Origin of the sequence: Clostridioides sp. ZZV15-6383 (genome assembly GCF_020657735.1) — a bacterium.
Classification (GTDB): domain Bacteria; phylum Bacillota; class Clostridia; order Peptostreptococcales; family Peptostreptococcaceae; genus Clostridioides; species Clostridioides difficile_D.
Genome location: NZ_JAGWCV010000029.1, coordinates 1 through 47095 on the forward strand (window position 1 = coordinate 1; position 47095 = coordinate 47095).

The 47095-nt window shown below is 27.4% G+C and carries 46 protein-coding genes and 2 pseudogenes; 13 read left to right on the top strand and 35 right to left on the bottom strand.

Annotated elements, in window-relative coordinates; all coding sequences use genetic code 11:
- Positions 1-116 precede the first annotated feature (116 nt).
- Positions 117-299 carry a DUF1294 domain-containing protein gene (locus KGF42_RS11605; RefSeq protein WP_413927014.1) on the top strand — a complete coding sequence of 61 codons (183 nt, stop codon included), beginning with the start codon at positions 117-119 and terminating at the stop codon, positions 297-299.
- A gap of 100 nt (positions 300-399) precedes the next feature.
- Here the strand turns inward: KGF42_RS11605 and KGF42_RS11610 are convergent, their stop codons facing one another.
- The 11 genes from KGF42_RS11610 to KGF42_RS11655 all read right to left on the bottom strand — a co-directional run bounded on the left by KGF42_RS11610 (position 400) and on the right by KGF42_RS11655 (position 8599).
- The gene (locus KGF42_RS11610; RefSeq protein WP_227826366.1) at positions 400-813 is read right to left on the bottom strand and encodes a YjdF family protein; all 414 of its coding nucleotides are present in this window, start codon (positions 811-813) and stop codon (positions 400-402) included.
- 270 nt (positions 814-1083) lie between these two features.
- The gene (locus KGF42_RS20485; RefSeq protein ID WP_413927015.1) at positions 1084-1377 is read right to left on the bottom strand and encodes a PhzF family phenazine biosynthesis protein; all 294 of its coding nucleotides are present in this window, start codon (positions 1375-1377) and stop codon (positions 1084-1086) included.
- 33 nt (positions 1378-1410) lie between these two features.
- Positions 1411-1860 carry a PhzF family phenazine biosynthesis protein gene (locus KGF42_RS20490; RefSeq protein WP_413927016.1) on the bottom strand — a complete coding sequence of 150 codons (450 nt, stop codon included), beginning with the start codon at positions 1858-1860 and terminating at the stop codon, positions 1411-1413.
- 68 nt (positions 1861-1928) lie between these two features.
- Complete coding sequence (locus KGF42_RS11620; RefSeq protein WP_227826367.1) at positions 1929-2690, bottom strand: EFR1 family ferrodoxin; 762 nt, start codon at positions 2688-2690, stop codon at positions 1929-1931.
- A 461-nt stretch (positions 2691-3151) separates the two neighbouring features.
- On the bottom strand, positions 3152-4378 hold the full coding sequence (locus KGF42_RS11625) for an RtcB family protein (protein ID WP_227823456.1): 1227 nt from the start codon (positions 4376-4378) through the stop codon (positions 3152-3154).
- Between the two features lie 250 nt (positions 4379-4628).
- Positions 4629-5459: a class I SAM-dependent methyltransferase gene (locus KGF42_RS11630; protein ID WP_227826368.1), complete on the bottom strand. Its 831-nt coding sequence runs from the start codon at positions 5457-5459 to the stop codon at positions 4629-4631.
- A gap of 333 nt (positions 5460-5792) precedes the next feature.
- Positions 5793-6695, bottom strand: coding sequence for a radical SAM protein (locus KGF42_RS11635; protein ID WP_227823458.1), 903 nt, complete (start codon positions 6693-6695; stop codon positions 5793-5795).
- 49 nt (positions 6696-6744) lie between these two features.
- Positions 6745-7206, bottom strand: a complete 462-nt coding sequence (locus KGF42_RS11640) for a pyrimidine dimer DNA glycosylase/endonuclease V (protein ID WP_227823459.1) — start codon at positions 7204-7206, stop codon at positions 6745-6747.
- Between the two features lie 54 nt (positions 7207-7260).
- Entirely contained in the window at positions 7261-7716 is a 456-nt protein-coding gene (def, locus tag KGF42_RS11645) for a peptide deformylase (protein ID WP_227823460.1), read from the bottom strand.
- A complete protein-coding gene (locus KGF42_RS11650) occupies positions 7697-7951 on the bottom strand; it encodes a helix-turn-helix transcriptional regulator (RefSeq protein WP_107594345.1) in 255 nt (84 codons plus the stop codon). The genes def and KGF42_RS11650 overlap by 20 nt, the downstream gene beginning before the upstream one ends.
- A gap of 96 nt (positions 7952-8047) precedes the next feature.
- On the bottom strand, positions 8048-8599 hold the full coding sequence (locus tag KGF42_RS11655) for an ABC transporter permease (RefSeq protein WP_227826369.1): 552 nt from the start codon (positions 8597-8599) through the stop codon (positions 8048-8050).
- Positions 8600-8957: 358 nt separating this feature from the next.
- Here KGF42_RS11655 and KGF42_RS11660 point away from each other — a divergent pair, with 358 nt between their 5' ends.
- Positions 8958-9191, top strand: a complete 234-nt coding sequence (locus KGF42_RS11660; RefSeq protein WP_003423684.1) for a hypothetical protein — start codon at positions 8958-8960, stop codon at positions 9189-9191.
- Between the two features lie 225 nt (positions 9192-9416).
- On the opposite strand, the gene KGF42_RS11665 is transcribed toward KGF42_RS11660, so the two are convergent.
- The 5 genes from KGF42_RS11665 to add all read right to left on the bottom strand — a co-directional run bounded on the left by KGF42_RS11665 (position 9417) and on the right by add (position 15938).
- On the bottom strand, positions 9417-11804 hold the full coding sequence (locus KGF42_RS11665) for a cell wall-binding cysteine protease Cwp13 (RefSeq protein WP_227826370.1): 2388 nt from the start codon (positions 11802-11804) through the stop codon (positions 9417-9419).
- A gap of 192 nt (positions 11805-11996) precedes the next feature.
- A complete protein-coding gene (locus tag KGF42_RS11670) occupies positions 11997-12752 on the bottom strand; it encodes an acyl-CoA dehydratase activase (protein WP_227826371.1) in 756 nt (251 codons plus the stop codon).
- A gap of 24 nt (positions 12753-12776) precedes the next feature.
- On the bottom strand, positions 12777-13928 hold the full coding sequence (locus KGF42_RS11675; RefSeq protein WP_227826372.1) for a double-cubane-cluster-containing anaerobic reductase: 1152 nt from the start codon (positions 13926-13928) through the stop codon (positions 12777-12779).
- 207 nt (positions 13929-14135) lie between these two features.
- Positions 14136-14876 carry an EcsC family protein gene (locus KGF42_RS11680; protein WP_227826373.1) on the bottom strand — a complete coding sequence of 247 codons (741 nt, stop codon included), beginning with the start codon at positions 14874-14876 and terminating at the stop codon, positions 14136-14138.
- Positions 14877-14948: 72 nt separating this feature from the next.
- Positions 14949-15938 (bottom strand): adenosine deaminase, encoded by a 990-nt coding sequence (add, locus tag KGF42_RS11685; protein ID WP_227822548.1) that lies wholly within the window; start codon positions 15936-15938, stop codon positions 14949-14951.
- 260 nt (positions 15939-16198) lie between these two features.
- On the opposite strand from add, the gene KGF42_RS11690 reads away from it, so the two are divergent.
- Positions 16199-17452, top strand: a complete 1254-nt coding sequence (locus KGF42_RS11690) for a sodium/glutamate symporter (RefSeq protein ID WP_227826374.1) — start codon at positions 16199-16201, stop codon at positions 17450-17452.
- Between the two features lie 97 nt (positions 17453-17549).
- On the top strand, positions 17550-17774 hold the full coding sequence (locus KGF42_RS11695; RefSeq protein ID WP_227822550.1) for a FeoA family protein: 225 nt from the start codon (positions 17550-17552) through the stop codon (positions 17772-17774).
- A 159-nt stretch (positions 17775-17933) separates the two neighbouring features.
- Here the strand turns inward: KGF42_RS11695 and KGF42_RS11700 are convergent, their stop codons facing one another.
- From KGF42_RS11700 to KGF42_RS11725, 6 genes are all read right to left on the bottom strand, one after another.
- Positions 17934-18632, bottom strand: a complete 699-nt coding sequence (locus tag KGF42_RS11700) for a LytR/AlgR family response regulator transcription factor (protein ID WP_227826375.1) — start codon at positions 18630-18632, stop codon at positions 17934-17936.
- Positions 18633-18919: 287 nt separating this feature from the next.
- Positions 18920-20227: a sarcosine reductase complex component B subunit beta gene (grdF, locus tag KGF42_RS11705; protein WP_227826376.1), complete on the bottom strand. Its 1308-nt coding sequence runs from the start codon at positions 20225-20227 to the stop codon at positions 18920-18922.
- An 85-nt stretch (positions 20228-20312) separates the two neighbouring features.
- Positions 20313-21599 carry a sarcosine reductase complex component B subunit alpha gene (gene grdG, locus KGF42_RS11710; RefSeq protein WP_107594081.1) on the bottom strand — a complete coding sequence of 429 codons (1287 nt, stop codon included), beginning with the start codon at positions 21597-21599 and terminating at the stop codon, positions 20313-20315.
- 281 nt (positions 21600-21880) lie between these two features.
- The gene (locus tag KGF42_RS11715; RefSeq protein ID WP_227826377.1) at positions 21881-23203 is read right to left on the bottom strand and encodes a sigma-54-dependent transcriptional regulator; all 1323 of its coding nucleotides are present in this window, start codon (positions 23201-23203) and stop codon (positions 21881-21883) included.
- Positions 23203-25197: an ATP-binding protein gene (locus tag KGF42_RS11720; RefSeq protein ID WP_227822554.1), complete on the bottom strand. Its 1995-nt coding sequence runs from the start codon at positions 25195-25197 to the stop codon at positions 23203-23205. The genes KGF42_RS11715 and KGF42_RS11720 overlap by 1 nt, the downstream gene beginning before the upstream one ends.
- A gap of 83 nt (positions 25198-25280) precedes the next feature.
- The gene (locus KGF42_RS11725) at positions 25281-26531 is read right to left on the bottom strand and encodes a GntP family permease (protein ID WP_227826378.1); all 1251 of its coding nucleotides are present in this window, start codon (positions 26529-26531) and stop codon (positions 25281-25283) included.
- A 231-nt stretch (positions 26532-26762) separates the two neighbouring features.
- Between KGF42_RS11725 and KGF42_RS11730 the strand changes: the two genes are divergently transcribed.
- Positions 26763-27308 carry a helix-turn-helix domain-containing protein gene (locus KGF42_RS11730; protein WP_227822556.1) on the top strand — a complete coding sequence of 182 codons (546 nt, stop codon included), beginning with the start codon at positions 26763-26765 and terminating at the stop codon, positions 27306-27308.
- 150 nt (positions 27309-27458) lie between these two features.
- Positions 27459-27956, top strand: coding sequence for a YjjG family noncanonical pyrimidine nucleotidase (locus KGF42_RS11735; RefSeq protein ID WP_255650956.1), 498 nt, complete (start codon positions 27459-27461; stop codon positions 27954-27956).
- 123 nt (positions 27957-28079) lie between these two features.
- Here the strand turns inward: KGF42_RS11735 and KGF42_RS11740 are convergent, their stop codons facing one another.
- The 6 genes from KGF42_RS11740 to KGF42_RS11765 all read right to left on the bottom strand — a co-directional run bounded on the left by KGF42_RS11740 (position 28080) and on the right by KGF42_RS11765 (position 35083).
- Positions 28080-28700 (bottom strand): hypothetical protein, encoded by a 621-nt coding sequence (locus KGF42_RS11740; RefSeq protein WP_227822557.1) that lies wholly within the window; start codon positions 28698-28700, stop codon positions 28080-28082.
- A complete protein-coding gene (locus tag KGF42_RS11745) occupies positions 28690-29712 on the bottom strand; it encodes a uroporphyrinogen decarboxylase family protein (protein WP_054273731.1) in 1023 nt (340 codons plus the stop codon). Before KGF42_RS11745 ends, KGF42_RS11740 begins: the two co-directional genes overlap by 11 nt.
- A complete protein-coding gene (locus KGF42_RS11750) occupies positions 29713-29889 on the bottom strand; it encodes a hypothetical protein (RefSeq protein ID WP_227822559.1) in 177 nt (58 codons plus the stop codon). It lies immediately after the preceding gene.
- 105 nt (positions 29890-29994) lie between these two features.
- Positions 29995-31839, bottom strand: coding sequence for a group II intron reverse transcriptase/maturase (gene ltrA / locus KGF42_RS11755; RefSeq protein WP_227826379.1), 1845 nt, complete (start codon positions 31837-31839; stop codon positions 29995-29997).
- A gap of 1485 nt (positions 31840-33324) precedes the next feature.
- A complete protein-coding gene (locus KGF42_RS11760) occupies positions 33325-33804 on the bottom strand; it encodes a cobalamin-dependent protein (protein WP_227822562.1) in 480 nt (159 codons plus the stop codon).
- Positions 33805-33931: 127 nt separating this feature from the next.
- On the bottom strand, positions 33932-35083 hold the full coding sequence (locus KGF42_RS11765) for a GNAT family N-acetyltransferase (protein WP_227826380.1): 1152 nt from the start codon (positions 35081-35083) through the stop codon (positions 33932-33934).
- Between the two features lie 419 nt (positions 35084-35502).
- On the opposite strand from KGF42_RS11765, the gene KGF42_RS11770 reads away from it, so the two are divergent.
- The gene (locus tag KGF42_RS11770) at positions 35503-36315 is read left to right on the top strand and encodes an Mrp/NBP35 family ATP-binding protein (protein WP_054273728.1); all 813 of its coding nucleotides are present in this window, start codon (positions 35503-35505) and stop codon (positions 36313-36315) included.
- Between the two features lie 88 nt (positions 36316-36403).
- Here the strand turns inward: KGF42_RS11770 and KGF42_RS11775 are convergent, their stop codons facing one another.
- From KGF42_RS11775 to KGF42_RS11805, 7 genes are all read right to left on the bottom strand, one after another.
- Positions 36404-36595, bottom strand: coding sequence for a hypothetical protein (locus tag KGF42_RS11775; RefSeq protein WP_054273727.1), 192 nt, complete (start codon positions 36593-36595; stop codon positions 36404-36406).
- A gap of 196 nt (positions 36596-36791) precedes the next feature.
- A complete protein-coding gene (locus KGF42_RS11780) occupies positions 36792-37997 on the bottom strand; it encodes a nitrogenase component 1 (protein ID WP_227826381.1) in 1206 nt (401 codons plus the stop codon).
- Position 37998: 1 nt separating this feature from the next.
- Positions 37999-39276, bottom strand: a complete 1278-nt coding sequence (locus KGF42_RS11785; RefSeq protein WP_227826382.1) for a nitrogenase component 1 — start codon at positions 39274-39276, stop codon at positions 37999-38001.
- A gap of 98 nt (positions 39277-39374) precedes the next feature.
- Positions 39375-40169: an ABC transporter ATP-binding protein gene (locus KGF42_RS11790; protein ID WP_227822567.1), complete on the bottom strand. Its 795-nt coding sequence runs from the start codon at positions 40167-40169 to the stop codon at positions 39375-39377.
- Positions 40169-41149 (bottom strand): iron ABC transporter permease, encoded by a 981-nt coding sequence (locus tag KGF42_RS11795; protein ID WP_227826383.1) that lies wholly within the window; start codon positions 41147-41149, stop codon positions 40169-40171. The genes KGF42_RS11790 and KGF42_RS11795 overlap by 1 nt, the downstream gene beginning before the upstream one ends.
- A 16-nt stretch (positions 41150-41165) precedes the next feature.
- Positions 41166-42056: an ABC transporter substrate-binding protein gene (locus KGF42_RS11800; protein ID WP_227826384.1), complete on the bottom strand. Its 891-nt coding sequence runs from the start codon at positions 42054-42056 to the stop codon at positions 41166-41168.
- Between the two features lie 42 nt (positions 42057-42098).
- On the bottom strand, positions 42099-42848 hold the full coding sequence (locus tag KGF42_RS11805) for an AAA family ATPase (RefSeq protein WP_054273721.1): 750 nt from the start codon (positions 42846-42848) through the stop codon (positions 42099-42101).
- 148 nt (positions 42849-42996) lie between these two features.
- Between KGF42_RS11805 and KGF42_RS11810 the strand changes: the two genes are divergently transcribed.
- From KGF42_RS11810 to KGF42_RS11830, 6 genes and pseudogenes are all read left to right on the top strand, one after another.
- Positions 42997-43737 (top strand): helix-turn-helix domain-containing protein, encoded by a 741-nt coding sequence (locus KGF42_RS11810; protein WP_227822569.1) that lies wholly within the window; start codon positions 42997-42999, stop codon positions 43735-43737.
- A 309-nt stretch (positions 43738-44046) separates the two neighbouring features.
- Positions 44047-45666, top strand: a complete 1620-nt coding sequence (locus KGF42_RS11815) for a Na/Pi cotransporter family protein (protein WP_227826385.1) — start codon at positions 44047-44049, stop codon at positions 45664-45666.
- Positions 45667-45992: 326 nt separating this feature from the next.
- On the top strand, positions 45993-46187 hold the full coding sequence (locus tag KGF42_RS11820; RefSeq protein ID WP_227826386.1) for a peptide ABC transporter substrate-binding protein: 195 nt from the start codon (positions 45993-45995) through the stop codon (positions 46185-46187).
- 190 nt (positions 46188-46377) lie between these two features.
- Positions 46378-46800, top strand: a pseudogene (locus tag KGF42_RS11825) (IS607 family transposase); the annotation flags it as partial.
- Positions 46801-46808: 8 nt separating this feature from the next.
- Positions 46809-46901, top strand: a pseudogene (locus tag KGF42_RS20495) (IS607 family transposase); the annotation flags it as partial.
- Positions 46864-47095, top strand: a 232-nt coding sequence (locus tag KGF42_RS11830) for a helix-turn-helix domain-containing protein (RefSeq protein ID WP_413927017.1), incomplete at its 3' end; no start/stop codon positions are given. The pseudogene KGF42_RS20495 and the gene KGF42_RS11830, both read left to right, overlap by 38 nt.

Here is a 47095-nt window from a genome sequence, read left to right on the forward strand (position 1 = left end):
AAACATATCCTCCTTCTCTATTTAAATAGGATTTAACTACTTTTAATTTGAAATTAAAATCGTATTTAGCCATATAAAAACACCCCAATCATTAGATTTTTGGTCCAACAATTGGGGTGCAGTACAGGAGAATAAAGGAAGCTACCCTTATTTCTATAGCAGTAGTTGGAGGTAGTATAGGTTCTATAATTGGAATGTATTCTTTTAGACATAAAACTAAACATATTAAATTTACATTTGGGATACCTTTTATAATATTTCTACAATTATTACTAGTGTATCTTTATATTTTAAATTGATTTAAAATATAAAATTTTGTTTTTTCAATAAATTAAGGTGTATAAAATATTTTATTTTATACACCTTTTTCTAGCAATTCATAAAAAACACTAAATTAAATTAATGACCTTTATGCTTGGATTTTCTCTTTTCTTGTTTCAAATTAAAAAGTCTTTCTTTTTCTTCTTCTTTTCTATTTTTAGCTAGATTTTTTTTATCCTGTTTTCTTTCTTCATATTGAAGCTTAATAGCATTTTGAGCTTTAGTTCCTACAGTTTCTTGTTCTTTTTTTATTTTTCTCTGCATTCTTTTGTATCCAATCTTGTCTTTGGTTACATTCTTTTCTAACTTAATACTACCAAAATCTAATGAGAAAAATCTTTCAAGTATAAATTCATATACTTCTACTTCTTTAGGCTCTGCTCCAAAGACTACTTTACATGCTTCATATTTTTTGCCATCTTGTCTTTCAAATACTCCTATCCAAAATGGTTCTTCAAATAAGACTGTCAATTTTCCACTAATTTTGTCCATTGCTAGTTCCTCCTATTTAGTTACTTTCTAAAGAATGGACAACCAAGGAGGCAGGTTACTGACAGCAATTACTGCGTCTGGACTACCAACCAGACTGTGTTTTTATCTTTATAAATTAAATACTATATTTTTTAATGATACTTGTCAATATTAGTATCAACTTATATTATATTACTTTAAATTCTTTCATTCTGCTTTATTATAAATAACTCTAATATAAATTAATTATTTTCATAGTAAATTAAATTGTAAATTAGTTATTACATTTCTCTAAATGTCAATCTTTATTGTTCCCTGCATAAATAAAACTGCTTCACCAGAAATTTTTACAGTATTATCCTTCAATAATTCACACTGAATTATACCACCACGATTAGAAAGTTGTGCTGCTATCATTTTACATTTTCCCAACTTTTCAGACCAATATGGAATAAGATTACAATGTGATGAACCAGTAACAGGGTCTTCTGAATCCAATTCTGGACAAAAATATCTTGAAACAAAATCTGTATTACTTCCTTTTGCTGTAATTATTATACCTAACCAATCTGTCAATTTACGCAACTATGCATAATTAGGTTTATAATTTATAACTTCCTATTCACTATTTAGTAATAAGACTAAATCTCTTAAAGAATAAACGGCACTTGGTATACAACCTATCAAATTAGTTTGTTGTGGTGATAGTTCTATTTCAGTAGGCATTATTTCTGGAAATATCATTTCATATAGATTTCCATTTCGTGTAACTTCAAGATTTCCATTTTGAGTAAGAAAATCTATCTTTTGAACATTAATATCAATAAAATTTGATATTACATAAGCTGCTGCTAAAGTTGCGTGACCACATAAATCAATTTCTGCTTTAGGTGTGAACCATCGTAATTCATAATTTCCTTCATTTTTTACTATAAATGCCGTTTCTGGTAAATTGTTTTCTTCAGCTATTTTCTGCATTAACTCCAAAGGTAATCTTCTTTCAAGAACACAAACTCCAGCAGGATTTCCTTCAAATAATTTAGTTGCAAATGAATCACTATGTAGCATTCCATTCTTTTACCGCTCTTTCTAATATAGAGTATATACCATATACATTTAGTAAAATTTAAAATTTCTTACATGTATTTCTCGATATTACTCTGTTCAACAACCTTTTTACCTAATAATGTAATTGCTTGTTTCGTACAATTATTTACACAACGATAACACATTGTACATTGACCATTTGAAACAATCATATCATTTTTAATTACTAAATTCTTCATTGGACATAAATCAATACATTTACCACATACAACACACTCCTCAGCATTGATTTTTAGTTTGTCTGTATACACATTTGTTTTATTGATAAAGTATAATCTTTGTCCAAACAACCCTACAATATGACTCAAAAAACCTAATCCTTCTTTTGGTGGAACCCCATATTTCAATTTTTTGGCGGCCTCAGTTATTTTCTTTTCTGCTTTTATTACCAGCTTTCTATTATACTCCAAAGAATGTTTTAGTATCTTTTCATCTCCTATACTATCTGGCATCCTTACATGTAATCCACCAATAGTTGTAGCACCATATTTTTTTAACGTTCTAGATAACATACCAGAACCATCCCCACTGAACAGAGCCATAGTTGCAATAATAAAAATACGTTTACCATTCCATAAGGTTGAATGCTTGATTATAAAATCTTTCAATATTTTAGGTACATTACTATATTGTACAGGATAGCCGAAAATAATATCCTCATGATTGTGGATGTTTTGTAAAAGTTCACTATTTTCAATAGAATAAGAGTTTGCTATTATATCACATTTTTGTAAAAATTTTTCTACACAATATCTTGAATTTCCAGTTCCACTAAAATATATTCCTATCATAGTATTTCTCCTAATAATTAAAATTATATAGCTCTATTCTTAAAATTTTGACTTTTTTATTATCTAAATTAAGTAATTTATTTAAATAATATAAATATAATTCAACAACTTACCTAATCAATTTATTAGCCGATTATCTAATTCTTTTCTTTACTATTTTAAAATAGATTATAATAATATTAGTAATCTATATTTCCTTAAACATATGTTTTTTCTCTAAAACAAAATTATTAATAGCAATTCCATCATATAACCTGATTATAAATTTAGTAAGTTCATCACATCTTATACCCTTATTTCTCAATTGACAAGTTCCCTAAAAAAGATTTAAAAATTTAACTCTATAATAAAAAACTTTTGATTGCCTAATATCTATAAGTAAGGAGTACTATTTTTATAGTACTCCTTATATTTTACCCTATAGCATTGATACTTTGATATTATTTTGATTTTAATTATTATTAATTTGATTTAAAATTATAAATGGGTTTCAATATTTTAATTATGTCAACTGTATCGCTTATATTTTCAACAATCTCATCAATTGGTTTGTATGCTTGAGGTGCTTCATCAATAGTATTAATATTTACACTTGTTGTAAATATATTTTTCATAGAATCTTCATAATCTTTCATATTTATACTTCTTTTAGCTTCTCCTCTTGAAAGTATACGTCCAGCACCATGAGGTGCAGAGTTAATCCAATCTAAATTGCCTTTACCTACTCCCAATATAACACCATCTCTCATATTTATAGGAATTAATAATTTTCTACCTTCATATGCTGCTATAGCTCCTTTTCTTAATATCCGATTTTCAATTTCTATATAATTATGTATAGTTTGAAAATTGTCTAAATCATTAAATTTAAGACCTATACAATCTTCAATTATTCTCTTAGCCATTGTACCTCTATTTAATTCAGCATATTTTTGTATAATATCCATATCATGAAGATAGTCTTCCATTAATTTCCCTTCTAAATAACACAAATTTTTTGGTACTTTAGGAGTAAAACTATGTTCTTCTTTAAGCTTCACCAATGCCTCTTGAATCTCATCTTCTCTATTTTCCTTTTTATACTTTTCTATGAGTTTTTTACTATCTTCCTCAAATTCATTGTTAGCTCTGATATAATAGTCATAAGCTTTCTTTTGATAGTATTTCGCCACTCTATTTCCAAGATTTCTACTACCTGAGTGTATTATTAAATACTTATTTTTTTCATCATCTTCATCTAATTCAATGAAATGATTTCCCCCTCCAAGACTTCCAATTGCTCGATTATATTCTTCAGTTGCTTTTCCTATACCTTTTATGCAGTACAATGATTCTATTTCTTTTTTGTAATTTGCCTTACTGTATTTATTTATATTAAATCCATGAGGTATTTTTTCTCTTATAAAACCATCTATTTTTTTTAAATCTAAATCAATTTTGCCTAAGTTTACACATAAAACACCACATCCTATATCAACTCCAACAAGATTTGGGACAATTTTATCTTGTACTGTAATGACAGTACCTATTACACATCCAGCACCTGCATGGCAATCTGGCATTATTCTTATCTTAGACTTTGTTGTAAATTCTTGATTACATAATTCTATTATCTGACTTATGGTTGTGCTATCTACATTATCTGTAAATATCTTTGCTTTATTACATTTTCCTTGAACCTCTAACATTAATATCACATCCTTTTTAGCTATATATTTTTAACTACATATTAATTTTAATAACATTGATTATTTAAAAAAATATACTCTAGATAAATTTCACCTAGAAATAACTATTCAAACATTGATTTTTATATAATCAAATTTGTAATATATTAAAACTAACATAAAAGTTTGTATTTTTCAATATATAAGCTTTTCTTATGTTATTTTATTATTATAGGTTTCAAGTTTTTATTTATTCATTTAAAAGAATTTATTATTTTTGTAAAACTAATCCCATAGTCATACTATCATCAGAATATACTTCACCTTTAACATTATTAAAAAACTCAACAGATTTAAATCCAATACCTTCAATTTCTAATAAGAAGCTTTCTTTTGAAAAATAGTGATTCCAAATATAAAATACATTTTCATCTTTTTCTGTTATTACAAGAGTTTGCTCCAATGTATTATAATCACTGTATTTACAATTATCTTGTAGACACATATATCTTTCATTATTCCAAAAGCCTCCATCTTCATTTATTTCCCAGTATTTAATCTCTTCAAAATCATTGTATTTATTTATTGTAAATACATCTAGTATCAATTTTCCTCCAGGTTTTAAACTATCATAAATTTTCTCCATTAACAACCTTCTGTTTTCAGTTGATAAAGCTCCATAATCACAATAAATTAAAGTAGCTAAATCAAATTCCTCATTATAATTCATACTTAAATAACTTATGTTTAAATAACTTATGTTTAAATTAGTCTCTTTATTTCTATTTTGTGCATAGTTAATAGAACGTTTTGAGAAATCAATTCCAGTTACCTTATAACCTTTTTGTGCAAATTTCTCTGCATATAACCCTGGACCACATCCTAAATCAAGTAATTTAGGATACTTGTCTGGATTTGCAACTGTAACTATCCAATTTACAGAATCATTGATAAAGTTAAAATTTCTACTTGCTCCTTCAAAGTCACTATCTAAGTGTGCTTTTAATAATTGCTTTGAAATATACTCATCATCCCAAAAATTAATTTCACTTTTTTTGTGAAGCTCTGGTCTTTCTAAATACATACATAATTTGTTTAACAAAACATACCACTCCTTAAAATTTATTTTTAAAATAAAAAAACCACAGAATTTACTCTGTGGTTTAACTTCAAAAAGATGAGTTTAAATAAGAGTAAAATAGAACCAAATATTTTTAAGCACAACAATAAAACTATAGCTTCACTTTGTTTGCTTATTAAATTTGATTTTATTTACTCTTTTCCAGCAATACTTATATCAACGATTTTATGATATCAAATATCACCGAACAACATCATCCTTTCATATTTTTATTTTATGAATTAATTATATATTTAATTTTTATATTTGTCAATAAATTTTAATCACTATAGTAAAAAAAATTTTTATCTAAAATTAATCAAAAAAAGATATCTGTACATCTCCTGAGTTTTTTAACTTTTCCTTCATTACTTTAGAGTAACTACTTGATAGAGAATATTTATTCCTAAGTTCATTAACCATTTTATATAATTGATTTTTATACTCTTTATTAGCTGAACCTGTAGTATATAGTGTTGATAATTTATTAAATAATTCAGGAAAGTCTTTTTTAACAAAGTCAAAAAAAACACCTCTAGTCATACCTCTTAAGTATAGAGTTCCAGGCAAAACATAATGTACATTACATTCTTTTGCATGTCTAAATAACGAATTTATATTATCAAAACCATCTGTAATATATGGTATAATTGGCATAATATGTAGTCCAACTGATGCGTTAGTTTTTCTAAATTCTTTTAACATTTTAAATCTTTTCATTGAATCTACACCATTTGGCTCAATAAGTTTTTGTATATCTTCATTTACTGTTGTAATTGTAGATGCTACATTGATATATGTAATCCTAGACAGCTTATCAATCAAATCATAATCTCTTAATATTAAATCCGATTTTGTGGAAATAATAGCTGGTGTCTTATACTTTATCAGTAGATTTAATATTTCTGGCATAATTTTATAATCAGCTTCTATTGGTTGATAGCTATCTGTAACTCCCCCTATATTGATTACTTCTTTGTTCCATTTATTACTTTTAAGTTGCTTCTCAAGTTTTTCTACTATATTTGTTTTTACATAAATCTCTTTAAAATAATTACTGGAATTAATGTACTTATGAGAATAAATAGCATAGCAGTATTTACATCCATGCTCACATCCACGATAAATATTTAAATCCCACTTATATGGCATCCTTCTTTTTAATTTATTACAAGCCACTTCACAATTTATTGGAATATATTTCACTTTATTATACAAATAATCACCTCTTTATATACAATAATATCATAATGTTAATTTATAGTAATTAAAGCAGGCTGTTTCCAGACCATAATTCGTAATCCTCACCATATTTACAAAGTAATATATTCCACTCATTCATAGGTATTCCTCCACACATTGCTTTTTCTTCTAAATTATATAAACACTGTTTTAAATATGTTCTATTGTGCCAACCAGTATATAAATTTTCTAAATTTAAACTATGCCCATTAGATATATCATTTGAGAAATTGCTATTTTTCCATTTTAATATACTCGTATATTTAAATTTATTGGGCTTATAATTTCTTTTTAACATTTCATTATGTATAGCTTTTGTATAAAATTTAAATTCATCTATACTATAATTCAATACTTTATTTACTAATAGATGATTTGGAGTACCTTTTTTATCTATAGAACCTTTTATAGCAAGTAGCTCTCTCCATTGACTTACTAATTGATTTTTAGGTAGTACACCAATTAAATCCTTATGCCATAATCTCATAATTTAACTCCTTACTATAAAATATTTTCTAAATTTAGTGCTTACTAATTTATCTTATAATTTTACATGTTCAATAATCTTATCTGTAAAAACTATACCCTCTAAATGGTCTATCTCATGACAAAGACATTTTGCCATAAGACCTGAACCTTTAATTTCTATTTTCTCACCATATTCATTTAAAGCTTGCACTGTAACCTTTTTAGGTCTTTTTAATTTTCCCCATGTTTCAGGAAAACTTAAACAGCCTTCAACAACAATTTGTTCTCCTTCTTCTTTAATAATTTCAGGATTAACAAGCTTAATAAGACCTTCTCCTAAATCTATAACAACTAGTCGTTTTAGTACTCCTACTTGGCATGCAGCTAATCCTCCACCGTTTGGTGTATTATACATAGTTTCTGCCATGTCATTTAATATCTCTCTTATCTTATTATCTACACTTTCTACATACTTACTCTTTTTTCTTAAAATTTCATCATCAAATGTTCTAATCTTTCTTAGAGCCATAATATTCCCTCCTACTTACCTGTGCTCTTGATTTTCTTTCACTTTCTTCAAATAAAAAGACACTTTCAATTGGTTCATTAAAAACTCTTGAAATATCGTATGCCAACCATATTGAAGGTTCATTTTTACCAGTTTCTATGGCATTTATAGCCTGTCTAGATGTTCCAACTAATCTTCCCAATTGTTCTTGTGTCAGCCCTAATTTTTCTCTTAATATCTTTATTTTATTTTTCATATATACTCCATTCATGTAATGTTAACCTTACATTACAAATGTAACATTTTTAAAATTCAATGTCAAGTTAACCTTACAATTATTTAATAAATTATCTCAGTTGACTATTTTTTCATTAAATTTTTTAAGTAGTAGTAAAATCCACACTAGTGATATAACAAATGAAATAAACATATACATATAATTATTTTCCTCAAACGTCTTTGTCAACCAAAATATTGGTAAGAAAAACAAAATATACTGTGTTTTATTTAAAATAAAAAATGGTGCTAAAATACCCATTATAAAAACACCTGATAATTTAGTAATAGCCATTCCCTCTAATTTATTTGATGATAAAGAAATCACTAATGTTGATATAATAATTCCTTGCAACAAAGCTATTAAAGAGATTAATAAATTTGACAATAAAGAAATCTTAGTTAGAGAAAAAGTTAGTAGTAAAATTACTGTGATAATAAACGCTAGAATAGCTGGTATTCCAAGTCGTGAAATGAGATAACCAGTTTTACCAAGTGGAGTTACTATCAAGTACCTTGAAATATTGTCATCAATTTCTCCCAATACCACCATTGTGGAAGCAAAAAAGAACATAAAAGGTGTAATAAAGGCTAAAAGTAAATCAAATAGCAATAAATATGGTTCCAAATTTAATTCATAGTAAAATTTATCAATCAATTAATAAGAGAAATACATAAATTAAAAAGATATAAATCCATATGTGATTTTGTTTCAATAAGAATATTGAGTATTGGTAGAATAAAACTTTTTTTATTTAATGTCAATAGCTTTATTAATATGTTCAAAAATAAGCTTAAAAGCTTTCGAAAATTCTGAATTTTATATAGCATTTTTTACTATATAGTGTTATAATTAAAATATAAATAATATATTATTCTAATTTTCATATCTATTTGCTTATTTTTTAACTTAGTTTCTAATAGAAGTAATCATGTTCATCTTTTTAAAAGTTTCAGTTTTAATAAAAAATAAAGGAGTTGATTTTATGACTACTACTACAAAGAACCGTTTTTACGATTATGTTCAAGAAAACTTAAATAAATATGTCGAAGTGCATTCTTACTTTAGCAGTTGTCCTCTATATGGTGAAATTATAGAAGCAGACAGCTTATCAATCACACTTTGCTCAAGATATATAGACGAATCTAATCCAACTTTAAATGAAACTTACACATTATATTTACCATTAAGCTCAATAATATCTATTAGAACACTATAAAAAGTTAATTAAATATGGGTTATTTATATATAAAATGTAAGATTTTCTATATAAAATAACCCTTTTTATTTACGTTTTTAAACCTATAATACACAAATTTAAAGCTGAAAATAAAACTTTACAATCATTGACTATCTTATTTATCAATAATCTAAAGTAATTATTTTCAGCTTTTCTTAAGATAAGTTACTAATACATACTTATATACACTAATACTTAAGTATCTTATTTAGCACTCTTTAATTTTACTAACTCTTTAAACGCCTTTTGATTTGCTCCTCCACCAACTTGAGTTACTTTTTCTAAAGTCTTATTTTTGAGAACTTCTTTTTGGCTATCAGCTAATTTATCACCAACTAAAATTATTGGTGACCCAGTTTTTGCTCCTAGAGGACCAACTGCCAATCCATCTATTAAATCATTTTGACTTTTAATTCCATTTTTAACTACAAATGCATTTTTTAAAGTATCTTTTTTATAAAAATTATCTATTATCTTTGAGTTAGTTTCATCTCTACTACTACCAGATAATCTAGTTGGATTTTTCAACTTACTTTCTAGATTATTTGATAGGGATGCTGTTCCTCCAATGATATAAGATTTCTCTATGTTTAATGAGTTTAAAAATTCATCAGCTCCTTGCAATTCACTTTTTTCATTTGCAAGTATAATTGGTATATTATTTTCTGCTGCTGCTGCACCTACACTAATTGCATCGGCTAATCCTTTCACCCCATTTACAACGGCTATTTGAGATATATTTTTTATGCTATTTAATTTTTTGGCTAGTAATAAACTTGTCTTATATCTATCACTTCCTGATATTCTCTCTGTCGATATGTTTAAGCTTTTTAATTGTTGTTCAGTTTCTTTACTTATAGAATTTTCTCCACCTATTAAGTATACTTTCTTAGCATCTAATCTCTGTATTTCAGATTTAGTTTTTGAATTTAAAGCTTCTTTTTGTGTCAATAATATTGGTGAATTTATAGCAGATGTAAAAGGAGTTGCTGCCAATGCATCTACTATCGAACCTCCATTTACTAAAACTACATTTTCTGAAGAATTAAAACCATTTTGACTAACTTTAATAGCAGTTTCATATCTATCACTTCCAATTAAAGATTCATTTGGAATACTCTCACTAGAAGACTTTTCTGTGACAGCTTTTATAGTAAAATTACATGGATAAAAGCTACTATCTCTATTTATATCAAAGAATTTTCCAGTGCTATCTATAATATAACTTTCACCTAAGTTAGCTTTTGCTTTAAATGTATCATATCCTGGTACATTTGACTCAGAGCCTATAGTGGACTCTCCATTTTTTGCTTCTATACTTACTACAATTGCACCTTTTCCTTTTGGTATATCAAAAGAATCAATTGGAACTGTTATGTATCCTGAATATTGGGCAGTACCTTCTTTTAATTTTTTCATATTATTTTCTTGAGGTATACTATTTATTACTGGAGCATAATACACTTCATATTTAGCTCCTATACTTTCAGTTAAGAACATTACAGATTTTAGAGTCTCATCACCTCTATTGAAATCAAATACATTTGCTGCTATTATTTTATTTGAGATTAAAGGAACAATGCTTGCATAGTCATGTTGATACATTTTCTCATCATTATTTGGTTTTTGACCTCCTTTGATTGAAAAATTATCTATATCAGACATAAGTGTCTTATCTTCATAAGATATCCAGAAATATCCATCCTCAGAATTATAATCTCCCCAACTATTTTTTATTAGCCAAGCACCATTTTTTGATGGTTTAATATTTGCATTAAAATTGTCTTTAGAATAGTTATCATCCCAGCCTACAATTGAAATAGCATGGTTGGTATTAAAACTTTTTGTTGGGCAATAATATGAATTTTGGTCCTCACTTTGATATTTAATATCTTCATAATAACCAGATGTTACTGCTCCAAATTGTAATATAGCATTTTTTGTAGAATTCATGTCATTACTTACACACACAGCATCTGTCACATTAAAAACAGTCGGTGCTGTATTCATATTAGTTGGTTTTGTCGCTCCTTGTGCTTTAGATACTTTGCCATTGTATGGAATCTCTTTTTCCAATTTAGGACCTGACCAAGATGTTAAATATCCCATAGCTTCATAATTTAAAGCACCATCCATGTCATTTACAGACCATCCATATTCGCCATCTGAAGCCCACCATCTTAAGTGTTCTTCTGATAAATCGTAGTCTCCATAATTATTTAATTTCAAGAAACTTTCTAAAGTTGCCATTGCAGCAAAATCCCAGCATATTCCTAAATTTTCTTGATTTTTTACTGATGTCATAAGACCTAATTTTCTAGGGTCATAAGATGTTGGAGCTGTTCTTCCTTTACTTTGAATTTGAGTACCTTCCAATTGATATGGATTTGGTATAATCCCATTATATTTTTCTGTACGTCCATTTTTAGCATCATTTAGATATTGTTTATAGTTTTCACTGTATTCTGCTTTTTTTACCTGATTCAATGTATTGCTATTGTCAGCTAATACAGGAATTGTTGATATTACTAAAATAGATATTAAAAATAGTGCAACAAACCTTGCCACTTTTTTTGAAGTAAATTTTTTCACGTTTTCTCCCCCTTGCTTCGAGCTAATTTTTAAAATTTTAATGTTATATATGGCTAAATATCAAATATTTACAAATATACAATCATTTAAATCAATTATACCAAAGTTTTCCTTTAGAAATAAACAAAATAAAATAAAAAACTGAACTTATTTAAGATAAATTCAGTTTTTTATTTTATTTTTTATATATTTTTATCTGAACCCTATTACAGCAGCTCCTAACGCTCCTATTATTTGAGTATCTTCTGCAATAAAAAATTTTTTACCCAGTATTTCTTCTATCATTTTTACTAGTTCTTTACTTTTTGCAAGCCCTCCAGTAAATGCAACTTCATCTATTACCTCGCCTCTTGCCAGCATAGATGTAGATTTATTTGCAATAGATTTTAGTATTCCTGCTGCTACCTCTCCAGTAGAAATATTTTGAGCTAGAAGACTTACAATTTCAGACTCAGCAAAAACTGTACACATACTAGATATATTAACTGGCTCATGGCCTTGAGCTAATGTATCAATACTTTCTATATCACTTCCTAAAAGATTAGAAGTAATCTCTAAAAATCGACCAGTTCCTGCAGCACATTTATCATTCATTATAAAATTAAATACATTTCCATCCCTATCTAAATTTATAACTTTACTATCTTGACCACCTACATCTAAAATTGTCCTTATGTTATTATTTAAAAAGTAAATACCTCTAGTATGACAAGTTATTTCTGTTACTTTCTTATCAACAAAATCCATTACGCCTCTTCCATACCCTGTACCTACCACTTTTTTTATATCTTTCTTATCAATTTCGCTACTTAATAACTCATAAACTTGTTTAGATGTACTTTTAGGGCTCCATCCAGTTGGTATAATTATTTTCTTAATAATTTTTTCACCATCGAATAATACACCTTTTGTTGCCACTGACCCTGAATCTACTCCTATACTAAACATAGTTCCTCCTACTTTTATTTATTCCTACAACATCTCCACAAACGCTTCAAATCTAGTTCTCAATTGTTCAGTATCTGATTTTGAGTAATCAGTCTCAAGAGACATAAATGGTTTATTTTTTTCTTTTGTAACAAACTCTCTTATTCTATAACTTTCTATATTAAATGTATGACAGGCTTGTAAAACTACATCTATTACAGCATCTATATTATATTCATCTATTATTCTATCTAATAATTCAATACGATTATCATTGTTCATCATACAAGAACACCCTATGTTTATATACTTTTGTGTCAAAGCGTCATATACATCTTCTATTTCTTCATCAACCAACAAATCGTTTGACCTAATTGCTCCACAAAGTTCATATGCTACAACTGATGCTCCTGCATCTTCTAAAGTTTTAACTATTTTTTCGCTTATCCCACCAATAGGAGAACCTGTTATTAGTATCCTTGGCTTATCTTTTTTAACTGGACATTCTCCTTTTTCATATCTTTCTTTCATATCATTTATAACTTTTCTTAAAGACTGCTTAAGTTCTGTACGGTCAAATTTAAAACCTGCTTGATATAAAACATTATGTAACTCAAGACCTGTAAGTGCAGATGGTTGTAATTTGCCAAGTGCATAGAACTCTTTTAAAAGTTCTCTTTCTTCATTTTTGTCTTTTATAGCAGCTCTTATATCATCTTCTGTTATAGTCACACCTAAAGATTTCTCAACCTCATCCTTTAATCTTATCATTTCATCTTTCCAAAGTTTATAAGCAAATTCTCCTTTTGAGGTATTTGGCAAATGCATTACATATGTTGGCTTAACTTTTGCAAGCTCTTCATACATTTTTTTCTTACCATCACAAGTAGTTTCCCCTATCAATAAATCAGAGAAATAGAAATATGGACAGGTATCTGTTATTGCATGTCCATAGCTTGATTTTATCAAAGGGCAAAGATTTCTTGGAAGTACTCTTTCTGCATCAGGTATTGGTTCTTCACTAACACCACATACACCTACTACAGTTGCTCCAGCTGCCATTGGAATTTCAACTGGAGTAAATGTACAGAAAACTCCAACCATCTTTTTACCGCTTTCCTTAAGTTCTTTTGCATTTATAAATCCTTTTTGTCTAGCCTCATTGAAGCTATCAAATTGTTTTGGCAAATTTGTCATGAAAATATTCCTCCCACTTACTTCTCTTCATAATTCAATTTGTATTTTAAACAATAAAAACTAAATATTTCCATTAAAATACAAACCTCTACATTAGATTCTATCATGCTTTAGCTTTTATCCATAATTGTTTTTATCAATACAAAATCAAATGTATATAGATATATTGTATAACTAATTTTTATGTTATAACTTCTCTTATAACTTTTATAACTTAAGCTCCCTAATCCTCAATCTATAAGCAGACACAGTAGTTTCACATAATTTATCAATTAATTTTCCATTTACATAAAATCCTACAAATACTCCTATTCCAGGCATTAGTTGCAAAAACTTAGCTAAATCTAAATAATCTCTATACTCTTGTTGAAATGTTCTCCAATTAAAATCATTGATGTCTTCTGGTAGACTCTTTACATATTCATCCCAATTATTCATCAATTTAAAAGTTTCATTTATATGCTGTTGACTAGAAAAAGCCAGTTGTAATATATTTAATATATAAATCCTTTCTCTGTAGTCTTTAACATCATATCCATATATTGAAGCTACATCATATAAAAATTTCACTTTAATACCTAAGAGCAAAGGAAAATCGGATAAACCTAAGAGAATTCCTCCTGCCCCTGTTCCTGCTCCTTCAATCATTGCTGTAGTCTTGTAAGTTTTGGCTTTTTCTAAAACTAATTTTTCTCTTTCTTCTAATGACATATTTCTAAGTGGTGGCTTTGTAGCATATTTATATCCAAACAATACGGTTTTTGTCATCACTTTTATAGAAGAAGTAATTATTTCATGGTATTTATCTGGCAATACTCCATTAAATTTATTCTGTATTCCCTTTGATGCTTTGTCAAATATAGATGGTTTCTTTAATATATTTTTCTTCCATTCTTCAAGTTCCTTTTTGGCTAATTTAATATAAGTAACGTCTTCATAACATTTCACATTTTTTCTCCTACTCTAATGTATTATTGTTGATTTAATTAATTAGATTTAAAGTTTAAATAGTTTAATCTATTAAATTAAACTATTCAAGTACTTTTTAGTTTCTTTATCTGCAAAACTCGCTTCTACTGTATTTCTATAAATTATTTTATAGTCTTCTAATCCTAATTTAAAAGTATCAAATATAACATTTAGTTCCGAATTCAAACTTATATCTGATACAGTTCTATTATCAGTATTTATACTTACATGTAAATTATCTTTGTAAAAATTATAAAATGGATGTGTTTTATAAGAATCTACTGTCTTAGTTTGTACATTACTAGTTGGGCATAACTCAAGCAATATTTTTTTATCTCTAACTAAATTATAGGCATTTTTATGTTCATTAATTTTTACACCATGACCAATCCTATCAGCTTTTAAAATATTTATAGCTTCTAATACATTTTCTCCACTTGCGGCTTCTCCTGCATGTACTGTAATTTTATATCCATATTCTCTTGCTAATTTAAAAGTATCTTCATATTCTTTGCAAAATCCCTCTTTCTCTGGACCACATAAGTCTACTGCTACAACACCTTTATTTACAAATGATTTTCCTTCTTCAATTACTAATAATGCCTCTTTTGAAGTCATTGTTCTCATACAACCTAATATTAAATTACCTTTTATATCATAAATACTTTCGGCTTCTCTAATTCCTTCAATTATACCCTCAATTATACTTTTAATACTCATACCTTTTTGGGTATGAAGTAATGGTGCAAATCTAATTTCAATATATTTTACATTTTCTCTACTTGCATCTTCCAAAAGTTCAAAAGCAATTCTTTTTAAATTTTCTTTAGATTGCATTACTTTTAAAGGCAAATCAAATTTTTCTAGATATTCATCAAGCGAAGTACAATTAAAAGAAACTTTTGCTAATTTTTTTATTTCATCAATATTATTTGAAGGTAAGTCTATTTTCTCTTTAATAGCTATATCAAGCATAGTTTCTACTCTAACACTTCCATCCAAATGGCAATGTAAATCTATCTTAGGTAAATTTTCAAACATTTTATCCTCCTACTATACTTATAAATAATATTCTCAACAGATTTTTAAGTCTTATTTCTATTATATCAATATACTACAGTTTTTCATGCTAAAAAAAGTTACAACTCATTAAAATATTTTAATTTAATTTATGATTATCTAATTATATCTACTGACTTTTTTTAATATACATTTATTAATATACATTTGATAATAAAATTCCAATACATAAGAATTTAAGTTATACAATTAAAACTTTGAATTACAAAGGAGGATTTATTTTGCTTACCTTAACTTTTGATATGGTACAAACCTTGACACTATCTATATTATTTTTTTTAATTGGTAATTTGTTAAAGAATAAAATTAGCTTTTTAAACAATTTCTGTATACCTGCACCAGTAATAGGAGGTCTATTATTTTGTTTTCTAAATTTATTTCTTAAATATTTTAATATGGTAGATATATCTGTAAGTGAGAACTTAATGCCAAATTTTATAACTTTCTTTTTTACGACAATAGGACTTGAAATAAGCATAAATCTTATAAAAAAGGGTGGTAGTGTATTATTTAGATATTGGATTTTGTGTGGAGTATTGGCATTTTGCCAAAATATCTTAGCTATTACAATATCAAAGATTATAAAACTTGAACCTCTCTTAGGTCTTATGTGTGGCAATGTATCTATGGAAGGTGGTCATGGTTATTCTGCTGCATTTGGACTTACAATAGAAAAGCTTGGTATAGATGGAGCAGTTGGAGTTGGTCTATCTGCTGCAACAATAGGTCTTATTATGGGTGGTATATTGGGATGTCCTGTAGCTAGATTCCTAATAAATAGATATAAATTAAAACCGTCATCAAATATAGACTTATCGAGTCCTAAGTATAATAGAAATCTAAAGGGATTAGGAAATAAGTTTTTTAGAAATAAGAATAGAATAAAAAACAATGATTTCTCTAACCCAATAACACCTACTGTATTTTTGGAACAAGTTCTTCTCATATTTATTTGTATAAATACAGGAGAAATCATAAGTAGAACCTTCTATATAATATTTAATATCTTATTACCTTCTGTTGTAACTTGTATGTTTTCGGCTGTTATTTTTAGAAATTTAAATGATAAGATAAGTATACTAGAATTAAATTTTAAACTTATAGACTTTTTAAAAGAACTTTCATTAGGAATTTTTTTAACTTTATCGCTTATGAATATAGATTTATTTGAATTATCTACATTATTACCTCCTATTCTCTTAATAGTAACTTTCCAAGTAATCTTTATAATCCTATTTTCAATATTTATTTGCTTTAGAGTACTTGGAAAAGATTTTGATTCTACCATCATAATAAGTGGTTTAATTGGACATGGAATAGGTGCTACTCCAAACGCTTTAGCAAATATGAGCTCTTTGACACAAAAATATGGAGATTCCCCAAAAGCCTTTTTAGTCGTACCATTAGTAAGTGGTTTTTTGCTAGATGCTATTAGTATCCCATGTATACTATTTTTTATAAACATACTAACTTAATATGTTTATTTTTTTGTTATATATTGACAATTTGCTCTTTTTATTATATATTATAAATATAAAGTTTGATAATGATTTTCATTAGGAGGTGTTAATAATGACTGTTTACAACTTGAAACTTGGACAAAAGGGAATTATAGACAATGTAGCTGGAAATGAAAAACTTATGAAGAGACTTCTAGCCTTAGGATTAATAGATGGCACTGAGGTTGAAGTGAAAAAGATAGCTCCTCTTAATGACCCTATAATAATTAGATTTAGAGGATTTGACTTAGCTATTAGAAAATCTGATGCAAAAAATATAAATTTAAAAAATAATTAATATATAATAAAAAAGAGATTTTAAAATCTCTTTTTTTGTTTATGTATAGATAAATTTGAGTAAGTATTTAAACATTATATACTATGTAAAAGTCATCAATATAGACTTATAAATAATAGTTATAAAATATCAACTATTTTTATAAATAAACTATTTAAACTAGTCTGAAAATATTTGTTGGCGTAGTCTAGAAACAGGTATTCTATCTCCACTTTCCATAACTGCATTACCATTTTCATATCCATATACAGATTGTAAATTTATTATATAGCTACGATGACATCTAAAAAAATTTGTTGGTAAACTTCTCTCTAAATTTTCAATAGTATCATAATAATCTATAGTCTCTTTCTTTAAATGAACATAAATTTTTCTTTTTATAACTTCACAATATAAAATATCAGCAATTTTTAATCTCCAATATGAATAGCCTTTTTGTATTGTGATATAATTACTTTCATTATTTTCAAGTTTTATAACTATTCTATCCAAAATTTCATATAGTTTCTCATTAGAGAGAGGTTTTATCAAATAATTTATAGCATCTACTTCAAAAGCATCAAATACAAACTCATTTAAAACTGTAACGAAAATTATAAAGCAATCATTACCATATGACCTTAATTTTCTAGCTGCCTGCATTCCGTTAATCTCTTCCATCTGTATATCTAAAAATATAATATTAAACTTTTCATGATTGCATAATAAATCTTCTGCTCTATCAAAAAGCTCTATATTATATGATAAATTATTCTGCTTCATATATAATTCTATATTTTCTTTTAAATGATTTAGCATATATGATTCGTCATCACAAATGGCAATTGAAATCAATATGTACACCTTCTTTCTTGTCATTATTCTAATTATTATATAAAGTTAATTTTTTCTATTCAATCAATCTGTTCTAATATGTTGAATATTTGTTCCAAAATGTAATAATCTCACTTTTCATAGTATATCTAATTTAAATTTGTGTATCAATATTATAATAAATTAATTTATTATTTTATAAATTTAATTTAAAAATGTACAAATAGTATTCAATCTTTCAAATTTATCTAATAAAAAAAGATATCGTAAAATAATTTTAAAAAACTATTTTTCGATACCCTTTTTAATTTCAGTCTTGTGTTATATTTTTATTATTCAAATACTGTTTGGTCTTCTATATCTTCTGTTAGTGCATTTAAAGCTTTCAAAACTATGTTCTTTCTAATTTTTTTACTTTCTTCTTCTCCTAAAATAGGATTTCCAAGTGGATATGGTATTCCTACTGCTGGAACAATTCTATTAGCTCCTATTGTAAGTGATATTGGTACTACTGTACAAATATGAACAACTGCTATGCCAGCTCTTTCAATCTCTTTTACCATCGTTGCTCCACAACGAGTACAAGTACCTCATGTAGAAGTTAAAATTACAGCATCTACATTGTCTTCTAACAATTGCTTAGAAAATTCTTCTCCAAATCTTTTAGAATTACCAACACTTGTTCCTGTTCCTGTAGTAGTTATAAAATAATTTGCTAATTCTCCAATTACACTTTCTTTTTCAAGCTCTCTAACTACATCTAGTGGTACAACCAAATTTGGATTTTCAAGTACATACGCTCTATCATAACCTCCATGTATAGTTGTAAATTCTTTATTTGACATAGAATCCATATCTGTTAAATCGTAAATTCCATATTTAGTAGCACTTGAAGACTCAATTTTATCTGGATTCTCAATTGGAACTATCCCTCCAGAAGTTACTAGTGCAAGTTTTATCTTAGATAAATCTTTAATAGGCTTCATAGGTGTAACTCTATCAAATTCAGGCATTGGATACTCAGTTTCAAAGTTTTCTCCTTTCATCTTCTTAACCAACATATCAATTGCTCTTTCAGAGCCTCTAAGTTCATGGAAGAAATTTTTTCTTATTCCTCTCATTATATATCCTTCTTCTTCAGGAGACCCTATTTCCTCACCTCTAACCAATTTAAGACCTAGTTTTGTCATTATTGGAACTACCTTTCTAAGACTTGCCGCTGAATTTCCTGTAGATATTATATGCAAATCCAACTTGAACATATCTACACCTGGATTTTCTTTATACATTCCTGTAACTACAGGAATATTTAGCTCCTCTTCAACTGCCTTACAAATAGTTCCACAAGCTACTCCATATCTACCTGCATTAAATGCTGGTCCTGCAATAAATAAATCAGGACTTTCTTCTTTTATCATTTTTAAAAGTTCTTGAGTTGCACTATCAATATTTTCACCAAAATGCGTATCTCCACAAATTACAGTTGAAATTATCTCTGCATCATCATTAAATTGACTCTGAAATGCTATTCCAGGTCCTACTGCCCCAGCTTTTTTCTCTGGCGGAATATCTGCTTTTTCCTCTCCTCCTATTCCAGCAAAGAAATTGTTTATATAATGAACCACTCTGATTTTACTCATCTCTTAATCCTCCAAATCACTTTATAGTTATTACATTAATTAGACCAATGATTACACTAACAAAACTTTATATTCAAATATTTATTTAATAATATCTTGCTGTCAAATGATTATAACCATTTGCTATAGTTGATGCTATTATAATTTGTAGTTCTGCGTCCATACTTCCATCATCATTTAAGCATCCTTTATACCCTCCTATCATCATCTCAACATAATCTAAAGTTCCTATAATTTTTTCCATTGCTGGGAAATGAACCACTAGGTTTCCTTGACCACAAGAAACAACTGCATCTGCTTCTTTAGTAGCATCTGCTATAGATTGACTCTTACCATCTTTTCCAGGAAACTCATCTGTTATCAAAACTACACTTGCTCCAACTTCACTACATTTTCTACAATTCATCATTAGGTCAGTATCTGGATTTCCGTAACCTTCTTCTGTCACCAAAACTCCATCAACTCCTAAAAATTCTATTAATTTGGCTACCATATCAGAGCTTCTCTCTTTATCTACCAAGAATACGTTTTCATTAGTCAAAATAACACCTATAAAGTTTAAATCTTTTCCATGTCTTTTATATAAGTCATGTATAACTGGATTATTTAAATGATGGAATGTCGTAACCTTATCACATGGTGCTACACAGTTTCCAGATATTATAGCTCCATCCATTATTTCAGTTGGGTACATAAATGTGGGAACTATTTGTTTAGCATCTACTCCATAATAATAAGTATCATGTAAAAGTCCTTGTGATTGTAACATGTGAACATATGCTACTGTTGGTAGGTCTGGATATTCTTTTACTTGTTTTAATAATGGCTTTGTCTCATATACAATTACTTCATCTGGCTCAACTTCTCGTCCTGCTTCACCTACATATGCACCTATTTTTAATCCAGCAATTCTAGCTGCTTCCTCATAATCATGAGTATCTATACCATCCTTTGCTTTTATAACAAGACATATATTATTTGTTTTTGAAAAAGGTGTATATTTAGCAGTAGGACCACTCATATCAATTACACCTTCTTGAAATCCAACGATATTTCCACAAGTTACAACACAAGCTCCTAAAAGTACATGAGTTCTTCCACTTCCTACTGTCTTCACTTTATTTATAATTCCAGGAAATATTTTGCTTTCATCTCCAATTTTAACTCTAGGTTCTATTACATCTTTAACTGGAGCTATTCTTATTGATTCGCCAGGTCTTGCAAGTTCAACATTTACACTTACAATCCTTTCATCTTCTAATGCTATACTTTCTATTTCCTTGCTATTCACATATAGTACTCCATCTTTTACTTCTGTCTTTTCTCCAAATTCAACATTTTTTATAAATATATTCCCTAGCTCTAGCTTCATATGAAAATCCCCCTTAATATATTTAATCGCAATTAAAAGTATTTATTATTACGTTTATTAATATATAAAGCATTTTCTATGCCAATTATTTAAAATACATATTCTATATATTAATATCATAGAAATTTTCATTTTTAATTTACATCAGTATTGAATTTACCAATAATTATTGTAAATTCTAATTTTTAAAATTATAATAAAAAAAGATAAACAGATTTTTTCTGCTTATCTTTTAATAAACTTTGAGAAGTTTTTTTCTCACTCAATGAGAAATTTTTTTCTTACCTAATATTATATTCTGATATTTTGTTAGTTAATTGTCTTCTACTAATCTCCAATTTTTTAGCTGTATTTGAAATATTGTTTCCACATAAAGATAAAGCCTTTTCAATATACTCACATTCAAACTCTTTTCTTATTTCTCTTAAGGGTCTAATACTTATTTTATCATCTATATGCACATTATTTGATATTAAATTTAAATTATCTTTTGATAAATTACCTTCTTCACTTAAAACTACAAATCTATTTATTATATTTTTTAATTCTCTTATATTTCCTGGATAATTATAATTTAATAAAAAGTCCATCACTTCCTTGTCGATTGAATGTACCTTTTTATCATGTTCAATTTGATACTTGTTTAAGAAAAATTCTATAAGTGTACTTAGGTCTTCCCTTCTTTTTCTTAGTGGTGGTATAGTTATTGTTATTGTACTTATTCTATAAAAAAAATCTTCTCTTATATTTCCATTTGATATTTCTACTTTTGGTTCTTTATTCATCGCACAAATTAATCTAAAGTCAACTTTAATGGATTTATTACTTCCTATCCTCTCTATAGATTTCTCTTCAAGTGTCCTTAGAAGCTTTACCTGAACATTTAAAGGTATATCTCCTATTTCGTCCAAAAATAAAGTTCCTTTATTTGAAAGTTCAAATCTACCTTTTCTACTATCTACTGCTCCTGTAAAAGAACCTTTTTCATGTCCAAATAACTCTGACTCTAATAAATTTTCTGAAAAAGAGCAACAATTTACAGGAACAAATATCTCATTCTTTCTTGGACTTATACTATGTATATATCTAGCTAGTATATCTTTCCCTACACCAGATTCACCCAAAATTAATATATTAACATCTTTACAAGCAGCTTTTTCTGCTATTTTTATAACATCATTAAAATCTCTATTTTGGGATTCTAGAGTAAAATCTAAATTATTCTTTTGTGCAGAAACTGATGACTTCACTATCTTTACCTTTTCAATTTCTTCTAATAAATTTTCAATAGGATTACTTTTTATAAAATAAGATAAAGCTCCTCTTTTCATAGCATCAACTGCATTTTCAATACTTCCATATCCTGTAACTAATATAACTTCTATATTTTTATTAATAGATTTAATCTCATCTAATAACTGTACTCCGTCCATATTTTTCATCATAACATCAGATAAAATCAAATCATAATTCCTATCTTTTTTGATGATATTTACAGCTTCTTCTCCACTTAGTGCTATATTTACAACATAGCCATTCTTTTGTAGAATTTTTTTCATTACTGTTCCATACTCTAGCTCATCATCAACTACTAGTATTTTCATTATATAGTCACCTCTTTATTTAGTGGAATTTTTATATGAAAACAAGTTCCAATCCCCAATTTACTTTCAACACTTATATCACCATTATTCTTCTTAATCTCGTTATAAGTGATATATAAACCTAAACCAGTCCCTTCACCTATTGGTTTTGTAGTATAGAAAGGATTAAATATATCCTTTAGAGCATCTTCCTTTATGCCTTCTCCATTATCTTTAAAATCTATAAACAAACTATGGCTTTCTACATAGCAATTTATAATAATTTTTCCATTCTCATGTATTGCATCTACTGCATTAGAAATTAAATTTATAAATACATGTTTTAATGATTCTCCATTTATGTAGCATATTAAATTAATATCACAATCGATTTTTATTTCAACATTCTTTAATTGTAATATTTTATATTGAAGTTTCACTATATTTTCAATGAAATTTCTTATATTTATATGTTCTAAATTATCATCCGATATTCTCGCAAAATTTAACAAATTAGTTATAATGTTACTTGCTCTGTCTACATTGCTTTCTATTGATTTTACACAATCATGTACTTCTTCTACTGTAACATTATCTTTTAAAAGATAGCAATTATTTCTTATTATTCCCAAAGGATTTCTTATCTCATGTGCTACTCCAGAAGCTAATTGTCCTATAGATATCATTTTATTTTCCCTAAGTAATTTTGCCTCTACTATTTTATCATTCGTTATGTCTTTAATAAGAACCACTATATACTCAGTATTATTTTTTTTATACTCTACAGGAAAAGTATTTATCTTTAAAATCTTATTGTGTATTTCTACTTCACTAGTTTTACTTATATTTTCAGAAAATGTATTTTCAATAATACCTTTTATTATGCTAATCAAATCTTCTATTTTATAACTCATTTCACTTATAAAATCATACAGTATTTTGTTCGATTCTACTATGTTGTAATTTTCATCTACAAGCATTATTATATCTGTTATGCTATTAAAAGTTGCCTCTAAAGCTTTTTTATTTTCTATTACTTCTTCTGTTTTTCTTTTTATTTCTACCTTTAACAAGTATGTATAACTATAAAAAATATAAATTGATATTAAAATTATGCCTATAAAAATATAAATACTTGGTACAATTCCTCTCTCATATAATATATCATCAACTTCATTATATGTGGAATACCATTTTTTCTTTAAGTCTTTATATACTCCATTTTTCTGAAGTTTAAAAATCCCCTTATTTAATATACTGACCAGTTCTCTATATTGTTTAGGTACAGCAAGAACTGCCTTTTTAGTATAGATAGGATTACTTAAAATATTGTATTTATTTGAAAGTCCATAATTATTTATATAATACCGTAGTACTGGCTCATCACCAACAACTGCATCTACTCTTCCTAACATCAAATGTTTGACCCCAGTCTTTATATCTGGAGTCAATACAATATTTATGTCTTCAACTTGTTGCTTTAAAAAATTTATAGAATAATCTCCTTCTGGAATTGCCACTGTTTTTCCATTTAAATCCATGTAACTATTTATATCTTGAGATTTTTTATCTTTTAATATATTTGCACTCAAAGTATATATTGGGTCAGTAAATATAAATTTACTTTCCCTTTCTTTTGATGGAATTAAATCAAAAAACTTTATACTATCATCTATTGAATTTATAAAAGATTCTTTCCACCATGTATTTGGTTTAAAATAAAAATCTCTACCAATTTGAATTGACAGAGAATTCATTAAATCAACAATAATTCCCTTATACTGTCCATCTTCTTTACCTTTATATCTCAAAGGAGGGGAACTTTGGTCGGAGCTATAAACCAAATTCTTATGTTTTTCTAGCCATTTTTTTTCGTCTTCTGTAAATGGAAGTGATTTCTTAATATATTCAAATACATTTAGATTATACTCCATATTTACATACATATTTGTAAGTGAAAACACCACTAAAAAAGAGTAAATAATACCTATAATAACTATCTTTTTTTTATTCACTTTAAAACTCCAATCTTCTTTTTTACTATAATAAATTCAATATTTAATAACAAAATCCTACTTTTTTCATTAAATATTTATATTTATTGTAAAATTAATTGAATAGATGTTGAAATTGTAGTCATTACTATTCCTATCAGTGCTTCATATGGAATTAATTTAAATCTTTCTCCTATATCCATATTTATACTACTTGCACTGGTATGAAACAATGAACCATGTGGTAACTGCTCAAACACACTAGAACCAGCATTGATTATTGATGCACCTGAAACTGGCGATAGACCACCATTTAATATGGCATCAGAAAAAGTAGATGATGCTATAGTGGCACCAGCTGTTGATGATGCTGTTGCCAATGACATAAGTATGCCTGAAATTGGTGCTAATAAAAATTGTGGCATATTTAAAAATTGTAGGATACTTATTGTACTCTGTTGTAATTCAGACATCTGTATAATTCCTGCAATAGTCCCTGTTCCAAGTAATAATATACATACTCCTTGCATCTTAGATAATCCAAAAGCCAAATATTCTCTTGAATTGTTCAGATTCCCTGTGGCAATTAGAGTTACCATTCCTCCTATTGGAAGAGCTATCATTGGGTCTATAACTATAGGAGATACACTCCCCAAAAACAACAATAATATAGCTATAATTGGACCACATAATGATTTAAATAAACTTGGTAAATCATCTCTTTGCTCTAAGATTTCATATGATTCTATTTTATTCCCTCTCTTTATTAATATACTAGCTAAGATAACTGTAGTCACAACTCCAACGATTGCTGGAATTATATTAGAAATCATAACACTAGATAGGTTGACTGAAAAATTTCCTGCCACTGCTATAGTATTTGGATTTGGTGATACTATATTACCTGCTTTACCTCCTCCTAACATGGCTAATAGTATTGATAATTTAGAATAATTTAATTTTCTACCTATATATAATCCTATAGGTGCTACAGTTATTATAGATACATCCAAATTTACTCCTACCCCAGCAAGTACCATGGTTGAAATAGCAATTGAAAGCAAAGCTCTCTTTTCACCAAATATTTTTACAATCTGTTCTGATATCTTATCTACTGCCCCTGTTTTTATTAGACTTCCAGCTAATACACCTGATGCCAAAGCTCTAAAAATTGATGGTGAGATGTTCATAGCTCCAGTTGCCATAAAATCTACAGTTTGTGTTATATTTGCTCCTCCAACTAATCCTCCAATAAATGCTCCTAACATTAAACTATATACAGCTTGAAATTTTTTTATAATTAAAATAATTGCTACTAATAAGCCAAATATAGCTCCAAAAGTTGTTATTTGCATAATATCCCCTCCTATCATAAGTTAATTATTTTTTACTTAATTTAATTTTATTTAAATATATTTTAAGTATTCTGTATTCACTTGTCAATTATATTTTAATTTATTCAATTATATTGAACATTATTTTTTCAAATTTTTATTCTATGTGTTATAATAACTTCATACTATATAATCTTTTTACTTGATTATTTTAAGTTAATATTTTTAAAATGAAAAAGAGAGGATATTCATATGAATGATTTAAATTTAGGAGAAAAAATAGCTGAAGTTCGAAAAAAACAAAACTTAAGTATTCGAGATTTAGCAAAACTAGCTGATGTTACGCCATCATTATTGAGCCAAATAGAAAGAGGTCTTGCTAATCCATCTGTAAATTCATTAAAATCTATAGCCTCTTCTCTAAACGTTCCTTTATTTACATTTTTTGTATCTGAGGTAGATAAAAAAAGCTTGATAGTAAGACATGATAGTAGAAAAAAAGTTATTTTACCTGGAAGCAAAGATGTTGTATATGAAATTTTAATTCCAGACTCTAGTGGTAATTTAGAATTTGCAATTATGGATTTAGCTCCAAACACTTCTTCTTGTATTGATAGAATTACTCATAATGGTGACGAAATCGCATATGTTCTAGAGGGAGAAATTAAACTTTTTATGGATGATGATGAATTTACTTTATTCAAAGGGGATAGTGTGAAGGTTCCTTTAGGAACAAAACATAAATGGCAAAATGATTCAAATAGTGAAAGCAAAGTAATTTTTGCAGTCATCTTATAAAGGAATAAATCCTATGAAAACATATAAATTTATATTTTTTGATGCAGATGACACTTTATTTGATTTTAAGAAGAGTGAATCACATGCTTTTAAGTATATAAAAATATAAGTGATAAGCTTTGGTTTGACCTTGAAAAAAATATTATAACTTTGAATGAACTTAAATTGCTTAGATTTGAACTTTTTGCAAATGAAATGAAATTAGATGTTGACTCTAGAACTCTTAGTAAAATGTACTTAAATTTTTTAGGTGAATGTACCTTTTTAATTCCAGGTGCAATCGATATATTGCCATATCTTAAAGAAAAATATACAATCATTATAATAACAAATGGAATTTCTGAAGTTCAAAAGAAAAGACTTGAAAAGTCAAAAATAAAAGAATATATTGATGGAATAGTTGTATCTGAAGAATTAAAAATATCAAAACCAAATCCTGAAATATTTAAATATGCGCTCAAAAAGTTTAAATGCCATAATAAATCTTCTGCTTTGATGATTGGTGATAGCTTAACATCAGACATCTTAGGTGGAATAAATTCAGAAATAGATACTTGTTGGTTAAATTCTAATAACATCATAAATCACACTAATCATATACCAACTTATGAAATAAATACTCTTCTTGAATTGAAGAAACTATTATAACTTGTAACTCTGTGCATATTAAATAGAATATTATTTTGCAATAATTTTTTTAGTTTATAAATATCAGAACTAAAAAAATTATTGCAATTGACACACAAAACAAATTTTAATCGTAAAAACTAGCTAAAAACATTTTTTAGGACATTTATTGCATCTTGATTCTAAATTTTCTTCGTCCCCCATTAAAACAAGCATTGCAACGCTCTTTATGGGTGATAGTTGATGATAATCATTGATTTCTATTTCTACACTTTTATATTTATTTTTTATATAGTTGTAAATATCCTTTTGTTTCTCTACTTCAAAATCTTTATCTCCTGGATATATTTCATATGATATGTTGAGATTACTATATTTTTCTTTCAAGCACATTTTTATTTTCTCATTAATACAGTCTAAACATACTACGCCTATTTTGTCCAAAGCTAATCCTGCCATCATATTGCAATTTTCCATATAATCATTCATCTTGATGTCAATTTTATCTCCTATTGTGTATAATATAGCAAATGCTTTTTTACACTCTTTAGGCATTTTATCAACATCAACCTCACTTATATATACCTTGATATCTAAAATATCAGTTATATTTTTTATTTCTCTTTCAACTGTTTCACTAATTGTATCTGGAGCTTTTCTATTTCCATACCCCAAAAACTTTAACACAATATTCTTGTCTATAAAAATATCTTCTAAATTTACAGATTCTAAAAAAGATTTATTTTCATTACTATTACAATTCATTAATATCAATCCTATCTAGTTCTTTATAACTAATTCTTCCTGCTTTTATAGCTGCTTGTAAATTTTCTACTGGAGTAGTATTTAAACAGTTACATCCAAAGTCACATAAGAAATTGTCATATCCTCTCATCTTCTTTAATAGCTTTAGCGTCTCTCTTCTAATTTTATCTGGGTTAGAGCGTCCAAGAAGTTTTATTGGGTCTAAGTTACCAATCAACACTATATCTCTAGGAATCATTGGTGCAATTTCTTCATAATCTAAAATTTGGTCTAAACTTACTGCATCTATATTACAATTTAACATATTATCTAATAATTCTCTGGTATCTCCACATATATGCATACCTTTCCAACAATCAAGTTCGTCATAGATTTTATTTAAATTTTTTACTATATATTCATCAAATCTATCTTTACTTAAGGTTACTGATGTTGGTTCTGCTATTGAAATATATTTTGCTCCTGCTTTATTTGCAGCTACAGCATATCTTCTTACCAATTCAGTTGTAAATTCTAATAACTCCTCCACAAATTTTTTATCAGTTATTATACACCTCAAAAGTTGTGTGGCTCCAGCTAATTGACCTGCAAGTGTAAATGGACCTTGTATAGATTCATATAGTGGTTTTTTTATACTTTTTGATATAAGTGATAAGCTTTCTATATTGAGTGGCATACGTCCACTGGTATAAGGGTCTGGAACATCTAATTTTCTTAATTTTTCCCTGTCAGTTATAGTATGAGTTAATACACTTGGGAAATCATAATCTGGTCTCAATGTCTCTAAACCCAGAGTTTCACAAAATGTAATCCCATCACAGAATGAGTATATAAAGTCTGATTCAAAATACTCGTCCATAGTTTTTGCTAATTCTAATTGTATATCTACACTATCATACACTTCATATGCCTTTTTATTTATTAAAAATAATCCATTTGTGCCCATATCAGGCAGGAAAAAACCTCTATCTTCACTATTTATATATTGAAGTAAAGTCATATCTGAAAACATTTAAACTTCACCTCCTACAAGTTTGTCTATTAATTTAACTGCTTTTGGAGCATTTGAACTGTATCCATCTGCTCCTATTTCTTCTGCAAACTCCATACTTACAGGACCTCCACCAATTATTACTTTTGGTCTTTTATCTATCTTAATCCTATTAAGCTCATCTATAACTGATTTCATATTATAGCAATAGGTAAGAGTTTGATGCTATCTCCGTCTTTTCCCCTGCTCCACACCGTACGTGAAACTTTCATTTCATACGGCGTTCCATCAATTTTTCATCACTCAAATTAATTCATTTCCAATTATTTTACGATATTTATTCACTTTCTTAATCTCTTGATTCATTAAACCTAATTTTTCTAAATAAAATTGTATTGTTTCTGGTTTTATTGCATGTATAAGTTTATGTATATAAGGTGTTACAAGAATTAAGTTTTTATAATTATCATTACCACCTAGATTTAAAGGTACAACATGGTGAACTTCCATATTTTCATCTAGTGGAAATCCACTTATTTGACACAATCCTAATTGTGATGAGTACCTTGATAATCGGTTATCATTATATTCAACACTTCTGTTAGATACAGGGTTGTGTGTTAAGTATGCCATTAAATTTCTATCTATGTAACCTAGTTTAGCATGTATAAAATTCCGTCCCTCTGCTGTGTAGTTCGTTATAGATTGCTTAAACATGTAAGGGGGAAAGGTTTTAATTCCTGTTAATGGATAGACTGCTTGTTTTAATACAAAGAGTTCTTTACCTTTGTAATCTCCATATTTATTTATATATTCATAAGACTTTATACCTGTTTTAGATTTAAGTTGATTCAAGCGATTTTTAAAACTAAAAGAAAGACTATATCTTATTCTATCAAAATCTCTATATACATCACTAGCTATTTTGTAGTAATTATGAGAACCAGCAATAATTTTATTCAACAAATATACATTTTTGTTAGTTGGATATTGTTTTAGTATTATTAATTGATTCTTTATATTACTAATAACCTGTGATTTTGCTTTATCTGTCATACTTGTATAAACAACATATTTATTGTTTTTCTTAATAGCCCTTATGTTAAACCCTAGAAATTCCGAGTTTGAACGTCTAACATCTGTTATCTTGGATTTTTCCTCACTTATTTCAAGTCCTAATCTTTCTTTTAACCAATTATTGGTTGCTGTAAAAGTTCTGTTTGCATGATTGAAATTTTTACATAAGATTTTGAAGTCATCAGCATATCTTACTATATACATTTCTTTTAGGTTAGTTCTTCTTAATGCTCGGTATTGATTACTTAACGTTGAATACTTATGTTGTTTTGATTCATATGTTTGCCATTGGTTACTAATCCACCAATCTAATTCATTAAGAACAATATTTGATAATAATGGAGATAATATCCCACCTTGAGGTACTCCTTTAGTTGGTATACCTATTCCTTCAACTTCTGCTTTTAGCATTGCACTGATAATGCTTATAACCTTTTTATCTCTTATTCCTATTGACCACATTTGTTTTAACAACTTACTGTGGTTGACATTATCAAAGAAACCTTTTATGTCTATATCTATTACATAATATAAATGGTCTAAATTTATATTTTTGTTAGTGTAAGCTATTGCATGTTCTGTGCTTCTATTAGGTCTAAAACCATAACTATGTGGATGAAACTTTGCTTCACATATTGGTTCTAGAACTTGCTTGATACATTGTTGAATGAGTCTATCTTCTATACAAGGTATTCCTAGAGGTCTCATTTTCCCATTAGCTTTTGGAATTTCAACTCTACGGACTTTTTGGGGTCTGTAGTTTTCTAGTCTTCTCTTTATATATTGAAGATATTCCTCAGTAGGTTTTTCCTTCCAGTATTTAATATTATGTCTATTAGTCCCTGGTGTTCTGCTTCCTGCATTAGTTTTAATATTTCTAAACGCTAGTAGAATATTTTCATCACTGCAAATAATATTGTATAGATTTTTGAATTTGCTTCCTGCCTTACTTTGCTTATACAAGTTATCGAATATGTGTTGCATATTGTAATACTCATTATATCTTAGTGTATCTTTCTTTAAAGGTTTTAAATCCTTATTAATTATAGCTTTCGTATCTGTATTATACATTGATTAGGTCGATTATCTCCTTTATATATATTTGTAAGGAATATAATCTTTCTTAGTCTTACGTTGAACCCTAATGAATTTAAATTAATTTGATATTTTTGAATAGTTGACTTGAGCCTATCCCTCCACCACTTATTATCATGGTTTCTTAGGTACTGTGGCTCTACTCTCATTGGTATGAATTTAGGTTATATTGTTTTATGTTTATTAAATTTAAACCGAAATATAGAATATTTTCCGTATTAATTTATTATATTACAAACATAATATTAAATTAGATTTGGTTATTTATAGATTTATTATATGACTGAAATTTAATATAGAGTAAATATTAGGATGTCGGGATTTCGTGGGCAATTTATTGATTGTTATCTATCTCATTACCTATGCGTTGCACCTTTTAAATATATTTTAGTGATAACTATATTTAACTTGGCTCAATGTTGTCCAATTTTGAGATTGGAGTTTCTTTGAGTTAACCCGATTTTCATTCATTAATTACTTAATGATGGGACAATAATATTTTATCCTGACCAAAAATTTTCGTTAACGTTTCAGTGAAAGGTTGGGTTGGTTCGTAATTTCCTAATTGTACAGTATGTGTGTCCATAACTCTACTAAGCATTCTACCAACTCCTTGTCCTTCATTCGTAATTTTACCACTACTCATTAGGTCGTTTTGGAAATTCAAATTGTGTTATCATATGGCTTTTTATCCATATTTCTATACATTACTGTATAGTTCAGCATACATCATCATCCTAATATTTATCATTTACATTATATCATAGACCATTAAATCGGTCTATGATTTTTTTTTGTCTGAATTTTACATATTAGGATGGTTTTCTATATCAAATCTATTTATATTACAACTTTTCCCTAAAAATGTTTCATAGGTTGTCAAAAACCTCCACATTACCAACTTTCCACGTTCCGATAATTCTATCTTTACATATAAACTTAGGTCTATCCTATAGTACTGTCTTAACAATATTGCCTATAACAATATAAGGTATTTCATAACGGAAATTCTTACTTTACCTCTAAGACTACCCCTTTGGGGTCATTCACATTTCTATGAATTCTACGTTTAGTACCGTACATTCGGATATTCGTCAGTGCTTCTTACACACTATTCTAACCATATTTATTTTATAGATGCCCGGCATATATTTATGCTTGACTACCTCTAGCCCCATTTCCTGTTTCTCTATATATTCTTTAAGTAAGGTTCAGACCTGTAGAACCTAGTCACACGACATAGCGAATCCTATAGAGCCTTAGGACATAATCTCTGCCGTCTTCACCGAGCTTTTAACCCCTGTACTTTGACTTACAGACGCTAATCGGAGTATCAGCATTAGCCCTTCAAGACGTTACTCTATCATTTGACTAATCGAATTATCAGTTCATTAACGTAAACCTTTAATGAGGCATATTTCATCCCCAAATCCTCCTTTGATTCGTTAATGGTTAGTCTTTTCAACTAACAACGTGTCGCACTTCCATCGTAGTTGTCATCATTGAAGATAAGCCTATTATATCTACATTGTTTTTTATAGCTTCTTCTATTATATCTTTACTTTTTCTATTTACACCTAAGTCAATAACTTTATATCCAGTAGCTTCTACCATTACTTTTACAATATTTTTTCCTATCTCATGAGTATCTCCTTCTACTACAGACATTAGAATTACTCCCTTTGATTTTTGCTTTACTTTTCCAGTTTTTTTCAAAAGATTAATACCTTTATTTAATGCATCTGTACATACTATAACTTCTGAAAGATAGTATTCTTTATTCTCAAATTTATCTAAAGCTCCTATCATACCTTTATTTAAACCATATTCATAAATATCTTCCACATCAATATTTTTATTTATAGCAATTTTTACTAAATTTTCTATATTATCTACACCCATATTTAATATACATTCTGCTATATTATCAAGTATGTCCATATAATACTCATCCCTTCTAATTCCTTACAAAATTTCTTTTTTAATATACAATAATTTCTGTTATTTAATAAGAGCTAACTTTAGGTATTAATTCACATTTACTTAATACAGTCTAAAAGTACAACAATTATTGATAATTTAAATTCGCAGTCCATGGAAAATCTACAGGAAATGCCTTTGTAGCAAATTCATATATATTTTTTAAATGTTTAAATTCATTGTACTGTTCTTCATTTTTTTCAAAAAATAGTTTATTAAGCTTATCCAAACTTTCTATTACAAGTTCTTCTTCTTTGTATTTAATAATATATTTATTTTCAATTTGTTTAAATTCCATGTATTTTAATAATTCAGAATCTACATATTGATTAAAATAACTTCTTAAACTATCACATAATTTAATAAAGTTTATTATTTTCATCGTTCCTTGTTGGTAATCCAAAGATTTTACTCCATTAGATTTCAACTGATCTTTAAGATTTTTCACATGTACTTTATAATCTAAATATTCTAATCCAAATTTATTTGCAACATATTTCAATATATTTTCAACATTTACAGAATTTAATCCTATTTCAGCAACTTCTCCTACAATAGAGTCTTCTTTTTTTATTGTTCTTATTATCAAATATCCTATTATATTATTATTTTCCTTTATAAATACCTTCTTGTAAGCAATTGGTCCCCAAGCAATAGTTGCTGCATGCAATAATTTTTGGAACTCATCTCTTGTTCTTATAAATCTAGTACTATTTTGATTATATAATTCAATCATTTTATCTAAATCATCATCTTTTTCAAAATTAGTTTCATCAAATTCAACTATTTCATATGGTATTTTCACATCATCAGGTTTTATTGTATATTTATAGAAACTCTTTATCAAACTGCAATTTCTTCTACTATATAAACTTCTTGTTCCTGAAATGATTACAATATCTACACCATCATAAAACATTTTTTCTTCTACTTTATCCAGTATCTTAGATGAATAGCCCTTTTTTTCATAATCTGGATGAGTACATACCCCACCTATGGCCGCAACTTTTAGCCTATTTCCTTGAATAGATACATCTTGAATTAGATAATTTACATCAGAAACTACTTTATCATCTTCCGATATTATAATCATATTTTCTATATTATTTTTATTCAATAAAATAGGAAATTCCTCCATCATAGTTGGTTTATGATTTCTTGATATCCTAAATACATAGTTTATTAATTCTATTACTTTATCGAATTCTTCTAATTTTGCACTTCTTGGTCTTAATTCCATCTATGTTCCTCCAAATATTATTTAAAATACTTAAACTCTATTATCTATAATAAAACATTTATTACTACATTTCTAATTATATCTTTTTTCTTTACAATTTTTAATTCTTTTTTTAGCAAATTTCTATAAAATATAAATCTAATTCACAGTTATACTTATAAAATAACCAGTTATGTATAGTATATTGAAATATTTTCTATGTGTTTATATGATTAAGGTCCATAGGTCAATTGAAATAATCACTTTTTCAAGAAGGTTATAATTTTTTTATTACCTTCTTTTTTATTATAAACTATGAATAAATCAAAGAAATTTTTCTAAGTTATTTTTAAATAATGACTTTATAGTTCAATTGTACTAAAATAGTATATGTAAGTTACAAATAATCTAATAAATATTAAAGTTTGGAGGTAATAGATATGGCAGATTGTAATTCATGTCCATCAAAGGGAAATTGTAATAGTCAATCAAATTGTTCTATTGAAAACAACCCTAACAATAAATTTGGAAAAATAATTGGTGTTATGAGTGGGAAAGGTGGAGTTGGAAAATCAACTGTAACTGCTTTACTTGCTAATAAACTAAACAAAATGGGATATAAGGTTGGTATATTAGATTCAGATATAACTGGACCAAGTATTCCTAGACTTATGGGTGTAAAAAATGTAAAAGCTTATTCTGATGGCTCTTATATTTACCCTGTAGAAAACTCAAATAACATAAAAGTAATGTCTATAAACCTTATGATAGATGATGAAAATGAACCTGTTGTTTGGAGAGGACCTTTACTTGGAGGAGTTGTAAAGCAATTTTATACTGATGTACTTTGGGAAGAATTAGACTATTTATTAATAGACATGCCTCCTGGTACTGGTGATGTTGCCCTAACAGTTATGCAGTCTATACCTATAAGTGGAATAGTTATGGTTTCAGTACCTCAAGATTTGGTATCTATGATTGTATCAAAAGCTGTTAATATGGCTAAAAAAATGAACATAAATGTTCTTGGAGTTATTGAAAATATGAGCTATATCCAATGTCCTGATTGTTCTAAAAAAATCAAGTTATTTGAAGGAGAGTCTACTGAAAAGTTTTTAAATGATTTGGACTTAGAGCTTTTAGGAGAGCTTCCTATGACTAAAGAAATTATAGATATTACTCATAATGGAGTTACAGAAATTAGTGATGATTTAGATTCAATATTGACTAATGTTGTTGAAAAAATTAAATAAATAAAAATTTTGTGATTTTATATTTATTAAAAAAAGAGGCTTGTATTTATTTTACAATAATACAAATAAATACAAACCCCTTTTATGCTTATCTATGTTTTAAATACACAAAATATTCTTCTATCATGTCTTCATTCTTTACTTTTACTAAGTATTCATTATAATGAGCATTGTATGGCTTAGTCATTTTACATTCTATTACATTTTCTATGTCTTCCAACTCTAAAAGTTCTACATCCTTTAAAAATTTTCTTTCTATGAGCTCCATTAATCTTTCCATAACATATCCCCACTTCCCCTATAATTAAGATAAACTGTATATCCTTTTAATATCAAAATTTATCTTTTTATTATATTATATCCAATATATTACAGTTTCTAACATAACTCATAAATTATTTTAACAAAATGCATTGATTTTTTAATAAATATTTTTTATATTATCTATGTATTTAGTAATATTTTTTATATAGTATTTATATATTTAGTATTTTTTCGATTACATAAAGAGTTCCTCTTAATCCTACAAAAGGAGTATATGGATATATATTTACACTTTTTAGGTTTGGATTACTTATTTGCATATCCAACTTTGAATTGTGTGTCATATCTATACTAGCACCATCTCCAAATAGTGCTAATAACTCATTTTCTTTTAAATATTTGCTTCTATCCAGCTCATCGTTCCCAATATACACAGATTTGCCATTACAATCTGCATTATGTAATATATTAACTCTATCAACTTCAAGACCTAGTTCCTCTAATAAGTCTCTAAAGCCTAATGCAGTATCATAATCTCCAAATACAGCACATTTTTTACTTCCTTCATAAAAGTAAAACTTTCTTTTTATATTAAATAGATACTTTTTTATATTAGATATTTCAGTCTCATAAGCATTTTTATCTAAATCCCATGTAGTTACTTTTTGTATTTCATTTATAAATTCTTCAGTATTTTTTATTCCATAAGGTTTCTTATATACATAAGGTATATTATACTTCTCTTTCATAAAAATAGCTGCTTTTATACCTTCTTTTCTAAGTACTATATTTAAGCTTGATTTAGATGCAGTTTCTATCTCATCTATTGATGTATACGATGTAAAGGTTACATTTACTTCTTTTTTAAAAAAATCTTTCATCATTCTTTTAATTTCTTCGCAATCTGCTAAAAAATTAAACTGGTCTATAGTACACCCAACTATATTAAAACTATCAAATTTTTCACTACTTTCTTTGACTACCTCCTTTGCCAATATATAAAGGAACTCTTCTACACCTTGGTTGTAATCATCTCTCAACCCACCTGTTGTAATTGGAATTAGTCTACAATTTACAGATTCTCTTAAAATATTGCATATCCCAATTATATCTGTTCCTATAATTGAAGATACAGATGAAGCCATTACAAAAATATACTTTGGTTTAATATTATTATCTATTTCAATTATAGCCTTCTCCAATCTATCATAATTTCCAAAAGTAACATCACTTTCACTCATATGTGTTGAATAAATTTTAGCCTTATCTTCTCCATTTAAACTTCCAATTGCTTCTATAGCATAATGAGTTGTACCTGATGGTCCAAATTCTATAACACAGGCTTCACTTATTGATGATACTGTAAATATTATTCCCATTCTGTCAGAAGGATTTGGAAAATATTTATATATTTCCATATTAAATCACTTCCTTTCTTGTAGATTTCTCTGCATCAAATAATTTAATTAATGTTTTCATTATTCCTATTGGAAGTTCAAAACCTATTTTTTGTGCATGTTCATCTAATGTTATTTGCATAAGCCCTTTCTCTCTCAATAACATTGGATTTTCATGTCCTATATAAATATCTGCATTTATATTTTCATACAAACTTCTAAGTGGAGCTATATTTGCAATTCTACTTACATATGGATTATATCCTTTTTTTATTATATTATCTTTAAATAAACTATCTTGTTCATAAAGTTCTCTCACTTGGATAAATTCTGGAACCAGTCCTAATTCAGTTAAAAAATCAACTGTTTCAAATGCCATCATTGGTGTATTGCCATAAATCAATTTTTTACCCTCCAACAGATACCTACAATCACTCAATAATGAATTGTATCTCTGTCTTTGCTTTGATAATTCATCTTGTACATCTATGTCTAAAATTTTACAAAGTTTATTATAATTTTCTATTATAATTGACTCGTTCATGTTTTTATCAAAATATATGTATTCTATGCCAAACTTATTTTTCATATCTTCAGCTAAATCTAAAGCTATCATATCTGTCACTATGTTTAATTTAGCACTAGATGCATTTTTAATGTTTTTTATAGTACATTTAGACGGGATTACACAATTTATTTTTATATCTTTTTTTATGAGCAATTTTACAAGCTCTGTATCCTCTACATTTTCTTGCCTATGACCTAATATATTAACTCCTTCTTTATTTTTATAACTTTCCATAACTGATGATAGACTCTTTAAAGCTCTAGTCATCCCAAGTATATGAGAATTACAAGTATAATGCTCTGTATTAACTGTCAAAACAGGTATTCCAAGCATATCTTCCAATTCACTAGATAAAGCATTATAATCTTCACCTATCAATTCTGGTACACATGTAGTTACTATCATTATTGCGTCAAATTCGTCAATTTCTGAAATATATTTTACAGCTTCTACTACTTTTTTTTCTGCACCAAAAACTATATCCTTATCTTTTAGTACCACTGAATAAACACTATCCTTACCAACTTGTCTATGATATGCAAAATTTTTACTATAATAAGTACATTCATTCGTTCCTACTATTACAAGAGCCATATTCTTTATATACGACGCAGTCAATACAACTCCAAACAATGGACAATGTGTTCCTGGGAATACAGCATATGATAGAGACTTTATATCTTTGTCACAATCTATATCTTTTAATCTATTTAATACATCTAAAGTATACATATGTTTTCCTTTCTAATCTTATTATCCATGTAAATTCAAACTTATAAATTTACATAGATGATAACTTTTGCTTTTTAATTATTTATAATATTACATTTTCATATACTACTAGTTCTTCTACATAGCATTATTGGATGAATCCTAGGCTTTTTACTAATTGGGTCTATATCTATATCACATTTCACTTTATAGACTTCTTTTATCATCTTTTCACTTATTACATTATTGGGATGTCCATCTGCTACTATAGAACCATTATTCATAATGATAAGCCTATCACTGTATTTACTAGCTTGATTTATATCATGTAAAACCATAATTACAGTCATTTTAAATTTTTTATTTATATCTCTTACAAGCTCCATAAGCTCTAATTGATGTGATATATCTAAATATGTTGTTGGTTCATCTAATAAAAGTATATCTGGTTTTTGGCAAAGAGCCATTGCTAACCATACTCTTTGCCTTTCACCTCCAGATAAATTACTCACCAACTTATCTTTATACGTTTCAAGACCCGTATTTCTCATTGCCCAATTCACTATCTCATCATCATCCTTATTTTTACCTTCAAAAAAACCTTTATGTGGTATTCTCCCATAATATATTAAGTCTTTTACCTTTATATCTTTTAAAGATACATTGTGTTGAGCTAATAATGCCACTTGTCTTGAAATCTCTTTATTACTCATAACTTTCATATTTTTTTTACCAATGTATATGTCACCTTGTTTGATTTTCAGAATTCTAGACAGTGATTTAAGAAGTGTAGACTTTCCTGAACCATTTGGCCCTAATATAGAGACTACTTCACTTTTTTTAATGCTTACACTCAGATTGTCTATGATAATCTTATCTTCATAACCTATCTTAATATTTTTTACATTGAACATTAATAACTTCCTCTCTTTCTTAATAAATATAAGAAGAATGGACCTCCTATTATGGACATAATAACACCCACTGGAATCTCTATTGAACCCCCTATTGTTCTAGCTAATGTATCTGCAATTAATAAAACTATGCTTCCTAGTATTATACTAAATGGAATTGTATATTTATGGTCACTACCAAGCAACATACGCGTTATATGGGGTACGATTAGACCTACAAAACTAATAACACCTACTATAGAAGTAGAAACTCCAGCTAAAAATATTGCCACTAATGATATTATAAATCTGCTTTTATTTACATTGAAACCTAGATTTGTAGCTGCATCATCCCCCAATTGTAGCACATTTGCACTTCTAATAAGGAAAATTGCTCCTATCAGACCTAATATGGAATACCATATCAGCATATTTACATCTAACCATGTCTTTGTTGCCAAACTCCCATTTAACCACAACATTGCACTTTGAATTCTTTCACTATACATAGTTGATAAATACGATATTACTCCACCTAATATAGTATTTACAGCTACTCCAGCTAATATAATTCTTTCTGGTCTCAGACCATTTTTATATGCCATTAGATATACTACTGCACAAGATATAAGACCTCCTATAAAAGCAACTATTGGTAGTATACTTGTGTATTGTGGAAATAGAAGCAATATCATAATAGCAGCTACACTTGCACCAGTTGATATCCCTGTTATCCCAGGGTCTGCTAATGGATTTTTCATAACAGCTTGTAATAATAGACCAGAAACAGCCAAATTTGCTCCAACCAAGGCTGCTAATATATTTCGAGGTAATCTCATCTTATATACAATCGTAGTAACCATTGGATTGTTTTCATTTATCAGTGCATCAAAGATTTCTCTAAGGCTTAAGTTTACACTGCCTATAGTAGAAAAAAGAATTAGTAAAACAATTACAGTTATCATACCTGTAATTATTAATAAAATTTTTTTGTTATCCATATTATTCACCTAAAATTTATTTATCTCCATACAAGATATCTCCCAATTTATTTATTGAATCTTTAACATGTATATTTGCAGATACATTAAATATACTTGAATCTAAATCTATAACTTTCCCATTTTTTACTGCATCTAATGTAACCCATACAGGGTTTTTATCAAAAGAAGCATCAAATGCTTTTTTAGTCTCTTCAATATTTCCATGTGCAAATCTAAGTATATAATCTGGATTTTCTTTTAAAATTTGTTCTAAACTAAATTGTATATAATCTGACTCTACATTATCTGTTAGGTTATCAGCTATATTTTCAGCACCTACTGTTTTTACTAAGTCTCCAAGATATGAACTTTTGGTAGCTAGCATAAAATTATTTCCTCCACCAAATAAGATTGCTACTTTTGGTTTTTTAACTTGTTTTTTCGATTTTTCTACTACAGATTTTTCTACTCCCTGTAACTCATCTATAAGTTTTTTTGCTTCACTCTGTTTATTTATTTTTTTCCCTAAATTTTCTATACTTTTAAGGAATTTTGTATATGTACCAGTTTCAAAATAAAAAGTATCTAAGTTATATTCTTTCATGCTTTTTTCAACATTTTCTTTAAACATACTATCAACTATAAATACATCTGGTTTTAGAGATGCTACAATCTCTAAATCTGGATTCATTGCCTGTCCTACTTCTGGTAAACTTTTATATTTTTCAGGTAAATCAGATTTAGTTGTTGGTATTCCTACCAATGTAGCATCCAACCTATCTAATACTTGTGTTGCTGCCACTGTAGCTGAAACAATATTTACGTTATTATTTGTCTCCTTAACTTCACTATCTGATGGTTTTGAGCATCCTGTTAATATTAATGCGCTAAGTAAAAATACTGAGCATAATTTTTTTAATTTCATAAAATTTCCTCCATAATAAACTTAATTTTAAACATACATTTTTTAGCTATTTTGCATAATTTTATTTGCAAGCTCTATATATACCTCTGACATTTCATTGTCTTTATCTTCTTCTATAACAGTTCTCCCATTATTCTCAGATTGTTGTACAATTTTATTCCTTGGTATATAATGAAAAACCTCACTTTTTATTTCATCAGCCAATTTTCCAACTAGTTCAATTTCATTTTCAACGTTTTTAGCATTTAATATAAGACCTTTTAAAGAAGCATATCCTCTATTTTTAAACTGTTCTACAGCTAAAGATATATTACTTGCAGCATACATTGACATCATTTCTCCAGAAGTTACTATGTACACTTCATTTGCAAATCCATTTCTTATTGGCATTGAAAAACCTCCACAAACAACATCTCCCAGAACATCATAAATTACTACATCTGGGTTATATATTTCAAATGCTTTTAATTCTTCTAATTTTTCAAAAGCTGCTATTATACCCCTCCCTGCACATCCTACACCCGGAGTTGGTCCTCCAGCTTCTATACATAATACTCCTCCATAACCTTCAAACACTATATCTTCAAGTTTTAGTTCTTCCTTTTTTTCTTTCATTACATCAAGAACTGTTGGTATAAATTTACCTTTCATCAAATTTTTTGTGGAATCAGATTTTGGGTCACATCCTATCTGCATTACCTTATATCCTAAATGAGAAAGTGATGCTGATAAATTGGATGTTGTTGTTGATTTTCCAATTCCTCCTTTCCCATAAATAGCTATTTTTTTCATTGACTTTCTACCTCTCTTACATCATAATATTATTTAACGAAATTAATTATCATTCGCAATAACTATTTTAATTGATATATTTTTTTAATTCTTAACTATATTTGTTTTTTTATAAAAATATTTGTATAAATTTAAATGAGGTGATTTTTTGAAAGATTTTAAAGATGATATGGAACTCATCATCAATGATTTTTTTGACTGTTGTAATATTCCAACAAAAGCATTTAGTAAGGATTTAAAAGAGATTTGCAGTATTGGATATAACCCTACTTTAGAAATATATTTTTCAGGTTTAAATATATTTAACAATATAAATAGTACAGATTTTATATCTAATAAAAATCTATCCTATATAATATTAAGTTTTTGTGATGATATACATTTTTTAGTTATGCCTATACATAAGTTTGATGTTTCTAGCGGTTACTTCATTGTAGGACCTTTTAAATCATGCATCAATAGTGATGTAGAGTTTGCCAATATACCACTTAAACCCTTATCTTGTTTAGATTATATATCCAATCTTTTATCAGAAATATGTCATGATAAAATGAAACATAGACCAGCTCTTAGCTTTTATGTAAAGAAAACTATAGATTATATTCATAAAAACTATTCAGAAGATATAACAGTAAGTGATATATGCAATGACCTGCAACTTAATAAAAGTTATTTTTGTTCTCTATTTAAAAAAGAAAGTGGATACACTTTTACTAATTTTCTCAATAAAGTTAGAGTTGAAAAAAGCAAAAAATATCTATTAGAAAAAGACTTATCTATTTTAGATGTTGCCGTACTAGTTGGATTCAACAGTCAAAATTACTATAGCATGGTCTTTAAAAAATTCAACAACCTTACACCAATTGAATATAAGAATATTTATAACTAAAAAATATCATTCTAAAAAGGATTCTATTTTTTTACATAGTTTTTACAACTATAGTTAATTTTTTGTTAAATTAATTATACATAAAATACTAATAATCTAAGTTCAAGTATTTAAATTACTATATATCATAAATTTTCTTAAATTAACAACAACTTAAAGATTTAACATTCTCTTAACGTATACTTAACAAAACATTAATATTTTTATTGACAAAATTTGTTATTCTATATTATGGAAACAATAAATTTTAGTTAATAAAGTTTATAATTTAGATAAAAAATTTATTAATTTCTTAAGGGAGGAAAAATCGTGAATATAGTAATTAGCCTTATCGGTGGACTTGGACTTTTTCTTTATGGAATGAGTTTAATGGGAGAAGGTTTACAAAAATCAGCAGGAAACAAATTAAAAAAAATCATTGAACTCTTAACAAGTAATGTTGTTATGGGGGTACTGGTAGGTACAGTTGTTACAGGTATTATACAAAGTTCAAGCGCTACTACTGTTATGGTTGTAGGATTTGTAAATGCAGGTATAATGAATCTAAGTCAAGCTATCGGTGTAATAATGGGAGCAAATATAGGTACTACAGTTACTGCTCAATTAGTTTCATTTAATCTTGAAGGAATAGCACCAATTGCTCTAGGTGTAGGTATTATATTCTATTTATTTACATCAAATCAAAAAACAAAGCATTTATCTGAAATACTTATAGGTTTTGGTATCTTATTTACAGGGATGGAATTTATGAAAGATGCAGTAGCTCCACTTGCTGAATATAAAGCATTTACTGATGCACTTTTATATTTTAGTAAAAATCCTATCTTAGGTATATTAGCAGGATTTGCTATAACTGGTATTGTCCAAAGTTCAAGTGCATCTATGGGTATGTTAATAGCATTAGCTTCTCAAGGAATACTTCCTCTATCATCTGCTTTACCTATCCTTTATGGAGATAATATAGGTACTTGTGTTACTTCACTTTTATCAAGTGTTGGTGCAAGTAGAAATGCTAGACGTGCAGCTGTAATGCATTTAAGTTTTAATGTCATTGGTACGATAATATTTATGCTTGTTTTAAATAAACCTATATCAGCTATAGTTGCTCATTTTGACCCAACTGATACAGCTAGACAGATAGCAAACGCACATACTTTATTTAATCTTACAAATGTTATAATATTATTACCATTTTCTAAGTACATAGTTAAATTAGCAAATAAACTTATACCTATTAAAGAAACTGAGTCAGAAATAATAAATAATACTAAGTACTTAGATGAAAGAATGTTTAGTACTCCATCTATAGCACTTGGTAATACTGTACAAGAAGTTGTAAGAATGGGGCATAAAGCTACAAACTCTTTAGAACATTCAATTGCAGGATTTTTAAATAAGAACACTGAATATGTTAATAAAGCTTTTGAGTCAGAAAAAGTTGTCAATAAATTACAGAAAGATATATTAAACTACTTATTGAAACTTTCTAAAGAACCTCTTAGAGATGATGAACGTTTTAGAACAGATTTACTTTTTAATACTGTAAATGACATTGAAAGAGTTTCTGACCATGCAGAAAATATAGCTGAATTGGCCATGAGTGTTAAGGAAATGAATATTATTTTCTCTGATAGTGCAATAAGAGAAATATATGAAATATACAATAAAACTGTCACTAATTTCAAGGATGCTTTAATAGTTTTAGATGTTAAAGATTTTGAGTTAGCAAATAAAGTTTTAGAAGTAGAAAATGAAGTAAATTACTTAGAAAAAACTTTTAGAAATTCACATATGATTAGATTAAACAATGGAAGTTGTACAATTGATGCTGGTGTACTTTATCTTGACTTGCTTACTAATTTAGAAAGAATTTCTGACCACTCAACAAATATAGTAAAACAAGTATTAAAACTTAAACAAAAAATATAGTGATTACTTTTGTATGTAATCTTAAGCAATAAAAAATAAGAAGCTATATATAATGCTTACATCATTTATAGCTTCTTATTTTTTATATAATACTCAAATTTTTATAGTATTCTCTTATTATTAAATAATTCCTGTCTAGAATATTCCAATATATATGATTTCTTTTATAAAAACATCAATAATAACCAATATTCACTTTATATATCTTCACTCTAAGTCTTCATTCAATAATGTAATAAATTTATTTTATATTTGGATACTATTATATCATCTAAATATGTTATTATATATTTGAATATTTTCATATTAATAGGAGGGATTCTACAATGATAAATTATATGGTAGAAATTATATATAGCGAAAAAATAAGCGAGATAGAAAATACATTGAAAATTGAAAATATACAATATGAATTTACTTCTCGTGATGGTTTTATATTTTTTGGTTTTTATAAGATGACAGATGCATACAGATTTGAAACTTTATGTTCAGATGAAAGAATTCAATTTAAAAGAATATAATAAATTTAAAAAGATACATATTTTGTAGGGAAATGGATTTAGCTAAATTATGTGTATATATGACAAATTTCAGTTTAATGATATGATAAGCATTAGAAATATTATAATCCTACGAGGAGGTCATCTTTAGTTAATAAAAATATAGATAAATATAGTTATTTATAGTAAAATATAGTCAAGAGGTGATTATATGAAAAACAATAACTATAAACCAAAAGAGTTTGCAGAGTTAATTAATATTTCAGTCAGAACTCTGCAACGTTGGGATGTTGAAGGGAAATTAAAGGCTTTTAGAACTCCAACAGATAGAAGATATTACACTTATGAACAATATTTAGAATATAAAGGAATACATAAAGAACAAGTAAATAGAAAAAATGTTATTTATACAAGAGTTTCAACTTCTAATCAAAAAGATGATTTGAAAAATCAAGTGGAGTTTCTTAGACAATATGCAAATGCTAAAGGAATAATAGTAGATGAAGTTATTGAAGATTATGGAAGTGGACTAAATTATAATCGTAAAAAGTGGAATAAACTAATTGATAGTTGTATGACTAATGAGGTAAATACGATTATTGTAACTCATAAAGATAGATTCGTTCGATTTGGGTATAACAAATATTTAGTTGTCGCATATATGGATTAAGAAAATACAAGAAAAAGATTAGAGAGGATGAAGAAGTTGAAAAGAGCATACAAAATAGAAATTAATCCTACTACTGAACAAAAATTTAAAATACATCAAACGATTGGTGTTAGTAGATTTATATATAACTTCTATATTGCTCATAATAAAGAAGTTTATGAGAGTAAAGGTGAATTTATAAGCGGTATGGATTTTTCTAAATGGTTAAATAATGAATATATTCCTAATAATCAAGATATGAAATGGATTAAAGATGTAT

Excerpts from the sequence above, each read along its gene's own strand:
- KGF42_RS11610 (WP_227826366.1), bottom strand. The coding sequence starts at position 813 with ATGGACAAAATTAGTGGAAAATTGACAGTCTTATTTGAAGAACCATTT.
- KGF42_RS20490 (WP_413927016.1), bottom strand. The coding sequence starts at position 1,860 with ATGCTACATAGTGATTCATTTGCAACTAAATTATTTGAAGGAAATCCT.
- KGF42_RS11620 (WP_227826367.1), bottom strand. The coding sequence starts at position 2,690 with ATGATAGGAATATATTTTAGTGGAACTGGAAATTCAAGATATTGTGTA.
- KGF42_RS11625 (WP_227823456.1), bottom strand. The coding sequence starts at position 4,378 with ATGTTAGAGGTTCAAGGAAAATGTAATAAAGCAAAGATATTTACAGAT.
- KGF42_RS11640 (WP_227823459.1), bottom strand. The coding sequence starts at position 7,206 with ATGAGATTATGGCATAAGGATTTAATTGGTGTACTACCTAAAAATCAA.
- def (WP_227823460.1), bottom strand. The coding sequence starts at position 7,716 with ATGGCTCTAAGAAAGATTAGAACATTTGATGATGAAATTTTAAGAAAA.
- KGF42_RS11650 (WP_107594345.1), bottom strand. The coding sequence starts at position 7,951 with ATGAAAAATAAAATAAAGATATTAAGAGAAAAATTAGGGCTGACACAA.
- KGF42_RS11660 (WP_003423684.1), top strand. The coding sequence starts at position 8,958 with ATGACTACTACTACAAAGAACCGTTTTTACGATTATGTTCAAGAAAAC.
- KGF42_RS11670 (WP_227826371.1), bottom strand. The coding sequence starts at position 12,752 with ATGTTTAGTATAGGAGTAGATTCAGGGTCAGTGGCAACAAAAGGTGTA.
- KGF42_RS11675 (WP_227826372.1), bottom strand. The coding sequence starts at position 13,928 with ATGACAAATTTGCCAAAACAATTTGATAGCTTCAATGAGGCTAGACAA.
- add (WP_227822548.1), bottom strand. The coding sequence starts at position 15,938 with ATGTTTGAAAATTTACCTAAGATAGATTTACATTGCCATTTGGATGGA.
- KGF42_RS11695 (WP_227822550.1), top strand. The coding sequence starts at position 17,550 with ATGACTGTTTACAACTTGAAACTTGGACAAAAGGGAATTATAGACAAT.
- KGF42_RS11700 (WP_227826375.1), bottom strand. The coding sequence starts at position 18,632 with ATGACAAGAAAGAAGGTGTACATATTGATTTCAATTGCCATTTGTGAT.
- grdG (WP_107594081.1), bottom strand. The coding sequence starts at position 21,599 with ATGAAGCTAGAGCTAGGGAATATATTTATAAAAAATGTTGAATTTGGA.
- KGF42_RS11715 (WP_227826377.1), bottom strand. The coding sequence starts at position 23,203 with ATGAAAATACTAGTAGTTGATGATGAGCTAGAGTATGGAACAGTAATG.
- KGF42_RS11725 (WP_227826378.1), bottom strand. The coding sequence starts at position 26,531 with ATGCAAATAACAACTTTTGGAGCTATATTTGGCTTATTAGTAGCAATT.
- KGF42_RS11730 (WP_227822556.1), top strand. The coding sequence starts at position 26,763 with ATGAATGATTTAAATTTAGGAGAAAAAATAGCTGAAGTTCGAAAAAAA.
- KGF42_RS11740 (WP_227822557.1), bottom strand. The coding sequence starts at position 28,700 with ATGAATTGTAATAGTAATGAAAATAAATCTTTTTTAGAATCTGTAAAT.
- KGF42_RS11745 (WP_054273731.1), bottom strand. The coding sequence starts at position 29,712 with ATGTTTTCAGATATGACTTTACTTCAATATATAAATAGTGAAGATAGA.
- KGF42_RS11750 (WP_227822559.1), bottom strand. The coding sequence starts at position 29,889 with ATGAAATCAGTTATAGATGAGCTTAATAGGATTAAGATAGATAAAAGA.
- ltrA (WP_227826379.1), bottom strand. The coding sequence starts at position 31,839 with ATGTATAATACAGATACGAAAGCTATAATTAATAAGGATTTAAAACCT.
- KGF42_RS11760 (WP_227822562.1), bottom strand. The coding sequence starts at position 33,804 with ATGGACATACTTGATAATATAGCAGAATGTATATTAAATATGGGTGTA.
- KGF42_RS11765 (WP_227826380.1), bottom strand. The coding sequence starts at position 35,083 with ATGGAATTAAGACCAAGAAGTGCAAAATTAGAAGAATTCGATAAAGTA.
- KGF42_RS11770 (WP_054273728.1), top strand. The coding sequence starts at position 35,503 with ATGGCAGATTGTAATTCATGTCCATCAAAGGGAAATTGTAATAGTCAA.
- KGF42_RS11775 (WP_054273727.1), bottom strand. The coding sequence starts at position 36,595 with ATGGAAAGATTAATGGAGCTCATAGAAAGAAAATTTTTAAAGGATGTA.
- KGF42_RS11780 (WP_227826381.1), bottom strand. The coding sequence starts at position 37,997 with ATGGAAATATATAAATATTTTCCAAATCCTTCTGACAGAATGGGAATA.
- KGF42_RS11785 (WP_227826382.1), bottom strand. The coding sequence starts at position 39,276 with ATGTATACTTTAGATGTATTAAATAGATTAAAAGATATAGATTGTGAC.
- KGF42_RS11790 (WP_227822567.1), bottom strand. The coding sequence starts at position 40,169 with ATGTTCAATGTAAAAAATATTAAGATAGGTTATGAAGATAAGATTATC.
- KGF42_RS11795 (WP_227826383.1), bottom strand. The coding sequence starts at position 41,149 with ATGGATAACAAAAAAATTTTATTAATAATTACAGGTATGATAACTGTA.
- KGF42_RS11800 (WP_227826384.1), bottom strand. The coding sequence starts at position 42,056 with ATGAAATTAAAAAAATTATGCTCAGTATTTTTACTTAGCGCATTAATA.
- KGF42_RS11805 (WP_054273721.1), bottom strand. The coding sequence starts at position 42,848 with ATGAAAAAAATAGCTATTTATGGGAAAGGAGGAATTGGAAAATCAACA.
- KGF42_RS11820 (WP_227826386.1), top strand. The coding sequence starts at position 45,993 with ATGATAAATTATATGGTAGAAATTATATATAGCGAAAAAATAAGCGAG.